The sequence below is a fragment of the Paracoccus sp. KR1-242 genome, from assembly GCF_049446195.1.
In the GTDB taxonomy this organism is placed as follows: Bacteria; Pseudomonadota; Alphaproteobacteria; order Rhodobacterales; family Rhodobacteraceae; genus Paracoccus; species Paracoccus broussonetiae.
Genome location: NZ_JBMSED010000016.1, coordinates 56,437 through 113,888, shown reverse-complemented (window position 1 = coordinate 113,888; position 57,452 = coordinate 56,437). Strand labels below are relative to the sequence as shown.

Genomic DNA, 57,452 nt, shown 5'->3' with positions numbered 1-57,452 from the left:
AGATTCAGGTGCAATTCTCGGGTCATGAAGTGGCCTCAGACAAGATTGGTTTCCACCCCAAGGCTGGCAAGCAGCCGCAGGCGCAGATGTTCGAATTCGGGATGGCTGGTTCGGCGCGGATGGGACAGCGGGACAGCGTGGTCCTCGGCGATGGCGCCATCTCGCAGGACCAGGATACGGTCGGCCAGGAGAAGCGCCTCATCCACGTCATGGGTCACGAGGATCACCGTCGGGCGGCGGCGCTCAACCAACCGGAACAGCAACGCGTGCATCTTGAGCCGGGTCAGGGCGTCCAGCGCACCGAAGGGTTCATCCGCAAGCAGCAGGTCCGGGCTGCGCAGCAGCGAGCGGGCCAGCGCCGCGCGCTGCTTTTGCCCACCGGACAGGGTGCCCGGCCAAACCCTGGCCTTGTCGCCGATACCGACCGCCTCAAGCATTGCCTGCGCCTCGGGCACGGCGCGATCGTGGCGCAGCCCCAATGTCAGGTTGTCGATGACGCTGAGCCAGGGCAGTAACCGCGAATCCTGGAACAGGACCGAAACGCTTTGGGGCACGCTGTAGGTACCTCCGTGATCAGCGTCATCATCCAGCCCAGCCAGCGCCCGCAGCAGGGTCGTCTTGCCCGAACCGGATTCGCCCAGAAGTGCCACGAATTGCCCACGCGGGATGTCCAGCGTCACCCCGCCGAGAACCTCGCGCCCCTTGAAGGAGCGACTGAGATCGCGCGTGAAGACCGCCCCCTTGAAATCGTGGATGCTCATGATCCGATGGACCTCCGCCAAGACAGCGCGCGGGCCTCGACGACGCGAACAACCGCATCGGAAAGCAGGCCCAGCACGGCATAGATGAAGATGCCGACCACAATGATGTCGGTCTGCCCCCAGTCGCGTGCCCTATTCATCAGGTAGCCGATGCCGGTCTGGGTATTGATCAGTTCAAGAACCACAAGCGACGTCCAGCACAACGTCACCGCCAGCCGCAGGGACACAAAGAAGCCCGGCAAAGCGCCCGGCAGGGCAACCTTTCGGATGAACTCGGCCCGCGTCAGCCCCAGCGTGCGTGCAAGCTCGACATGCCCCATGTCGATGCCGCGCAGGGCCGCGTGAGTATTGATGTAGACAGGCACCAGGACCGCCGTGAAGATCAGGAAGACCTTCATTACCTCGCCAATTCCCAGCCACAGGATCACAAGCGGAATCAGGGCCAGTGTCGGAATCGCGCGCTTGACCTGGACCAACCCGTCAAGCAGCGCCTCTCCGGTCCGGGTCAGCCCCGCCGCCAGCGCAAGGACAAGACCTGCGACAACGCCCAGGAACAGCCCGGCATAGGCGCGTCCCGCCGAAGCCGCCAGATGCGGCAGCAGACTGCCATCGGCAATCATCGAGATCCCGGTCGCAACCGCCGTCGATGGGGCCGCGAGCGTATAGGGGGACAGCAGGCCAAAGCGGGATGCAGCCTCCCACAGTACCACAACCAGAAGCGGGCCCAGAAGCCGCGTACCGCGAGGCAGCTTGCCAGGGGCGAGCATCAGCGGCCGCTGGGGTGCTGGACGATCCTTGCGGATCACCATCGCCTCGATGCGTTCGGATGACATGTCGTTCATGGTGCCCCCGGGAATCAGCGTGCAGCCTTGATGACCGGATCAAAATCGGCCGTGAACGATCCCTTGGCGTCGAATGTTTCGGGCAGTTCGCCCGCCTGCGCCAGAATGTCGATGAGACGCTGGTGGTGCGGGATCCCCTCGACCGAGGTCTGAAACTGCATCAGCGATTGCGACGCCAGAATTGCCGCGGTGTCCTCCGGCGCGATGCGCTGGAATCCGGTGTAATAATCCTTGCCCCACTCATCGCGATTTTCATTGCTCCATTCAGCGGCACGGATGGTCGCGCCGAGGAATTCGGCAATCGCGGCATGCTTGGCGGGATCCGCCAGCGCATCGGGACGGGCATAGATATACCAGGTGCCGGGCAGAAGCTCGCGCTCTCTCGGGTCGGCAATTGTGCTGGCCCCGATTTGCTGCACCAGACGCGTGACATGCGGTTCCTGCAGCACCGCCACATCGACTGACTGGGTGCGGATCGCGTCAGGCAGGTCGGCCACCCGCAACGGGACAAGCGTCACGTCCTTCAGCGTCAGACCGGCGCGGTTCAGCGCCTCGATCAGGAAGACTTGGCGCCCGGAACCTTCGATATAGCTGACGCGCTTGCCACGAAGCTGGGCCAGATCGTCGATCTTCAGCCCCGTGCGCGCCACAAGGTGATATTCGGATTTCTCGCGCTGGACGGTCGCGATGATGGGAAGCAGCGTTCCCGACGCCCTTGCCTGGATCGGGGGCGTGTCGCCTACATAGGCGATATCAAGGGCCCCTGCCCGCATCGCTTCGAGGATCGCGGGACCACCTGCGAAATTCGGCAATTCAAGATCCGACGTGATCTTGTCATCTTCACCACTGGCATCGAGCAGGTTGCGGATGAACTCGCTTTGGTCCGCAACGACCAGCTTGGTCCCAGCGGGCACCGTACCGGCAAGCGCGCCACCGGCAAGGAACAATGTCGCTGCAAGTGTCGTAAGAAAAGTGGTTTGCGCTGGCATTTGTCCGTCCATATCGCTGTTTCGGAGAAGATAATTCTATCCGGACAGAGAAACTTCAATCTCGATAATTGTGATCGTGAATATTTGGGACAGCTCCTTCGCCGAGGGCAACGGAAAGAGATGATCGTTTTCTTGGGACGCTGCCTGGCAGCAGTCATTTTCCGAATCTCGCGCTTGGGGAGAGCTGGCAGCCACCAAACTCTGATCGAAGATGTCGCGGTCCGGGGCTGGCACCCGCGCTTTCTTTTCGGCTAGGATCGCAGGGCTATGAAACTTTCAGGGTTCAGACGCGGTCCATGTCTTCATTCCACAGCACCTTCCCCGCATCAGTGCAGACGGCTACGGTCCGCTCATGAAGCCGGGCGGCAGTTCCGGCCTTCATGCCGTTGTAGGTTTCATCCGCGCCACGATCATCGGAGGGCTGGTGTTCCTGCTGCCCTTCGGCATCATCCTGATGGTCGTCGAAAGGCTTTACGCAGCGGCAAAACCTTTGGGCCGCGGCATTCACGATACGATGTTCCCCGGATCACCGTCACATATCTGGCCAGTCGTCTTCGCCGTACTGATCCTTTTGTCAGTGGCCTTCGTGTCCGGCATTTTCGCACGCAGCGCCCCGGGACGCAGGATGTTTCACTGGCTAGAAGGGGCATTTCTGACGCGACTGCCGCCCTATACCATCTTGCGGCAAATGATCGAAGACTTCTCAGAAAGCGGCCAAAGCCTGTCTGTGGGTGAGGCAAACACCGTCGTGCTGGTCAGGTTCGACGACTACAGCTGCACCGCCTTCCTGATCGAACGACGGCCAAACCGTGAGGTCGTGGTATTCCTTCCCGGCGCGCCATCGGCAACATCCGGCAGCGTCGCTATCGTCAGCGCCGACCGGATCCAGGAAACCGACCTTACCCCGATCGAGGTCATGCGCAGCATGCGTCGGCTGGGTCTTGGTCTGAACATTCGCTAGCCCTTCTGGACCTTGGTTCCATTGTGTTCTCGCTTCCGGCCCGGCTGTCGGTTGGTTGGTGCATGTCGAGGAGCTGGTTGATTGGCGTCGATTTGCTTGGCCTTGGCAGGCCGGCGCTGATCAGACCGAGGGGCTGAGCTGCGTATGATGGGTGCGCGATTGACGAACGGCATCTTGAGAAGATCAAGATCCCGCTCGCCCAAATCATATTTATCCGCATAATTAGCGACATGTGCGGATCACTATCGAGGACGGCCAAGTGTGGCTTCCCCGCGGGGAAGACTACTCAAGGCTCTCGAGCATAGTTCTCACCGCTGCCTCAAGCTTTCTACGATCCACGGCTGAGAAGTCGCGCGGCAGTCGAACCTCAAGCCTTCCATTTGCTGCGGTGCATTTCGCGCTGCCTTGGGGTCGCTGGATCTGGAAAGTCGTTCGCGCCTTGGCGGCCGGCGCGGGTGCCGATTTCGGCTCCGGTGGAGTTCCCTCTGCCAGCGCCCCCTGCCCCGCATAGCGCCGCAGAACGTCCAACTCGTCCGATACGCCGCGCGCGTCCCACCCATCCAGTTCCGCCCGGATCGCGGGAGCGGCCGCAGGAATTTCGTCAAGCTTTTGTGCCAGCGCCAGCCCAAGGGCGCGCGGTATTTGCGAAGCATGCAGAAGGCTGTCACCCAGCGCCTCCATCAACCGGATGAAGTTCCGGATATAGCTGCGCTTCTGATAACCGGCCGAGCGGAAAAGGATCGCAACGGCCTTCTCGGGGTCTCCTTCCGCGGTCTGCGGATCGGCGGCATAGCGGATCGCAAGCTGTGCCATCTCGGCAAAGGAGATGTCCTTGCGGACCATATTCTCGTCAACCATCCTGCGGTAAAGCTGTTCGAGCTCGTCACCTCGGGCTGCAATCCCGGCCGGGATCCGCCCCCAAGCCGCGACATCGCCCGTCTCGACCAGCAATGCGCGATAGGCCGACAGGCGGCGCCACCCTTGGATCAACTCATACCGCCCCCCCGCCGCAGGCTCGACGCGGATGGGGTTGGAAAGGCCGATTTCGCGGATGGACTGGATCAGTTCCTTCAACTCATCGTCTTCCCCTGGCGCGCGATCGCGCGTGAGTTTCAGGGCATCAATGGCGTCCAGATCGATGAGGTCGGTGATCAGTCCGGCGCGCTTCAAGCGGACATGTTCTTGCGCCAGGGCGTCATTTTCTGCCCGAATCTCCGCTTCAACACGCGAGCGCTCGCGACTTGACTCTGCGGTTTCGGCGATCGCGGTTGCCATCGGACCCCGGCGGACATCTTTCTCCTCCGCCTCGACCTTCCCTGCGGGGAAGCTCTCGACGGCTTCATCCGGCATGTCGATGTCAAACATGCGACGCTTCCGGCTCATGCCTGATCCTCCAGATTGGCCCACGCAGCGATGGTGTGGTTGCGGAATTCCTCATAGGCTTGATCAAAGGTCGCCCTCGCCCGGCGCCAGGTGCCACGCGTCATCTCGCGGTAGTCGATCTCATAGATCGATGAGAGGAAGCGCCCCGACTGCTCGACGGCGCGGGTCAGTTCGATCGGATGCTCGGCCATGCGTCCGGCAAAGACCTGCTTGAAGGCCACCATCATGGCCTGATGCAACTCGTTCGAGGGCTCAAAGCGCGTCATCAGAAAGCGAATATCAAGAAAGGCCTTCGGCAGACGGATCTTCCCCGTGGGGAAGTTCTCGAACCCGTGCGACAGATCCTCAAGTGCCTCGGAAAGCTGCCCGATGAAACTGGTCGTCGAATCGTATTCCCAGTAGCCCGGCCCCGACGGGATATAGAGCATGTCTGCAGCAAAGACGGCGTTCATTGACTGGTAGCCGATTGCTGGAGGGCAATCGAACAGAATAAGGTCATAGGCATCGTCCGCCAGAGCGTCCAGAAAGCGTGACACCGCACCAAAGAAGGTCCATTCCGGGTTCAGGTGTCGGTATTGCGCGCTCGCAAATTCGACGAAGGCAGCGTTGGCGCAACTGGGCACGATATCGATGGTCGGCCAAGCGGTCGACTTGATGAAGTCTGCAGGTCGCAAGGTCCCAAGCCCCATGTCCCGGATCGACGCCGGCAGCTTCCGACGGGGCAGGGCGGTGCCAGTCTCCGCACCCGCAGCGGCAGCATTCATACGATCCGTCTCGCGCTCAAGATCACGAGCCATGATTCCCCAGACGGTGTGATCCTCACCGACGTCGGTAAGTCCCATCGAGTGGGACAGCGTCGCCTGGGGATCAAAGTCGACGACCAAGACGCGATACCCGTCCAGCGCAGCGGCATGAGCAAAATGCAAAGCCACAGTTGATTTCCCGGCACCGCCCTTGAAGTTCGCGATCGCCGCGCGGAAAGCGCGCTTCCCCTCGGGCCTGGGCGGCATCAGCGTCTTGCGATTAATCTTGATACGCCGACGCAGTTCATTCACCTCCTCAAGCGAGAACCAGCGCTGACGACCATCCTCTTCAACTTCCCCGAGGGGAAGGTTCGGATCTGCCGCCAGCTTGCCCCGGAACGTCGACTGGTTGATGCGGAAGATCAGTTCCGACACCTCCCAGCTGGAGAAGCGGCGCAGGGTTTTCTCATTCGACGGGCTGAAGGTCTGTCGCCGGATCCACCCTTGCATCTTAAGAGACTGGGCCTGCAGCTTGGCGAGGTCATCGTGCGTATACATGTCTTGCCTGTGTATCTGGACGTAGATTTTCTTGTTCTTCCTATTTACGTCGAATTTGCATTCCATGCAAAAGGCGTTTTCAATGAATCCGTACTTTGCTCATTTTGCAGACTATCCGGGGACTTCTAGCGAATCGGCGCTAAACACCGAGATGCTCGAAACAAAGGAAAGTGGGGGACGCCTACTCGTGGCTGATGTGCAAAATGGGGGACAAAGTCACCCAAATACGGGCCATTCAGCCTGTCCCCCTATACCATTGATACCGATTTCTTTCTTGTTCTGCTGAAGAAAAGCCGCGATCTGGGCGACGTGCTTGACAGAATCGTCAAACAGGACGCAAATACACCCAAGGTGGCGAAAAGCGTTTGATTCCCCATCGAAGACCTGTGAGCAGAGCAGGCAAAGAAAACACAGCATCCGGAAAACCGGAGCAGGGGCAGCACATGCAGGTGATCCGTGCCGTTGGCCGAGAGGCGGCGGCAAAGAAATATGATTTGCTTTCCGCGATGATGGCGCACGCCCTCGCGGGGGACAAGCACCGGCAACGGCTTGTCCTGCGGCTGATGGTGTTGATCACGGCCAGGTATAACTGGCAACGGGACGAGCTGACCGTGGGGCAAAGAGAAGTGGCCCGCCTGTGGTGTGTCGACGAACGAACCGTCAAGCGAGATATGGCCCGCTTTCGAACGCTGGGCTGGGTCGAGGTGAAGCAACAAGGCGCGCGGGGCCGGGTCTCGGTGCTTGGGCTAAACCTGGACCGCATCCTTTTGGACACCAAACAGGAGTGGCAGAATATCGGTCCAGACTTCGTTGAACGTCTTGCCGGTCAGGACGCGACGGTATCCGATAATGTCGTTCCGTTGCATCGACCTGCACCGGTCCCACCGGCAGGGCAGGGGGTCTGGGCCGAAGCGTCGCAGCGCCTGCTGGCAGAAGACAGGGTGCTGTATGAAAGCTGGTTTTCGTCGATGACCGATGCAGGGATCGATAGCGGGTGTCTGACCCTTGTCGCCCCGACGCGTTTTCACGCCAACTATGTTCAGACTCATCTGTCCGAGAGGCTGCGGACGGCTGTGCGACGCTGCGACGGGACGATCCTTCGTGTCCGGGTCATTTCACCCTGACAGCTTTGTCGCGACGCTGCGAGTTGTGGTGTTCGCGGGAAGCAGATGTGCCTCCCGCGAAAGGTTCTCAGAAGCGCAGGCGAGGCAGTGAAAGCGCAGCGGCTGACCAGGCCAGGATCGAACACAGGGCAATGGCCGGAACCATGGTTTCGGCGGTGTTGTTGAGGAAAGGGCTGGTCACCGCGATCATCAACCCACCTGTCAGCATCTGAAAGGTCCCGCCGAGGGAGGATGCGAGCCCGGCGATATCGGGATGAGGATCCAACGACATGACCATGGCGGTCGGCATCACCAGGCCAAGGCAGGCGTTGCCCAGGAACAGGCCCGCGATGACAATGGGCAGGGCCGAGAAGCCCGACCACACCACAAGCGATAGCGCGACCATGATCCCGCAGAAGCCCGTGATGGCGAGAGAGATCACCCGCTCCATCCCGAACTTCTCGGCCAGCCGGGCCGCCAGCTGCGATGCCGAGAAAAAGCCGATCGCATTTATCGCGAAGGCGACCGAGAAGCCGGTAGGACTTAGCCCGTATTGTCGGGTATAGACAAAACTAGCCGAGGCCAGGAAGACGAAGAAGCTGGCCATGCCAAAGCCGCCGATCATCGTCAGACCCATGAAGCGCCGGTCCGACAGAAGCCGTTTCGCACCGCTGGCAATGGCGGCGAACCGGACCGGTTGGCGCCGCGCCACTGGCAGGGTCTCGGGCAAGACCATCACGATCAGCGTCAGGCTGATCAGTGCGGCAAAGGCGAGGATCGCGAAGATCTCGCGCCAACTGCCCCAGGCCATGACGATCGAACCTGTCAGCGGCGCCAGCATGGGTGAGACTGAGATCACGATCATGATGGTTGCCATGACGCGCGCCGCCTGTGGACCGGTTGCCACGTCGCGGATTACCGCACGCGGCACCGCCATCAATGCGGCAGCGCCAAGGCCCTGCAGCGCCCGCGCAGCGATCAGCCAGTTAATCGTGGGTGCAAGGCTTGCCGCAATGGCGGCGACCAGAAAGATGGAGACCCCGATCATCAGGGGACGTCTGCGCCCCAAGGCGTCGGCCATGGGGCCATAGATCATCTGCGCAAAGCCGAAGACGATGAAATACGCGGTCAGGGTCAAGGCCGCCCCGGCCTCGGTCGTGCCAAGGTCGGTGGCGACCTGGGGCAGGGCGGGAAGATACATGTCGATCGCAAATGGACCGACGGCGGAAAGCAGGCCCAGAACAAGGGCCATGCGGAACATGGGGTCACGCATCGGACTGCCTGTATGAGAAAGGTATAAGGAAAAGCGGCGCAGAATCGCGCCATGGGTATTCACCGCCGCCGCGTCGCATGTCTCACGCTACGCGTCGATTTTCAAGTCCTGAAACTAGAGGCGGTCGTGAAACGGGAAAAGGGACGCCACTGGCGTCCCTTTGTGGCTTTCCGTCGGAAGCGCTTCAGTTTCCGGCGGTGGCAGGCTTTTCGGCCGAGACTTCCGAGACGGGCTCGCCGGCATCGGGGCGAGCGCGGTCAAATTGCGCGGGGTGGACCTGGCCGAGCCAGGTCTCTGTCAGCGGTACGCCATCCCGCTGCAGATAAGCCCGGATATCGGCCGTCTCGACACCCTCGGCGGCGATGTCGTAGATCAGGCGCCATCTCCCGGTCCCAACCACGGGCAGGGCATAGGCCTGCACGATCTCGACGCCTTCGGGTACGCTGACCACTGGCTCTACCCCATCGTCTTGACCCAGCTTATCCAGGCCACCACCCTCGAAATCAATCGCAACCTTGAGGTGGCCACGCGGACGCGGCAGGCCGGGAACCCCTCCGGCCCCGATCCTTGTCGCAACCGTCCGCGCAAGCGGCTGCGACACGGGCGCATCGCCCATCCAGGTCAGGGTATAATCGAAATCAAGTTCCTGACCGGCCTGCGGCTTCTGCTCCGGATTCCAGAAGGTGACGATATTGTCATAGATTTCGTCATCCGTGGGGATTTCGACAAGCTGGACCTGACCCTTGCCCCAGTCGCCCTTCGGAGCAATCCAGACCGAAGCGCGCTTGTTGTAGAACACGCCGTCGTCTTCGTAGTTTTCGAAGCTGCGATCTCGTTGCAACAGTCCGAAGCCCTTGGGATTCTCGGTCATATAGCTTGAGGTCACCACCCGCGGTGGGTTCATCAGGGGGCGCCAGATCACCTCGCCGTTGCCCATGATCATTTTCAGACCATCGGCGTCATGAACTTCGGGGCGCCAGTCAAAGCCCAGGACGCGGTTCGTTTCTGAGTACCAGTACATCGAGGTCAGCGGACCGATCCCCAGTCGCTCGACCGAATTGCGGAAGAACAGGCGCGAGGAGATCTCCATCGTCTGGCCTTCGCCCTCGGCACCCTTGCTGATATCCATGCGATAGGCACCGGCGACCGAGGGGCTGTCCAGCAGCGCGTATATGGTAACGTCCGCACCACCGTCCTTGGGCTTTTCAATGTAGAATTCGGTAAATATCGGAAACTCTTCTGGCTCGCTCATGCCAGAGTTTATTGCCAGTCCGCGCGCGGACATTCCGTATTGACCCTCGGGCCCTGCGGTCCTGAAATAAGACGCACCAAGGAAACTGATCCAGTCAGTTTTAAGGTCTGCATTCATGAGACGGAATCCGGCGAATCCGGTTCCTCGGGTCAATTGCCTCGCAGGGCTGTCCGACGGCATGTCGAAGAAACGCGGATCATACTGGATCTCTCGGGACTTTCCATTTTCCACGATACTCATTTTGACCGGGTTTCGGAAATAAGTTCCCAAGTGAAAGAATTGAACCGGGACATCGCCAACCTTGACGGTCGTCTCGGGTCGAAAACTGATCCGCCAGTGCGCATCATAATCGATCTTGTCCAATACCTCCGGCTGCTCGACCTTGGGCGCGACATAAGGCTCTGCGGCGATCTTGCGGGCCCTGTCGGTCAGTTCCTCGAAGCTGAACTGCCGGGACTCGCCCAGGCTTGGCTGGAAGGATGAAGCCGCATCCTGGGCGAAGGCGGCACCTGTCGACGGCAGCAGCAGCGGCTGGCTCAGCGCGAGGGCCAAGGCGGCTGCGCAAAGGGCGGCGGGTCTGCGAAGGTGCAAGATCTGAACTCCGTTTCATGATCTGGGGCGCCGCGAAGGGCGCGTTTATGATGCCACATCGCTATGTTAGTCGGCCCCGTTCTGGCAAGAGGCTTCCGGGAAAGCGCCCCAAAGGCGCAAGGTCCCGCCGGCTTCGCCAAGGCAGGTCTGCCGGACTCCGCCGGCGCGATGGGATAATGTCATTTTTCGCATCCCCAATTTAGACATATCAACGGTTAACGGCACCTGTCCAAAACGACATGTCAGCAAGGATTGGCAGGGTTGGGGTTCGCGGATAAAAAGGATGACAAGCCCGGCAACTGTGTATCTTGCCCGGTGAGGTGGTCGAATGTGTTTGGTTTCAGAGTTTATGGTTAGCTCGACGATCTCGAACTTATTCTCCATCGACTAATTCGGTGCGCTCCCGTCGGAAGCGTGTCTGTTACTCTTGGTTTGGTGGAAGTTAACTATGGCGATTTACACGTTTAATGCTCTGCCCACCTGGGCATTTACCGATGCCGAAGGTTCCTATCATCCGTTCAATGACGGCTATATTCCGCCCGATGGCTCAAGCTGGGCTTTCGCGCAGGGGACCTTCACCTATAGCCGCGCGGATATGACGGCGATCACGATCAATGATACCGATGCCCAAGATACGCTGCTGAACGATTACACTGGCGGCGAGAATACCCAGCAATTGGTCGATCAGGTCAGCGATTTCCCCCCGGGGACTGTCGTGGAAAGCGAATTCCAGATCACCCTGACCGCAGAGGTTGATGGCGAAGTCAGGGAATATCGGCTGGTCGCCCTCAGCGCGAATGGCGTGGTGGTTGGCTATACCTTTGCAGGGGAATGGCCGCCCGAAGACACGCCGCTGACCTCGGTATGGCAAGGGGTGGAAGATTCGGACAACCAGACCTTCGATCCGTCGCAAAGCCAGGTCTGCTTCACGCGGGGCGTTCAGATCGCCACGCCGAATGGTCAAATCGCGATCGAGGATCTGAAGGTCGGCGACCTGGTCCTGACCCGCGACAATGGCCCGCAGCCCATTCGCTGGATCGGCTCTTCCAAGCTTTCGGCGCTGCGGCTCCTGGCGAACCCCAAGCTGCGCCCGATCCGCATTCGCGCCGGCGCGTTGGGGCAGGGTCTGCCGGTTCATGATCTGCTGGTCTCGCCGCAGCATCGTGTGCTGGTCCGCTCGAAAGTGGCGATGCGTATGTTTGGGGCGATGGAGGTGCTTGCTGCGGCGAAGCAACTCTTGCAGCTTGATGGCATCGACATCGCGACGGACATGGCCGAGGTCGAATACTTCCACATGCTCTTCGATCAGCACGAGATCGTCACTTCGAACGGTGCTGAAACCGAGTCGCTTTATCCCGGCCCGCAGGCGCTGAAATCTGTCGGTCCTGCCGCCGTGCAAGAGATCTATCAGCTGTTCCCTGAGCTTCGGAATTTGGATCACGTTCCCTCGGCGGCGCGTCAACTGCTGTCCGGGCGCGAGGCGCGCAAGCTGGCCGTTCGCCTAGCCCAGAACCACCGCCCAGTGGTGGCGCCGCAATAAAACGATCCAAGACCTGCTCTGCGCGCGCCCCGCTTGAACACGGGGCGCGCGTTTTCATATCCAGCGGCTGCTTCGCCGCAGCGACAGAAGGCGCAGATCCGTCCCGCAGACGCGCGGAATGGACTTCTTCGCACCGGCCGCCAAGCCGGTGTGCCCAACTGCAACTTCGCAGAACCGTCACCGTATTCTCAACCCAACGCCACATTCGGGGCGCAAAGGCCTTGCGACTTCTGGGGAAATTTGCCCCGGACCAATGCAAGAGGGAAGAATGCACATCAACCGTCGCCACACCCTGGGCCTGTTCGGTGCCGCCGCTGGCTCGCTTATCCTGCCGCGCCGTCTGATGGCGCAGGGCCAGCGCCGCGAGATCACGATCGCGGTGCAGAAGATCACCAACAACAACACGCTCGATATCTGGAACGAACAGTCGAACGTGGGCGAACGCGTCTTCTTCCCGAACCTGTGGGAAGGGTTGATCCTGCGCGACTGGATGGGCAATCAGGGTCCCGTTCCCGGACTCGCAACCGAATGGCGGCGCCTGGACGATAAGACGATCGAACTGAAGCTGCGCCAGGGTGTCCGCTTTCACAACGGCGACGAGTTGACGGCCGAAGACGTGGTCTTCTCGTTCTCGGACGAACGGCTGTTTGCCGGAACCGAGCCGGCTGGTGGCAAGACGCTGTATGAAGAAAGCTTCAAGCCGCAAAGCGCCAAGGAACTGCCTGCCAACATTCCCGGCATCGCCCGCCGCCTGTGGCCGGCGCTGCGCGGCGTCGAAGCGGTCGACAAATATACGGTCCGTTTCCACAATGCGACGCCCGACGTGACGCTTGAGGGTCGGCTCTATGCCTTTGGCTCGCAGATCGCGAACAAGCGGGCCTGGGACGAGGCCGCAAGCTATGCCGCTTGGGCCGCAAAGCCCGTGACCACCGGCCCCTATATGGTCGAGGACTATCGTCCCGACGTTTCGCTGACATTGGTGGCCTTTGACGATTACTGGGGTGGCCGTCCCCCGCTGGCGCGCATCCGCTTCGTCGAAGTACCCGAGGTCGCGAGCCGCGTTAACGGTCTTCTGTCCGGCGAATATGACTTTGCCTGTGACCTTCCGCCGGACCAGATCGCGACCGTTCAGGCGGCTCCGGGGCTGCAGGTTCAGTCGTCGACCATCTGGAACCACCGTGTCACCGTCTTCAACAAGCAGAACGAAATCCTGGCCGATCCCCTGGTCCGCCGCGCGTTTACCCACTCGATCGACCGCAAGGCCATTGTTGATGCGCTGTGGGGTGGGCAGACCGAAATCCCCGCCGGAATGCAGTTTGACAGCTTCAAGACCTCGGACATGTTCGTCGAAGGATGGACAGTGCCGGAGTACAACCCTGAACTGGCACGCGATCTGCTCAAGCAGGCGGGCTACAAGGGTGATCCGATCCCGTATCGGCTGTTGAACAATTACTATACCAACCAGACCCCCACGGCTCAGATCCTGGTCGAGATGTGGAAACAGGTTGGGCTCAACGTCGAGATCCAGATGAAAGAGAACTGGGCCCAGATCCATGATCCCGAGGGGGTCAAGGGCGTTCGCGACTGGTCGGCCTCGAACAACATCAACGACCCGATCACCCCCTTGGTGGTGCAGTTCGGCCCGAACGGCGAGGCGCAGCAGAAGCGCGACTTCTGGAATGATGAGGTCAATCAGCTTTCGATTGTCATGGAAACTTCGACCAGCCATGCCGACCGGAAGAAGGCGTTCGCCCGGCTGCTGGAAATCTGCGAGCGCGAGGATCCGGCCTATACCGTCCTGCACCAGAACGCGGTCTTCACCGGGATGAAGGCCGACCTGAACTGGAAGGCTGCGCCGGCCTTCGCGATGGATTTCCGCTCTTCAAACTGGAACGCGTGATCACGACGGGGCAGGGCGGCGACGCGTCGTCCTGCCCCCAACTTTCGACCCAGCAAGACAGGAGGGCGGCGCATGACGTTCGTCTCCATCCGGGACCTGAAGGTGGCCTTCGATGGCGTGCCGGTCCTGCACGGAATCGATTTCGACATTGACAGGGGCGAGGCCATCGGGCTGGTCGGCGAAAGCGGCTGCGGCAAGTCCGTCACCTGGCTTGCCGCGCTTGGCCTGCTGCCCGGCAAGGCAAGGATTCAGGGTTCGGTCCGGCTTGAGGGGCAGGAGCTGGTCGGCGCATCGCGGTCGTCATTGGAGCGCGTTCGGGGTGCCCGTATCGCGATGATCTTCCAGGATCCCTCATCCTCGCTGAACCCCGTCCAGCGCGTCGGGCGACAAATCGGCGAAAGCCTGCGCCTGCATCGTGGCCTGCGCGGTTCCGCGGCACGGTCCGAGACCCTGCGCCTGATGGACATGGTCGGTATTCCCGCTGCGAAAAGCCGGATCGATCTTTATCCACACGAGTTTTCTGGCGGCCAGTGCCAGCGCATCATGATTGCGATGGCGCTGGCGGGCCAGCCGGATCTGCTGATCGCCGATGAACCGACGACCGCACTGGATGCCACCATCCAGGCGCAGATCCTTGAACTTCTGTCCGAATTGCGGCGTCAGACCGGCATGGCGCTGGTCTTTATCAGTCATGATCTGGGCGCCGTTTCTGCGGTCTGCGACCGTGCTGCGGTGATGTATGCCGGCCGGATTGTCGAGGCGAATGACATCCACAGCCTGTTTGCCACCCCATCGCATCCCTATACTCAGGGCTTGTTCCGGGCGATCCCCGATCTGGATGCGGGGACATCACGCCTGCGCCCTATCGAAGGCACGGTTCCCGACCCGCGCGCCCTGCCACCGGGATGCGCCTTCGCCCCGCGCTGCGGCGCGGTTTCACCGATTTGCGCGAACTACTCGCCGGAGTTGAAGGAGCAAAGATCAGGCGGTCATGTCGCCTGCTTCCACCCCGTCCATGCGGCAAGGGGGGGTGCCCCAGCGTTTCAGGGTGTTCCGGCATGAGCGCGCTGCTGCAGGCGCGGGGGTTGGTTCAGTGCTATGTCACCGCGAAGCCTCTGTTTGGCATGGCGACCGAGGTCCGGGCCGTCGACGGTATCGATCTGACCCTGCGCGAGGGTGAAATCCTGGGCATCGTCGGGGAAAGCGGTTCGGGCAAGTCGACCCTGGGACGGATGCTGCTGGGGCTGGAAACGCCCCATCAGGGCGATGTGCATTATCGCGGACAGCCAATGCCCGTGCCGGGTTCCCCCGAGTGGCGCCGCCTTCGTGCCGAAATGCAGCTTATCTTTCAGGATCCACTGGCAGCGCTGGACAGGCGCATGACCATCATTCGCCAGATTGCCGAGCCGTTGGAGATCCACGGCCTGGCCAAGGGTGAGCAAGCCAAGGCGCGCGCCGCCGAACTGATGCTCCGGGTCGGTCTGCGCAGCGATCAGGGGGATCGCTACCCGCATGAGCTGTCTGGTGGGCAGCGACAGCGCGTGGTCATCGCCCGCGCATTGGCCACAGGCCCACGCTTCCTGGTCTGTGATGAGCCGGTCTCGGCGCTCGATGTCTCGATTCAGGCGCAGGTGGTGAATCTGCTGCGGGATTTACAGCAACACGAGCGGATGGGAATGGTCTTCATCAGTCATGACCTGAAGGTCGTCCGCAATATCTGCGACCGGGTTGCGGTGATGTATCTGGGCCGCGTGGTCGAGGAAGCGCCTGCGGACCGCATCTTCACCGATCCGCGCCATCCTTATACGCGGGCGCTGGTATCTTCGATTCCGAAGCCGGGACAAGGTCTCGACAGGCGGATCATCCTGACTGGCGAGCCGCCCGACCCCGCGCAGCGACCGGCGGGCTGCGCCTTCCATCCGCGCTGCGCTTTGGCCGACGCGCGCTGCGCCGCAATCCAGCCGCAGCTGCAAATCCACGACGGACGGCTTGCCGCCTGCCTGAAGCTGGGCCCAGCCCGGCAATCCGCCGCCTGAGGTCCCCATGATACGCTTCATCCTTGCAAAGCTTGCCCGCGCGGTGCTGACCATCCTGCTGGTGATGACCTTTGCCTTCATCGTGTTGCGCATGTCGGGCGATCCCGCGCAGATCCTGCTGGGGCCGGACGCTCCTCAGGACGCGGTTGATGCGTTCCGCGCGCGCTGGGGGCTGAACGATCCGATTTGGCAGCAATATCTGGCCTATCTGAAGCAGATCCTCAGCTTCGATTTCGGTATCTCGATGCGGGACCAGTCACCGGCCATCGATCTTGTTCTTGCACGGATCCCGGCCACCCTGGCCCTGACCGTGCCCGCGCTGATCCTGAAACTGGCGATCGGCATTCCCGCCGGCGTCTATGCCGCGCTGCATCGCCAATCGATTGCGGATCGGGGGGTCATCATGATGTCGATCTTCGGCTTCACCATCCCCTCGTTTGTCCTGGGACTGGTGCTGGTCCTGATCTTCGCGGTCAAGCTGGACTGGCTGCCCTCGGGCGGGCAGGACAGCTGGCGTCACGCGATCCTGCCCATCGCGACGCTTTCCGTCGGTGGCATCGGCATCCTCGCGCGGTTTTCACGCTCGGCGATGATTGAGGTTCTGGGCCAGCCCTATATCCGCACCGCGATGGCCAAGGGCTTGCCCTGGCGCGAGGTGGTCTGGCGCCACGCCCTTCCGAATGCAGCCGTTCCCATCGTCACGCTGGTCGGTTTCATGGTCGGCGCACTGATTGCAGGCGCGGTCGTGGTCGAAAGCATCTTTTCATGGCCCGGCGTCGGCAGGCTGATCGTCGTCTCGGTCGCGAACCGCGATCTTGCCGTGGTGCAATGCCTGCTTCTGGTAATCGCAGCATCGATGGTGGTCGCGAACCTGCTGGTCGATTTCGCCTATGGCCTGCTGGATCCCCGCCTCCGCGCCAAGGCCGCTGCGCATTGAGGACTGAATGATGACGACTGCAACCGTTCTTCCCGCCCCCCGGCTGGTGACCCGCCTGCGCATCAAGGCCCCCGTGCTGGTCGTGCTTTCGGCGACCTGGCTTGCGCTGATGGTCCTGACGGCGGTCTTTGCCGACCAGCTTCGGCCCTACGACATCACGCGCATGGATTTGACGGCGCGACTGGCCCCAATGGGCACGCCGGGACACTGGCTGGGCACGGACGAACTTGGGCGTGACCTGCTGTCGCGCCTGATTCAATCCATCCGCGTCTCGCTGATCATTGCATTCGGTGCGACGGTCCTCTCTGCGCTTTTCGGCACGACGCTGGGATTTCTTGCGGCCCAGTTTCGGGGCTGGGTCGAGAATCTCGTCATGGCCTTGGCCGATTTTCAGGCTGCGCTGCCTTTCATGATCATGTCGCTGGCGGTGCTGGCATTCTTCGGATCGTCGATGGTCCTGCTTGTCTGCCTGATGGGATTTTACGGCTGGGAGCGTTATGCTCGCATTGCCCGCGGTCTTGCCATCTCGGCCTCGGCACAGGGATATGCAGCGGCGGTGGTACAGCTTGGGGCGACCCCGCGGCGGGTTTATCTTCGGCACATACTTCCGAACGTGGCCTCGACCCTGATCGTCTCGATGACGCTGACCTTCCCGGAGATCATCCTGATGGAATCCGGTCTCAGCTTTCTGGGACTTGGGGTGCAGCCACCACAGACCTCACTGGGCAACATGGTCGGTTTCGGGCGCGAGTATCTGACCCGCGCGCCCTGGATCATGCTGGCGCCGTCGTTCGTCATCGTTGTCACCACGCTCAGCGTGTCGCTGCTGGGCGACTGGCTGCGCGACCGACTGGACCCCACAACCCGCTAAGGAAATCTTCAACATGTCCAAGATCATGGCGCATCGCGGCGCCCGCAACCTTTGGGCCGAAAACTCGGCGCATGGCTTTCGCCAGACGGTGGCGCATGGCTTCGACGCGATCGAGTTCGACGTGCACCTGACCGATGCCGAAGAATTGGTCGTCATTCATGACGCCACGCTTGACCGCACGACCGATGGCACGGGCCCGGTCCGGCACCTGACGCCCGAGTCGCGCAAGACCCTGCGCTTGCGCGGCCCGGACGGCGCGTTGATTGCCGAAGGCGTGCCCAGCCTTGCCGAGGTGCTGGACATCCTCTCGCCACATCCGGTCGATCTGTATGTCGAGCTGAAATCGGACGAGACGGGTCGGCCATATCCCGGCATGGTCGCGAAGATTGCCGAGATCCTGCGCGCACGGGGCTTGCAAAGCCGCTCGGTCCTGCACAGCTTCGACATTACCGTGGTGCGTGAAATCCGCGAAATGGCCCCCGAATTCGGCTGTCTGATCTCGGTCAACCGCGAATGGGCCGAGAGGCAGGGTGGCATCGGGGCCTTTCTTTCCGACGTCGAGGGGCTGGTGGATGTCGTCGGCATCCATCATGAACTCTACGAAGCCGAGTTTGAGCTGATCGAGCGTTTGCGCCCGATCGGGGCAACCTCGGTCTGGACGGTCAATGACTCCGACCTGATCCGGCGCTGGATTGCGCGGGGTCCGGGTTTTGTCGTGTCGGACAATCCCGTCCTGGTACGAGAACTGATGAACGAGGACTGCCCCGCATGACCTATTCCGCCATTTTGTTCGACTGCGACGGTGTCCTTCTGGACAGCGAGCCATTGGGTTGCGAGGCGCTGGCACAGGCGATCACCGCCGCCGGTCACCCGATGACGCGCGAGCAGGCGACGCAGATCTTTTCCGGGAACGGCGCAGATGCGAGCCTTGCCTGGATGGAGCAGGCGGGTCTGCACGCCCAAAGCGTCTTCGCCCGCGCGGATGAACTTCTTTTCGAGATGTTCGATCACGCGATCCCGCTTATTCCGGGGATCGAGCAGATAATGCGTGATTTCGACCTGCCCATGGCGGTCTGTTCGAATTCGAACCTGCGGCGGCTGGACAGGTCGTTGGTGCGCACGTCGCTGGCCGCGCGCTTCGGTCCACATATCTATTCCGCCGAACAGGTGGCGCGCGCCAAGCCGGCCCCCGACCTTGCGATTTTCGCCGCGGGGCGGTTGGGCATCCGCCCAGAGCAGGCGATATTCATTGACGACAACCCCCATGGCATCCTTTGCGCGCGCGAGGCGGGGTGCCTGGCGGTCGGCTTCATCGGCCCGTCGGAGCATCGCGCCAACCATGCCGATGTGCTTGCCGCCGCGGGTGCGGATCACATCGTTTACGGCATGGCGGATTTCCATGCCCTCCTTCGTGACCTTTCCATTCCCCTTTGCAAGAAATTGGCCTGATCATGACCGACCTTCCCCTGCTTGGCGCCGCCCTTCCGACCTCGGAACTGGAGCATTTTCAGGACTTCATCCTGTCGCAGGATCGCGACCTTGAGCTGCAGGATTTCTTCGATGCGGAGCTGCTCAATGGCGACTGGAAACAGGTTGCCGACCGCGCCAAGGCACTACTGTCGGGCTACAAGGGCCGGTTGGGCATCCACGGCCCGTTCTGGGGCCTGAACATTGCAAGCCCGGATCCCGACCTGCGGGTGGTGATCGCGCGGAAATTCCTGCAAGGGCTTGAGGTCTGCGAATATCTGGGCGCGACCCAGATGGTGATCCACTCGCCCTATACTGCGTGGGATTTCAATAACCTGGACAATTTCTCGCACCGTTCGGCCTATGACTTCGTGGTCGAGAACTGCCACACGACCATGTCCGAGGTCGTGCGTCGCGCCGAAGATATCGGGACAACGCTGGTGATCGAGAATATCGAGGACAAGGACCCGGACATTCGCCGCATCCTTGCGGACAGCTTCAACTCGGCCGCCGTGGCCGTCTCGATCGACACCGGTCACGCTCATTACGCGCATGGCACGAACGGGGCGCCGCCGGTCGATTTCTATGTCCGGCGGGCAGGAGACCGTTTGCAGCATGTCCACCTGCAGGATGCGGATGGCTATGCCGACCGGCACTGGGCGATCGGCGAAGGCACCATCCGTTGGGCCGCCGTGTTCCGGGCCTTGGGCGAGTTCTCGTCGAACCCGCGCCTCATCCTTGAGCTGCGCGACAAGTCGGGGATCCTGCCGTCGGTCGAATGGCTGAACCGCCTGGGACTTGCGCGCTAGATCGCGGCATCCGGCCCCGACAGTTCGGCGGAAAGCCTTTTCAGCGCGGCAAGGGCGTGTTCCCGGCTTTCGTCGCGCTGCACCTCCGGGTGCTCGATATAGGCGCAGGTCAGGACCGCGATTGCTTCGTTGCCGGGGCCAAAGACCGGAACGCTCAGGTCGGTGACGCCGACCAGCTGCCCCGAAGGTTCGACCCGCGCGCCTTGTTCGCGAACCGTCGCAAGATGCGCGGCGACAGCCCGCAACTGGCGTTCGGCCGAGGATACCCCCCACAGGCCAAGGGTCTGCAGGATGCGTTCGGGCTTCTGGAACGCAAGCAGCGCAAGGCCGGATCCTGTCGTGAACAGGCCGACCTGACCGCCGATGCGGGCGCGGAATTCCCAATGTCCAGTGGGGCTGGCCTGGGCGACAACGATGCCGGTCCCCTGTTCGGGCACGACCAGATGGCAGGACTGCCGCAGGTCACGCGCGAAATCATCCATCAGGGGCTGGGCCTGCGCAACCAGCCGGCGCAGCGGCGGATGCCGGGTTGCCAGCAGATACAGCCGCATCGTCAGAGCATAGCGATCCCCACCTTCGATCCGCGTGACATATCCGCGGGCGACCAGCCGCTCCAGCATCCGATAGATCTGCGATGGGCTAAGGCCCATTGCCTTCACGATCTCGGCCCTGGTCAGTCCGCGCGCCTGGTCGGCCAGAACCTCCAGAATGTCGAGTCCCTTGTCCAGCGCGGGGGCGCGATAACGGTCTGCGGGAGCTTCCTGATTCTCGTCGGACATGGCTTTTCCTCCTCCGAAAAAACAGTTGCCACATATGTTCATATGTGGATAGCATATTCATATAAGAACATGGCGGACGACTGGGGAGGGTCTGATGCGGCTGAAGGACAAGGTGATCCTGGTGACGGCAGCTGGCCAGGGGATCGGACGCGCCAGCGCATTGGCCCTTGCCGCCGAAGGTGCAAAAGTCATCGCCACCGACATCAACGCGGACCTGCTGATCGGCCTTGACGTCATCGCGACCGAGGTACTGGACGTCACCGATGCAGAAGCCATCAAGACGATCGCGGCCAGGGTGGGACCGCTTGACGGGCTCTTCAACTGCGCGGGCGTCGTCCATAACGGCGCGCTTCTGGATATCGACGACAAGGACTGGGACTTTGCCTTCAGCCTGAATGTCACCGCCATGATGCGCCTTTGTCGGGCCGTCCTGCCGGGGATGCTGGACCGCGCGGCGGTCACCGGAACGGCGTCGATCGTGAACATGGCGTCGATGGCGTCTTCGATCAAAGGTTTTACCAATCGCACCACCTACGGCGCATCCAAGGCCGCGGTGATCGGGCTGACCAAAGGCATCGCTGCCGATTACGTCAAGCAGGGAATCCGCTGCAACGCATTGTGTCCGGGCACGGTCGACACGCCCAGCCTGCGCGGTCGCATCGCGGCCGCTGCGGACCCGGTGCAGGCGGAAAAGGACTTCATCGCCCGTCAACCGATGGGACGGCTTGCGACCGTCGACGATATCGTGCCGATGGTCGTGTATCTGCTGTCGGACGAAAGCCGCTTTGTCTCGGGTCAGGCGATGCTGGTCGATGGGGGCGTAATGATCTGATCCAAGCGTTTCGTGGTCAGGGGAGGGACGGCGATGCAGAAACTTGACGGCGATTGCGGGCATCGGCGAACCGACCGCAGTCCTGGGGGGACGCCATGACGGATCTTGTGCGGATGGAGGGGATCGACAAGCGATTTCCCGGCGTCCACGCGCTGAAGTCGGTCAGCTTCGACCTGCGCGCGGGCGAAGTGCATGCGCTGATGGGTGAAAATGGTGCCGGCAAGTCCACCCTGATGAAGATCCTGTCCGGGGTTTATCATGCGGACGAAGGCCGCATCCTGATCGACGGGGCCGAAGTCACGCTGCCGACCCCCAAAGCCGCGCAGGATCAGGGCATCGGCATCATCCACCAGGAACTCGCCCTGATGCGGGACCTGACAGTGGCGCAGAACATCTTCATCGGGCGTGAGCCCCGGCTGTCCTTTGGCCGGTTGGACGAAGCAAAGCTGAACCGCGACGCCGCCTCGATCTTCGAGGCGATGCATATCCGCATGGACCCGCGCGCCCCGGTGGGCGGTCTGACCATCGCGCGCCAGCAGATGGTCGAAATCGCCAAGGCGCTCAGCTATCGCTCTCGCGTATTGATCATGGACGAGCCGACCGCGGCCCTGAACGATGCCGAGATCGCCGAGCTTTTCGCGATCATCCGCAAGCTTCGCTCCGAAGGCGTCGGCATCATCTATATCAGCCACAAGATGGATGAGATCAAACGCATCTCGGACCGAGTGACGGTGATGCGGGACGGTGCCTATGTCGGGACCGTCGAGGCGGCGGATACGCCCATCTCGAAGATCATCTCGATGATGGTCGGGCGCGAATTGACGGACGAAACCGCGACGATTCCCGATCTGTCGCGGGCGGAAACCGCGCTTGAGGTGCGCCACCTGTCGCGCGGACGCGAACTTCGGGATATCGGATTTTCGGTGAAACGGGGCGAGATCCTGGGCTTCGCCGGCCTGATGGGCGCCGGACGGACCGAGCTTGCCCGCGCGATCTTCGGCGCCGAACCCGCGACGCAGGGCGAGATTCTGGTCCACGGAAAACCCGTGCAGATCGGCACACCCGCGGATGCCGTCCGCGCCGGCATCGGCTATCTGTCCGAGGACCGCAAGCATTACGGGTTGGCCCTTGGCATGGATGTGCGCGCCAATATCGCGATGGCCAGCCTGCCACGTTATACCGATCGGCTGGGCCGCATCGATGAGGCGGGCTTGGGAAAGGTCGCGGGCGATTACATCCGCGCGCTCAGCATCCGCACACCCGGCGACCGGCAGGAGGTGCGTCTGCTGTCCGGTGGCAACCAGCAGAAGGTCGTCATTGCGAAATGGCTGCTGCGGGACTGCGACATCCTGATATTCGACGAACCGACACGCGGCATCGACGTGGGAGCAAAGGCAGAGATCTATCGCCTCCTGAACGAGCTGGCGGCAGCGGGCAAGGCGATCATCGTGATCTCCAGCGAATTGCCCGAGGTGCTGCGTTTGTCCCACCGGATCGCCGTCATGTGCGAGGGACGGCTGACCGGCATCCTGCCCGGCGGTGCCTCGCAAGAAGAAATCATGGCTCTGGCCACCAAACGAGAGGGGCTTGCCGCAGAATGATGGTCGAGGAGACAGCGAAGATGGGCGAGAAGCAGGCCCGCCGCGGCGCGGCCCAACAAAAGCTGCTGGCCTTCGCCAGCCTTATCGTGCTGGTGGTTGGCTTCTCGCTGGCCAGTCCCCGCTTCTTTCAGGTCGATAACATCATGTCGATCCTGCAAGCCACCTCGGTCAACGGGGTGCTGGCGGTCGGGGTGACGATGATCATCATCACCGGTGGTATCGACCTGTCGATCGGCACGCTGATGACCTTTTGCGCGGTGATGACGGGCGTGGTGCTGACATGGCTGGGGGCGCCGCTGCTGCTTGGCGTCGCGGCAGGGATGGCGACTGGCGCGATATGTGGCCTGATCTCGGGGACTCTGGTCGCCAAGGCCAAGATACCGCCTTTCATCGCCACCCTTGGCATGATGCTGGTGCTGAAGGGCCTGTCGCTGATCGTGACCGGTACGAAGCCCATCTATTTCAACGATACCGAGGGCTATACCGAGATCTCGCAGGGATCACTTGTCGGGAAGATCATCCCTCAATTTCCGCTGCCGAACGGGGTGCTGATCCTGTTCCTTGTCGCGGGCATCATCGCATGGGTGCTGGGCCGGACCGTGCTGGGACGCTATACTTTTGCCCTCGGCTCGAACGAAGAGGCGGTGCGCCTGTCTGGCGTCAATACCGACCGCTGGAAAATGGCGATCTATGCCCTGGCCGGCGCGATCTGCGGGATCGGCGGCATCCTGATCTCCAGCAGACTGAACTCTGCCCAACCGGCCCTGGGTCTCGGATACGAGCTTGAAGCCATCGCGGCCGTGGTCATCGGGGGCACGTCCCTGTCGGGTGGGCGCGGCACGATCACCGGTACTCTGGTCGGGGCGCTCATCATGTCGGTGCTGACCAACGGCCTGCGGGTCCTTTCGGTCGCACCCGAATGGCAGACTGTCGTCACCGGTATCATCATCATTGTCGCCGTCTATGCGGACCAGCTTCGCCGGCGCTCAGCCAACTGATTTCACCGTGAACATCAGGGAGGAAAACATGTTCACAAGACGCAGACTGATCGGCGCGGCAACCGCGCTGGCACTGATGGCCGGGGCGGGCGGCGCGATGGCCCAGGATAAGCCCTACATCGCGCTGATCTCCAAGGGTTTCCAGCACCAGTTCTGGCAGGCCGTGAAGATCGGAGCCGACAAGGCAGGCGCGGAACTGGGGGTCGATGTCAGCTTCGAGGGGCCGGATAACGAGACCCAGGTCGACAAACAGATCGACATGCTGGCCGCCGCGCTCGCCAAGCAGCCGACCGCCGTCGGCTTCGCCGCGCTGGACAGCCAGGCAGCAATTCCCCTGCTGAAAAAGGCCCAGGCAAGCAATATCCCGGTCATCGCCTTCGACTCCGGTGTCGACAGCGACATTCCGGTTGCGACCGCCTCGACGAACAACATTGCCGCGGCGGCCATGGCTGCAGACAAGATGGGCGAACTGATCGGCGGCGAAGGCAAGATCGCGGTCGTGGGTCACAGCCAGACCTCGCTGACCGGGATCCACCGTCGCGACGGCTTTGTCGACGAGATCAAGGCGAAATTCCCGAACATTGAGATCGTGACCATCGAATATGGCGATGGCGACCACCTGAAATCGACCGAGATCACCAAGGCGATCCTGGCTGCCAATCCCGACATCAAGGGGATCTTCGGCACCAACGAGGGCTCGGCCATCGGCGTGCTGAACGGCGTGCGCGAGATGAAGGCCAAGGTCGTGGTGATCGGCTTCGATTCTGGCAAGGCGCAGAAGGACGCGATCCGCGACGGCTCGATGGCGGGCGCGATCACCCAGAACCCGGTCGGCATCGGCTATGAGACAGTGAAAGCCGCCGTCGCTGTATCGAAGGGTGAGAAAGTCGAGAAGAACATCGATACCGGCTTCTACTGGTATGACAAGTCGAACATCGACGCGCCGGAAATCGCGGCGGTCCTGTACGACTGATCGGCAACTCGCCGGGGGCGGACCGCCCCCGGCCCATAGAATGAGGACAAGATGACGCCCAGATGCGACGGCCGCCCCAGCCGGCAAGAGGTTAAGGCATGACCACGATCACCGGCCTGCGCACCGTCGATGTGCGTTTCCCGACCAGCCAGCATCTGGATGGCTCGGACGCGATGAACCCGGATCCGGATTACTCGGCCGCCTATGTCATCCTGGAAACCGACAGCCCGCATGAAGGTCACGGGCTGACCTTCACCATCGGGCGCGGGAACGAGATCTGCGTCGCCGCGATCGAGGCGCTGCGGCCCATCGTGACGGGCCTGGACTTGGGCTGGATCGCGCAGGATATGGGCCGCTTCTGGCGGCACATCACCTCGGACAGCCAGTTAAGATGGATCGGTCCGGACAAGGGCGCGATCCATCTTGCCACGGGTGCGGTCGTGAACGCCGTCTGGGATCTATGGGCCAAATCCGAGGGCAAGCCGGTCTGGCAGCTCGTGGCCGAGATGTCGCCCGCCGAACTGGTCCGCTGTATCGATTTCCGCTACCTGACCGATTGCATCACCCCGGAATGGGCGCTCGATTTCCTGACCAAGCAGGCCGAGGGCAAGACGGCGCGCATCGCCACCCTGAAAGCCGAGGGCTATCCCTGCTACACGACCAGCGCGGGCTGGCTCGGCTATGATGACGAGAAGCTGCGCCGCCTGTGCCGCGAGGCGGTCGATGCGGGTTTCCGGCACATCAAGATGAAGGTCGGTCGCGATCTGGAGGATGACATCCGGCGTCTGACCATCGCCCGGGACGAGATCGGCCCCGACGTCAACCTGATGATCGACGCCAACCAGGTGTGGGAGGTCGATCAGGCCATCGACTGGGTCGGCAAGCTTGCCTTCGCCAAGCCGTGGTTCATCGAAGAGCCGACCAGTCCCGATGATGTCGAGGGACACCGCAAGATCCGCGAGGGCGTCGCCCCGGTGCAGGTTGCGACCGGCGAGATGTGCCAGAACAGGATCATGTTCAAGCAATTCATCATGCGCGGTGCGATCGACGTGGTGCAGATCGATTCATGCCGCATGGGCGGTCTGAACGAAGTTCTGGCCGTGATGCTGATGGCCGCGAAATACGGGCTGAAGGTCTGTCCCCATGCGGGGGGCGTCGGCCTGTGCGAGTATGTCCAGCACATGTCGATGATCGACTATCTCTGCATCGCCGGCACGCGTGAAGGTCGGGTCATCGAATATGTCGACCACCTGCACGAGCATTTCCTTGATCCCTGCACGATCCGGGACGCGGCCTATATGCCGCCCTCGATGCCGGGCTTCTCGATCGAGATGAAGCCGGAAAGCCTTGAAACCTATCGCTTCCGGGGGAAATGATGGACCTGCATCTGAAAGACAGGCTGGTCGTCGTAACCGGCGGCGGCTCGGGGATCGGCGCCGGGATTACCGAGGTTTTGCGCGAAGAAGGGGCGCGGGTCGTCATTCTGTCCCGGAGTGCCCCGGAGGCCGAGTGGTTGCAGAAGACAGGCGCGGATTTCCTGAAGGTCGAGCTATCCGACGATGCCGCCTGCCGCGCAGCAGTGGACGAGCTGCGCCGCAGCCACGGCCCGGTGTACGGACTGGTCAACAACGCGGGGGCAAATGACGGTGTAGGTCTGGACAAGGGACCGGATGCGTTCCGAGCCAGCCTGGACCAGAACCTGATCCACTATTACCAGATGGTGCACCTGTTGCAGGAGGATCTGAAATCCTCGCAGGGGGCGATCGTCAACATCACCTCGAAAACGGCGCTGACGGGGCAGGGGGGGACCTCTGCCTATGTCGCGGCCAAGGCGGCGCAATTGGGACTGACCCGCGAATGGGCGGTCGAGTTCCTGCCCCACGCGGTGCGAGTCAACGCCATTGTCGTGGCCGAGGTGATGACGCCGCTTTACCGCCGCTGGCTGGATACCATGCCCGATCCAGATGCCCGACTGGGCGCGATCACGCGGAACATTCCGCTGGGCCAGCGCATGACCACGGCACGGGAAATCGCGGATTGCTGTGCCTTTCTGCTGTCGGATCGGGCCAGTCACATGACCGGACAATGGCTGCATCCCGATGGCGGTTATGTGCATCTGGACCGCGCCATCGCGCAATAGCGGGCCATATCTGGGGGCTGTTCGCGGATGGGAAAAAGTCTAGGCTCCCCCACATGACCGATCCGATTCCGACGCCCACCCTGTCGTTCGATCCTGACGAAGGACCAGCACCACCGTTGATGCGCCCGGATGACTGGCTCGCGGCGCAGCGGGCGCAGTCGGGCCTGCTGTCCCTGGCCGCTGCGGCTGTCGGGCGGCTGGATGCGACGGTTGCCGCGCTTGACCCGGATGCACAGGTGGGTGCGACCCGCCGACTGGCGTTGATCGAGGTCGAAGCGATGCTATGGGCGCAGGGCACGCCCCTTCGACGTGAGGAAATCGGGCGAGAGCTGATGGATGCCAGGGCCGGGACGGACCTGTCGGCCATGCGGCTGGCGCGCTGGGGTTTGCGTCGGCTTGAGGGGCAGGGCTCTGCGTCGAACCTGCGCAACTTTCTTGGACTTTACCGCAGCGAAGGGCCGAGCCTGACCGATGCCCTTGCCGCGCGTCCCGTTGGCGCCGCTTTCGACGATGGGGCCGAGGAATTCCTGGCCGGCCATGCCGCACTTGCCGGGATCGAGCCGATTGCCCGTGCGCCGGCCCTGCGGGTCGCCTGGCGTATCGCCGACCTCTCGGCACCGGAATGCCTTGCCGAACCCGCCTGCTGGACAGCACGCGACATGGCGGAAGGATGCGAGGCGTTGAAATTTGTTCCCCTGGGTCGCAGCGGTCGCCGGGTCTGGATCGACACCGGCCCCCCTGCCGATCGGATGGCGCGACAGCTTGAAGCCGTGCTGCAAGGCGCGATCGAGGCGCGGCGCGAATTGAAGCGTGTCTCGGACTGGGCCGACCGCGCCCGCCGCGAAACCGCCGGGATCAAGGGCGACAACCCGGCGCGCGTGATCGCGGTTCTGGCCGCCCATCCGCTGATGTCGACGGCGATGGTCGAAACCGCGACCGGGATCAGCCGCGACACCGCCGAGCGATTGCTTGCCCGGATGCAGGCCATGGGCCTTCTGCGCGAGATCACCGGCGCAAGGCGGTTCCGGCTGTGGAGCGTCGGCGGCTAAGCCGCTTCGCGGATGACGTCCATGAACAGACTCTTGATCGCGCCGGAGTCGCAGTCAAGCGCGGCTGCGGACCTGTGCTGGCGTTCAATCCGCCTGATCCGCCCGATTTCTTCCCCTTCCAGCACGACACCCATCGCGGTCTCCTCCATGGTGAACAGCTCGGGATGCAGGCAGGCGATGACCGCCATCGGGTCATGCAGCGCGCAACCCGGTTGTCCGACCGAGCGATAGAAATCCAGATAAAGTCCCGCCATTCCGTTCAGGAAGCCACCGTCATGGGGTGCGGCTTCAGCCAGCGCATGAAAGTCGGCCGCGCCAAGCTGGGCGCGCATGGTGACATCCAGGCCGATCAGTTGGATCTCGGCACCCGAACCCAAGACTTCCTCCAGCGCATGGGGGTCGTGATAGGTATTCGCCTCGGCATGGGGGGTGATATTTCCCGGCGCATCCAGCGCGCCGCCCATCAGGACGATCCGCCCGATATTGCGTGCGAAATCTGGATCCAGACGCAGGGCCTCGGCCACGTTGGTAATGGGGCCGATTGGGCAAAGGGTGATCTGGCCGGGGTTTTCGCGGGCCAGACGGGTCATCAGTTCCGCTGCCGTCTCGTCCACCGCTCGGCGGCTGGGCTGCGCCGCAGGCAGGTGCCCGAAACCCTGGGCTCCGTGGATATGGGCGGGCGGGGCGAAGGGCGGCAGCACCAGCGGATGCGCGGCGCCCTGCGCCACGGGTATATCAAGGCCGCAATGCTCGACCAGCGCCAACGCGTTCCGGGTCGCAATCTCGACCGGCACGTTCCCGAAGACCGTGGTCAGGCCTACCAGCTCGATGCGCGGGTGGCGCGCGGCAAAGATGATGGCCATGGCATCGTCGATGCCGGGATCGGTGTCGATCAGAAGTTTCATGGGCGTATCCGTTGACAGAAGCGCCTCATGTAGCCCGCCGGGCCTGTGGCTTCAACTGATCCGCGTCCGCAGAGAGCCGTCACCTTCGCGCGTGACCTGCACCTGCTGCAGGGTGCCGCCCACCCTGATCGTCGCGGTATATCCGGGCCAATCCGAGGGCAGGGTGGGCACGACCTCCAGCCGGTTCCCTTCGCGGATCTGCAGGCCCAGAATATGCTCGACCGCAACCCGGTGCAGCCAACCGGCCGAGCCGGTATACCAGGTCCATCCCGCGCGCCCGCGCTTTTCATCTGCTCCATAGACATCGGCCGCGACGACATAGGGTTCACCCCGATACCGATGCATGGTGTCCGGGTCGCTGGCATGGGTGATCGGGTTCAGCATCCGGAACACGCGCCAGGCATCATCGCCCCGCCCGGCCATGCACAGCGCCTGAACCATCCAGATCGCGGCATGGGTGTATTGTCCGCCATTCTCGCGCACACCAGGGGGATAGCCCTTGATATAGCCCGGATCCTGCGCCGTCTGGGCGAAAGGCGGAGTGAAAAGGCGCAGCAGCATTCCATCTTCGTCCAGCAGGTGCGACAGCGCCGCGTCCAGCGCCGGACCCCGACGACGCTTGGCCCCCGCGCCCGAGATCACCGACCAGCTTTGCGCGATCGAGTCGATCTGGCATTCGTCGGACAGATGCGAACCAAGGGGCGTGCCGTCGTCATAGATTCCGCGCAGATACCAGCCCCCATCCCAGGCGCTGTCCTCCAACGCTTTAGAAAGCGCGTCGCGATGTGCCTGCCAAGCGCTCGCGCGGGCGGGTTCGCCGCGTTCAGCGGCAATGGGCGCCATCATTTCCAGCGTGCGTGCAAGGAACCAACCCAGCCAGACGGATTGGCCCCGCCCCGCGGCCCCCACGCGGTTCATGCCATCGTTCCAGTCCCCACCCAGAAACAAGGGCAAACCCTGCGCGCCCGTGCGGGTCACGGCAAGATCCAGCGCCCGCGCGGCGTGTTCGTAAAGGGATGCGGATCTCGCGCTGACCTCGGGGGTGTAGAACGCGTCGTGTTCACCCGGCTCCAGCGGGCGGCCAGTCAGGAAGGGCAGGTTTTCGTCCAGGATCGTGCGGTCGCCGGTGACTTCCAGATAGCGCGCCAGCGAATGGCCCAGCCAGACCACGTCATCGGCGATCATCGTGCGCACCCCGGCGCCTGTCGCAGGCAGCCACCAATGCTGGACGTCACCCTCCGGGAACTGGCGTGAAGCGGCATGGATCAGTTGCGTTCGCGCAAGGCCGGGGTCATAGACCAGCATCGCCGATGTATCCTGCAACTGGTCGCGGAATCCGAACGCACCCGAGGCCTGGAAAAAGGCCGAGCGCGCCCGGATGCGGCAGGCGATTGCCTGATAGGGCAGCCAGCGGTTCACCATCAGATCAAACGCAGGGTCGGGCGTCTGGACCTGAAGGTTCCCGAAGATGCCGTCCCATTCCGTCTGCTGCGCAGATTTCGCCTGCGCGGCGGTGTCGGTCCGCGACATCAGCGCTTCGGCCACAGCGTCGGGCCCCGCCGAAAGGCGGAAGGTGATCTCTTCTGTCGCGCCGGGTTCCAGCTCGATCCGCGTTTCCAGCAACATGACGGGATCTCCGTCGTGGCGATGCACGAAGCGGTGGCTCAGGGCCGAGTCGAACCATGCAGGCATGGACAAGTCGCGATTGCGCCCCTGCCAGATCAGGCGCGACAGGCACATGCCCGTCACCTCGCGATCCACCGACAGGAACATCCGCTGTCCGGTGTAATCGATGGAATAGGGGTTCCTGCACTCGATGGCGCGCTGGTTCGGCAGGTAGCGCGGTTGAAGATAGGGCGCGGCCTTGGCACGGGAACCGCCCATGACCGGCTCAAGAAACTGCGCGACATCCAGCGTCAGGGGACGGTCGGACCGGTTGGTCAGAGCCACGTCGATCACGCGCAGCGGGGCGTCGGGCAAAAGACTGTGGGTTGCGGTGATCTCCAACTCGCCCGACCAGGAGGTGAATTCCGAGAATCCGGCCCCGTGCCGGCATTGGTAAAGGGCGGTTCTTTGGCTGGACAGCGCCGCATAGGGCGTATGGATCGCGCCGGTCCCGACCTCCCGGATCAACATCCCTTCGCCACTGGGATTGCTGACCGGATCATTCGACCACGGCGTCAGCTGATGATCCCGCGAGTTGGCCGACCACGAGAAGCCAGCACCCTCCGCCGAGATGTGAAAGCCGAAATCCTCGCGCGCGATGACGTTGATCCAGGGATTGGGGGTTGTCTGGGCATGGCGCAGGCGGGTGACATAATTGCCGCTGGCGTCAAAGCCGCCGATGCCGTTCCAGAAACGCAGGTCCTCGGCCGGGAAATCGGTGCGGAGCGGGGCGCGTTGCAGGGGACGGCTTGCGGGCCGGACGATACCGCGCTGCAATTCCGCCGCCTCGATCCGCTGAATCTGCTCGGACAGGCTGCCGTTCTGGGCGTGGACGACAACGCGGGCGACGGCCAGCAGGGTGTCCTGTGTCAGCGGTTCCAGAGCATTCGCATCGACCGCGAAGACCGAGGGGCGCGAATGCAGCAGGTGCAGGCTGTGGCACAGGTTGTTCAGCGCCTCGTTCATGCTTGCGGCATAGCTGGCCCTCTGTTCGTTCAGGATAACCAGGTCGCATTCCAGCCCGCGCATCCGCAGGTATTCCTGCATCCTGATTGCCTGATGCGCGACCGGCATCAGGTCCGGGTCGTTGATGCGCAGCACCATGATCGGGTTGTCACCCGAGACGGACATCGGCCACAGCGCCGATTGCCGCCCCATCGCGTGCCGGATCTGGTGCGGGTTCAACACCTGGTTGGGATAGACCAGCAGCGCAGCATAGCGCCGGAACAGCGCTGCTTCGTCCGGGGTGATGTCGGCATGGTGCAACTGCACCTGGCTGCGCGTCCAGGCCATCTGGTATTCGTTGTCGAAGGCGGATTCGTCCGACAGCAGGCGGTGGGCTTCATAAAGCTGATCGCGGCTGGTTGCCGTGACCGTCCAGAATGTCACCACCGCCTCTTTCCCCGGCGCCAGGGTCAGCCGGCGAGACAGCGAGAAAACCGGGTCAAGGGTATAGCTTTCTTCCTGCGGCGGAGGTGTCAGGCGACCGGGATGTTCCAACCCCAGCGGTGTGCGCAGATTCCGACCGCGACCGATGAATTCGCGCCGATCCGTGATTGCTGCCGAAGGAACTCCGGCCCCCGCGGACATGTGCATCAGATGAAGGTCGGGATCCTGCGGATTGCGCTTGTTGCGCCGCGCGAAGATGCGGGCCTGATCCACCTCGGCCTTGGTGGCGACGAACATGCGTGAAAATGCGGTATGGGCGCGGTCGGCGGCATTGTCGTCCAGTACGATCTCGCCATAGCTGACAAGGTCGATCTGGCGCGTTTCCTCCCAGACATTGCGCAGTTTCACGCGTGTGCCGCGGGCGTCCAGATCATCCGACAGGATCACCTCGGTTTCGCAGATGATCCCCTCGCCCTGGGCCGAGAAGCAGGCCTTGTAGTCGAATAGCAGCGCCGAATACGAGATCTGGGGGTCAAAGCCGGGCGCTGCCGTGACCGACCACCAGCGGCGGCTTGTGATGTCGCGAAGGAACAGGAATTCGCCCCAGACATCTGCCGCGGGATCGGGGCGCCAGCGGGTGACGGCGACCGGACCCAGCCGCGAACGCCCGCCGCCGCTGGCATCCAGAAGCAGGGATTGCCGGCCATTCGACATCAGGGCCACGGTGTGCGGTGCGGACAGCGCGTCCCTGACATCGACGATTTCGGATTGTCCGCTGTCCCTTCCCAGACCCAGCAGGCGGCGTGGCGGCGTGATCCGCAGCAGCGAGGAAATCTCGCGCGGGCTGCGCTGCTGCAGCAGCGTCGAGACGCTTTCGATCACCGGGTCGGCGTGGAAACGCTTGCGATGGATGCCGCGCATCAGGCAGTTCGCCACCGCCAGCAGGCTCATCCCCTGATGATGGGCCATGATGTTCATCACCGTTACGCATTTGCGCCCGGCTGGCACGCGCGAGGGAGTGAAATCCACCGCGTCGTAAAAGCCGAACTCTCCCCTTGCGCCAAGTTTCGCCAGGCGTCGCAGGTTCTTCAGCGCACTGCGCGGGCGCAGGTCCGCCGCAATGAAACTGGCATAGGGAGCGACGACCTGGTCATCGCGCAGCCAGCGCCGCAAGGCCAGTTCCGCGACCCCGAAGGCATAATACTGATAGTTCATCATCCCGTCGCGCGCGTTATAGGCGCTTTCGGACACACCCCAGGGCCGCGAGGCGCGCATCCCGTCCCGGATCTGCGCCTCGACCGCGACCTCGCAGGACGAATGCAGGATCGAGCCGGGCGGCTCGTCCATGACCAGGGGCGCCATCATGTATTCGAACATCGATCCCGACCAGCTGACCAGCGTGCTGCCATAGGTCATCGTGGTCATCGGCCGGCCAAGCCGGTTCCAATGCTCGGTCGGCAGATCCCCCTTGGCGATCCCGAAAAGCGAGGCAAGCCGCGCCTCGGATGCCAGCAGGTCGTAATAGGAATGGTCTAGCGTTCCGTCCGCCGCGTTGAAGCCGATCGCCAGCAGGTGGCGTTCGTTGTCATAGAGAAAGCTGAACTCCATTTCGAAGGCAAAGGCCCGCGCGCGTTCAGCCAATGCAGACATACGCAATGCCGAGACCTGCACCAGCGCCGGTTCGATCCTGCCCAGGGCCTCCATCTCGTCGCAGGTGGTGACAAGGCGCGCGGCCCACCAGTCAAGCTCTCGCACCGGGGCAGTCGGAACCTCGGCCAGAAGGCCCTGCACCAGCACTTGAAGATCCGCGGCGGCACGGGCATAGGTACGGACGTGAAGGGCGGCCACGTCCGGCTCTCCTGCATTTCCCATCGCGCGCCACAGGCCGTGGATGCGTTCTCCAATGCGGTCGCGCAGGGTGTTCAGGCTGCGCCTTTCGCGCGGGACCGCGTCATGGATTCGCCGCATGATGGTCAGGATATCGACCGCGCCGGACAGGTCGGGAAGCAGGTAGAGCGTGGGATTTCGGGCCCATTCCTTCAGCGTCGCGGACAGCGTGATCAGGTGGCCCGCAAGGTTTCCGCTGTCCACGGCCGAGATATAGCGCACCCCCAGCGGTTGCAGGGTGTCCGTCGCGTACCAGTTGTAAAGATGACCGCGCTCGCGCTCCATCCGTTCGATCGTGCCCAGCGTGGCGTCCACCCGCTCCAGCGTCTCGTTCAGGGTGATCCAGTTGAATTCACGCGCAGTGACCGTCGACAGAAGATAAAGCCCGATATTCGTGGGCGAGGTGCGCTCGGCCAGTTTCGGGTGGGGATCGATCTGGAAGTTGTCGGGCGGCAGGTGGTTCGTCGCCTCGGTCACGAAACTTTCGAAGAAGCGCCAGATCAGCCGCGCTTCGGCGCGCCATTCCAGGATCTCGTCCGGCGCAAGGGGGCGGGTCTCTTCGTCGCGGATCGGGCGGGCGCTGATCCAGGCGATCAGGGGCGCTGCCAGCCACAGCGCGGTAAATGCCAGCGCCTGCGGACGGTTGTCGGGGCGGAACAGCACGATCAGCGCCGCAAAACCCAGGGCCAGCCCGACGCCCCCCCGCATCAGCCGGACATAGTCGGCCAGTGTCTCGTGCGACCGCGCGGCAACAGACTGGCTGGTGGTCCATTCCAGCAAATGCCGGCGCGAGACGTAAAGCCGGTAAAATGTGCGCATGATCGCATCCATCATGCTCCAGGCCACTTGCGGCAGCAGCGCCAGACGCAGCATGAAGGCGATCAACTGGTCGAGGAATTCGTTGCCGATCACCGTCAGGTGGCGCAGCGGCGCGACCCCGGCCTGTCGCGGGACAACACCCATCAGCCAGCCCAGCAGTTGGGCCAGGCACATCGAGACGCCAAGGATCGCCAGCCAGATCATCACCTCGTCATGGGGCAGACCGATCAATGCCAGCGTGCCGGCCATCATCAGGCTGACCGGCAGCAGGCTGCGACGCAGGTTGTCGATCATGCGAAAACGCGCCAAGGCGTCCAAACCGTTATGCGGGTTCAGCAGATAGGGCAGAAGCTGCCAGTCGCCACGCACCCAGCGATGCTGGCGCGACAGGTCGACCGCGAAGCGGCGCGGGTATTCCTCAACCAGGGTGACATCCGTGGCCAGCGCCGCGCGCAGCCATGCGCCCTCGATCAGGTCATGGCTCAGCACCGTGTTCTGGAGGACCCGGTCCTGTGCCGCCGCGGTGAAGGCATCGACATCATAGATGCCTTTGCCGGTATAGGTGCCCTGGTCGAACACGTCCTGGTACAAATCCGAAACGGTGAAGACATAGGGATCCAGCCCGCCATCCTGCGACAGGATGCGCTGAAACGGCGAGGTCTGCGGTCCATGCGCCAGCAGCGCCGCGACACGCGGCTGGATCACCCCATGCCCGCGCGTGATCCGCCCCAAGACCGGGTCGTAATGCGGACGGTTCACGGGATGTGCGATCATCCCGACCAGCTGCCGCACCGTGTCGCGCGGCATCGTCGTATCGGCGTCCAGCGTCACGACATAGCGGATATTGTCGGGCGGGCGCGGTCCGCTGTCGACGAAACTGGTATCCTTGGAGCCCCGCAGCAGCGCGTTCAGCTCGACCAGCTTGCCGCGCTTGCGTTCCCATCCCATCCAGACGCCTTCGACCTCGTTCCACTGCCGCCGCCGGTGCAGCAGGAAGAAGCGTTTGCCGGTATGGGCATAGCGATCCGCAAGCGCGTTGATCCCCTGCCGGGCATAAGCCAGAAGCTCGGCGTCGCGATCAGTCACCTCCTCGGCGGCATCGGCGAAGTCAGTCAGCAGCGCAAAGCTGATCGCAGGGTCGGTATTGGCCAGATAATGCACCTCGAGATTGTTCAACACATCGTCGATTGCATCCAACCCGTGCAGCAGGCAGGGGATGACCACAAGCGTTGCATGGTCCGGCGGAATGCCTTCGTCGAAACCATAGGCCGGCAGCTGTGCGGGCGGGAACAGCCGGCTTGCAAGGAAGCGGATCAGGGCAAGGGAGGCCTCGGCGAAAGCCGGGAGCGACAGCAGGATCAGCGCAACCGCAAGCAGGGCATTCGTACGCGACGGGATATAGGCGGCGCTGATCATGACCGCGATGGCGATGGGGATCATCAGTACCAGCGCCATCGCCCGAACCCCGCGACGCCGCAGCGCGTGGGCCACCCTTTCGCGCAAGGGCGGGCGATAGCCGCAGCCATGCTCGAACGCCCTCGCCTCGTCCCCCAGCATGATGGCCGAGACTGGCAGCGCGCGGTGTTCGGCTGCGCGCAAGGCGCGTTCCGCAACCTCGGCCTCAGTCAGGTCGGAATGACGCGCTATCGCCTCGATCCGATTGCGGATCAGGTTACGGGTCGGGGGGGCAAGCCGCAGGTGATCGGGGTCGTCGCGCAGGATCGCCTCGATCCGGCTGGTATTCTCGAACCAGTCGCGCCAGTCGATTTCGTCCAGTCGCTTCAGCGCCCGGATCACATGTCCGGCGGTGACGTTGTTGGCCGTCTGGCGCGACTGTTCGTCGGAAAGAGTCTGTTCGGCGGTCTTGCCCCGCGCTTCCAGCCGGCGCGACAGGTCCGACGCGATGGCATGGCCGCGGTCCAGCCGCGCATGGATGCGATAGATGACCTGTGCCACATAAGTGGGGTTGATCAGTGCATGATCGGGCACGACAAGGTCGAAATCCTCGGGCCGCGGATCGTCCTTGGCCATCAGCCGATCGATCGCCGCATTCGCCTCGCGCCGTCCTTGCCGGGCCTGGGCTGCCTCGATGCTGAGGCGCAGCATCCGCAGCAGCAGGACATAGCGCAGCATCGCGGGCAGGCACCAAAGCTCTCCGATGGTCAGCCATTCGACCTGCTGGGCGCCCGCGATGAATTCGGAAAAGCTGCGTTCGCGCAGGTCTGCATCGGTCATCGCGACATAGTCCCAGGCCAGTGCGAAGACGCGCGGGATCGGGCCGCCCGACTGGTCGGTCCCGCGTGGCAGCGAACGCAGGAAATCGGGGCTGAGATCGCGGTGCAGGTGGCGATAAGTCTCGGCAATGGTGTGGTAGTTGTCGAGCAGCCAGCGCGTGGCGGTGGTGATATGCTCACCCTCGGCATCGTCCCTGAGGGCAAGGTGATACAGCGACCTTTGCTGACGCTCTGCCTCGCCAATGTCGATCTGGGCAGCCTTGCTGTCCAGTCCAGGCGTCAGGGCACGGCCCAGTTCCATGACCGCACGGCCAGCCGCAGGAAACCCCGAGGGTCGTGCCATGTCCGGCGCGCCCGGATCTCGGGGGCCGAATTCGCCGCCATCAGCCTGCATCTGCCCCTCCGCCACGTCCCCCTTGAGCAGACAAGAACGGATATGCCGCGCGGGTTCCCACCCTTGCCGCGCCGCGCGCGGCTTTCCCGTTCACATGCGCGACAAATCGGCAGTCCGGTGGGGCAGTCGGGTCAGGCCGCGGTGCCGAGTGCCTTCAGCGTTCCAAGCCGCGCGCCTGCCGTCCGGTCGGCGATGATCGTGCAGGATGGATGCAGCCGCAGATAGGATGCGGGGCAGTCGGGGCTGATTGCCCCGTCCAGAGCCGCGGCCAAGGATTCCGCCTTGGCGGGGCCGGTCGCCAGCGCAAGAACGCTGCGGGCGGCAAGGATTGCCGCGGTCCCCATCGTCACGGCCTGCGATGGCACCTGTTCCTCGGCCGTGAAGAAGCGGGCATTCGCGCTGATCGTATCTGGCAGCAGGTCGACCACGCGGGTCGGGGCGTCGAGCGGGGTGCCGGGTTCGTTGAAGCCGATATGCCCATTCGCCCCGATCCCCAGAAGTTGCAGGTCGACCGGTCCGACCCGATCCAGCAGCGCGGAATACTCTGCTGCGGCACGGTCGGGCTCCACGTCGCCGCGGGGAATGTGGATTGCGTCCTCGGGAATATCGACGTGATCGAAGAAATGCCGCTGCATATACCTGTGATAAGAGTTCGGGTGATCCGGGGTCAGGCCGACATACTCGTCAAGGTTGACGGTGCGCACGCGCCGGAAGCTCAGGCCCGCGCGGTGGAATTCGACAAGCCGGGTGTAAAGCGGCTCCATCGTGCCACCGGTGGCAAGGCCCAGCACCGCGTTCGGCCGGATCGCCACCAGATCCGCGATCAGCCGGGCCGCAGCGGTGATCGCCTGTTCGGTCGTCTTGTGGACGTTCAGTTTCAATGCGCGCATCTTCGGCAAGACTCAGGCGGTTCGCGCGGTCGGCATGCGGGCAAGGTCGACGGGCACCTGCCTGCGGTGCAGCGCCTGGCCGTCGCGGTCGAAAAGATGGGCATTGGCGGGATCGAAGCCCAGCCGGATCGTCTCGCCCGGCGTAACCACCGCGGTGCCGTCGGCCAGCGCGCAGATCGGCCGGTCGCCCGGCGCGATCGCGTGGATCACGGTGCTGCTGCCCAGCCGCTCGACCACGTCCACGCGGCAGGGCAGGCCTTGCGGATCGGGGCGCAGATCCTCGGGGCGGATACCCAGGGTCATCTTTTCATCCGCGGCGGCATGACCATCCACCGGCACGGTGACGTCACCGCCATTCTCGACGCGCAGGGCGATGCCCTGTGCATCGGTGCCGGTCGCGGTCGCGGGCAGAAAATTCATGTTCGGGTTGCCGATGAACCCCGCGACGAAGCGGTTGGCGGGACGATGGAACAGTTCCAGCGGGGTGCCCGACTGCTCGACCCGCCCGGCGTTCAGCACGACGATGCGGTCGGCCATGGTCATCGCCTCGACCTGGTCATGGGTCACATAGATCATGGTGTTTGCCAGCCGCATGTGAAGGCGGGACAGTTCGACCCGCATGTCGCCACGCAGCGCGGCGTCAAGGTTCGACAGCGGCTCGTCGAACAGGAAGACCGAAGGTTCGCGCACGATGGCGCGGCCAATGGCGACGCGCTGGCGCTGACCGCCCGACAATTCGCCCGGCTTGTGCTTCAACCGCTCGGTCAGCTTCAGAACCTCGGCGGCGGCCTGGACCTTCTGGCGGACTTCGGCTTCGGGGCGGCGCTCGACCCGCAGGGGAAAGGCGATATTCTCGAAGACGTCCATGTGGGGGTAAAGCGCGTAGCTTTGGAACACCATCGCGATCCCCCGGCGCGAGGGGGGCAGGTCGTTGACCACGCGCCCGTCGATTTCAAGCGTTCCCGAGGTGATATCCTCCAGCCCCGCGATCATGCGCAGCATGGTGGACTTGCCGCAGCCCGAGGGGCCCACGAAAACCGTGAACTCGCCGTCTCGGATATGCAGGTCGGTCGGGTGGATGACGCGGACCGTGCCGAAATCCTTGGCCACGGCTGTCAGTTTCAGATCGCCCATCGGCTGCTCCTTGGCAGAAAGGTGGGGGCGGGCGTGCCGCCCCCAGCAGGGATCAGTTCAGCGCGGCTAGGCCGTCATTGATCTGCTTGGCGCCTTCTTCCGGCGTGACTTCGCCGGTGATGACGGCCTGGATACCTTCGATCGCAACGTCCTGCATGGCGATGTAATCCTGCAGCAGGGGTTCAGGCCCGCCGGTCGGGATGGCGTCAAGGAAGGGCTTCCACTTCGCCTCCTTGGCGATCAACGCATCGGCGCTGGCTCCGGCGCGGATCGGGGTCCAGCCGCCGGCCTCGTCGAAGGCCGCCTGGCGTTCGGGCGCGGTCAGGAACTTGATCAGGTTCTGTGCCGGCTCTTCCAGTCCGGTGCCCTTGAACACGACAAGACTGTCGGTGATGAGCAGCGTCGAATGCTTGCCCTGCGGGCCCGCCGGGATCATGGTGACGCCGAAGTTCACGCCCTCGGCCTTGGGAATGCCGAACGCGGCCGAGGTATACATGGCGACCTGGCCTTCCTTGAACAGCGGCTCGATCTTGCCGCGGTCATAGGCGACCGGACCTTCCTGCGAGTATTTCGCCAGTTCCTGATAGAATTTCAGCGTTTCGACGTTGTTCGGGCTGTCAAACACGACCTTGCCCTCGGCATCGACGACCTGACCGCCGTTCGAATACAGGAAGTTCAGGAATTCGTGGAAGGTGTTGTCCATATCGGCGGCGGGCATGCCGAACCCGGCGGCCTTGGTCTTTTCCTTGATCGCTTTCGCGGCGGTCAGCATGTCGTCAAAGGTCTGGGGACCGTCGGGCATGTCCAGCCCGGCTTCCTTGAAAAGGTCCTTGTTCCAGTAAAGCGCCTTGGTCGAGAAGGCGCGCGGCAGGCCCCAGGTCTGCCCGTCGATCTGCGCCGTCGAGATGACCGAGGGTTCATAGGTCTTCATCTCATCTTCGGTCAGCGTGATCGGGACGATCTGGCCAGCGGCGGACAGCTGCTTGAGCACGCGCGATCCCATATAGGCCGCGGCGGGTGGCGTCCCTGCGGCAGCAAGGGTCAGGGTCTTTTCCTGGCACTGTTCCCACGGCAGGAACTCGACCCGGACGGTATAGTCGGGGTTTGCCTTGACCCATTCGTCGATATGGGTCTGCTGGACGGGGGCCTGCGGCTCGTTATCTGCGCCGCAGTTGATCAGATACAGTTCGGTCGCGGCCTGCGCGGCGCTCGACAGCGCGAAGACTGCGGTCGACGCGAGGATGATGGAACGGATATTCAATTTCTTACTCCCTGTTATTTGCGACCGTAGCCGTCATTCCTTCACCGCGCCGGCGGTCAGCCCGGCGACGATGTATCGTTGCAGGAAGACGTAGAGCACCAGCACCGGCAGCACGCCGACGATGCTGGCGGCCATCAGTTCGTTCCAGCGAACCTCCTGATGGCCGAAGAACTGGTAAAGCCCGACGGGCAGCGGATTCAGGTGGTTCTTTGAATTGAAGGTCAGCGCGAACAGGAACTGTTGCGCATAGGCGGTGATGAAGGTCGTGATCGCGACGACCACCATGCCGGGTGCTGCGATGGGCAGGATCACCCGGCGCATCGTGTAAAGCCTGCTTGCACCATCGACATAGGCCGCTTCTTCAAGCTCGGCCGGGATGCGCATGAAATAGCTGCGCATCAGGAAAATCCCGGTCGGGACCGTAAAGGCAGCGCCGGGCACGATCATCGCGGCATAGGTGTTCAGCAGTCCCAGCGCCAGCATCAGCTTGTAAAGCGGGATGATCAGCACCGCCGCCCCCACCATCGACACTGCCAGGAACAGCGACAACAGCCCGTCGCGCAGCCTGAACTTGAAGCGGGCAAAGGCATAGGCCGCCGGGATCGAGCACAGCATGGACAGCAGCGTCACCGCCACCGCGATGCCGAAGCTGTTCGCGATCCACCGGCCCAGCATCGGCTGAGAGATCCAGATCTGGTGATAGTTCGACAGGTTCATCCCTTCGGCCATAAAGCGATAGGGGATGCGGAACACCTCGTTCAGCGGCCGCAGCGAGACCATGAACGCCTCGACAAAAGGGGCCAGCATGAAGGTCAGGAACAGGGCCATGCCGGCATAGATCAGGACGAGTTCCCACCAGCGATAGCGGTTGATCATCTTGCGCGTCCTTTTCGGGTCAGCCGGTTCAGCAACGTCAGATAGATCGCCGACAGGACCATCAGACAGATCAGGATCATCACGGCCCGGGCCGCGCCCTCGCCATAGCGGAAGCGGGCGATGGCCGTGCGGTAGGTGTCGATGATCATGGTCGTGGTCGAGCCGCGCGGCCCCCCCTCGGTCAGGATCCAGATGATCTCGAAGCTGTTGAACGTCCAGATCGTCGAAAGCAGCGCCATGGTCGTGATCGAGGGCATCAGCAGCGGCAGGGTGATCCGGCGGAAGCGATAGGGCCGCCCCGCGCCATCCGTCCAGGCGGCTTCGTAAAGATCCTTCGGGATCGTCTGCATCGCCGCCAGAAGATACAACGAGACCAGTGGCGTCCCGATCCAGACATCCGTCACCACGGTCGAGATGAACGCCGCCTGCTTGTAGGCCAGGAATTCGAACGGGCCGGAAAACAAACCGATACGCTGGCCAAGCCCCGAGATCATGCCGAACTGGCCGTTGTAGAGCCATGCCCACATGAAGCAGCCGACCGCGACCGGCACCACCCAGGGCGGCATGATAAGGATGCGAAACAGCGCGCGGCCCGGCACTGCCGCGTTCAGCAGCACCGCGCCGATCAGGCCCATGACCAGTTTCAGGCTGACGGACAATGCCGTCCAGACCAAAGTCCGCCCCAGAATCGGCCAGAAATCGCGCTGGAAGAACTTGGCGTAGTTGGCAAACCCGACATATTCCTGCGTCTGCTTCATCGAGGCGTCGGTAAAGGACAGCCGGAAGGTCTCGACCAGCGGCCAGGCCGCGATGACCCCGACCAGCAGCAGCGCCGGGACCAGAAGCAGGTAGGGAAAAGGATCCGTGCGTTTCATGCTGCCGCCCTGCCGGTCAGGGCCTCGTCAAACCGGGACCAGAAGGGGACAAGGTCGAAGACCCGGCCCTCGGTCCGGGCGCTGTCCATCGCAAGGGCGGTCGCGCCCGCCTCCAACGCGTCCGTGACGGTTAATGGAAGCGATGGCAGCTCGCCCCGCCAATGGGCTGCAAGGTCGCGGGCCATTGCGGCGTCTGCGCCATAATGGTGCTTCATGTCGCCCGCGGTGCCGATGTCGCGGTCGTCGATCAGGACCGCCCCGTCCTCGGCCCGCGTCAGCTTGAAATAGTTGCGGATGAAGTCGCCCTCGGCCATGCCCTGCGTGCCGATGACGGCAAAGCGCCGGAATTCATCGGGCGTGTTCAGGTTGGTGTGAAACGCCAGGCTCGCGCCGTTCTGATATTCGACCAGGGCCGTCTGATAGTCGATCAGGTCGCCCTGACCCGAATAGGCATCGGCCGTACCGCCCCAGCGGGGCGACATGACCTTAAGGTAATCCGGCCTTCCGGCGGGACGCTGTGCAGGCAGGTATTTTTTGCGCCCGCCAAAGCTTGCGACGCGCGCGGCCCTTGCCCCCGCGGCCCCCTGATAAAGGTCGAGGTCATGGCAGCATTTTTCCAGCATGAAGCCGCCCGACAGCGCGCTGTCGCGCCGCCAGTCTCGCATGAAGAAGCTGCCGTGATAGGGCGCGATATGCTCTGAGGCCTCGATCGACATGACCTCGCCGATCTGGGCGGCGGCGGCGCGCAGCGCGCGATAAAGGGCCGAATACCGCAACACCATACCAACTGCGATCCGCCCAACCCCGTCATGGGCGCGCAGCAGTCGCGCAAGTTCAAGCGTCTCGTCCAGCGAGATGACGACGGGCTTCTCGGCAAAGATATGGGGGGTGTCGCTGGCCAGAGCCAGGCGCAGGTGTTGCATGTGCAGGTGGTTCGGAGAGCCGATCAGCAGCAGGTCGAACCTGTGCCGCGCGAGCATGTCGGCCGGGTCGGCATAGCGATGGGCGGGGTCAGCCTCTACCAGCCGCGCATCATGCCCTGGGCCGGGATCGGCAACGGCAACAAGGTCGAGATCGGGGCAATTGTCGCGCAGAAAGGGAAGAATGGCCGCGATCCGATGGCCAAGGCCGATGATGCCGGTCTTCATCCCGTTCGTCATGCGGCCCCCTCCAGCGCCTTTTCCATGGCGACTCGCAGGGCGCGGACATTCTCGGGCAGGGTTTGCGGTCGGCTGGCGGCGATATTGATGCGCGTGGCCAGTGCCTGATCGGCAACGACCGAGGTGCAGGAACTGTGCAGGTCATGCACGCCCGCCTGCAGCAGCATGGCCGCGTTCTCGGGCAGGACGCCACCGCCCGCCATGATCGTGATCCGGTCCCCGGCCAGACGGCTCAGCCGGGCCAGCCCCTCGATACCTTCCGGGGCCGATCGCGTCCCGCCCGCAGTCAGGATGCGGCAGGCGCCAAGCGCGATTGCCTGCTCCAGCGCCTCGTCAAGATCCGGGGCCATGTCGAAGGCGCGGTGGATCACCAGCTCCATATCCCCGGCCGCGTCGCGTAGGCGTGCCATGGTGTCAAGGTCAAGCCGACCGTCGGGCAGCGTGACGCCGGTCACGATCCCTGCCAACCCGGCGGCGCGAACGGCCGCGATGTCCAGAAGCGCTGCCTCGATTTCATCCGGGCTATAGGTGAAGCCGCCGGGTCGGGGGCGGATCATCGCGCAGACTGGGATTTCCGCACGCGCAGCCAAAGCGATCAGGCCGGGCGCAGGGGTCAGGCCGCTGACGGCCAGCGCGGCGCAAAGCTCGACCCTGTCCGCCCCGCCCGCGATGGCCGCGGCAAGTCCCGCGGGATCGTCCACGCAGACTTCCAGAAGCGGGGCGCCGGATTGTTCTTGCATGATGCCTCCCTTGCGTCACGATCCCGAGGCAACAGCAAAACAAAGTTTCTGTAAACTGATTTTTGTGCAGACCTAAAATTTTTTGGCGAGGATTTTAGTTTGACAAAACTATCGCGGTCGAAAACATTGTGGACACCACAGTTTATCACGGGGGCGTGCGGGCAGGGATGCAGCAGACACAGGACGACAAGCCGCTTCACGGCGCTGCCCTTTGGGCGGCGGTGCTGGCCGCGCGCGACTCGATGCCTGCCAAGCTGCGCGCCATCGCGGCCTTCGTGGCCGAGGATCCGTCCGACTTCATCCGCATGACCTCGCGCGAGATCTGCGGCAGGCTGGGAACGTCCGAGCCGACCTTGATCCGGTTCTGCCGCAGCCTTGGCTTCGCGGGTCTGGCCGAGTTCCGCATCGAGCTGGCCCTTGCCCTTGCTGCGCAAAGTGCCGGGACCGCCGTCCATCCCCTGGCCGACGACCGCCGTCTGGCCAACCCGGATGCGAAGCGCCGCATCGCGACAACCGCGATGGAACTGCTGCGGGACGATCATGCGATCCTGATCGACAATGGTTCGACCGTCGAGATCGTGGCCGAACTTCTGGGCCAAAGTGATGCCCATCCCGCGATGACGATCATGACCTCGGGGCTGGTGGTCGCCCAGCATGCGCTGCGCAATGGCCGTCACCGCGTCATGCTGACCGGGGGAGTCATCCGGCCCTCGACCGGGTCGCTGACCGGGCGGCTGGCCGAGGGCAGTTTGAATGGCATGAATTTCGACACATTCGTTATGGGCGCGGACAGCATCGACCCCGAGGGCGGCCTTTCGACCTATTCCGAGGATGAGGCCCATGTCACCCGCGCCATGGTCGAGGCGGCGACGCGTGTCATCGTTCTTGCCGACCACACCAAGTTTCGCGGCTCGCGCCTGCACCGGATCTGCGGATTGGCGCGGGTGGCGATCCTTGTCACCGACCGGATGCCCGCCGAGCCGATTTGCGCGGCGCTGGAAGGTGCGGGCGTCCGCCTGATCGTCGCCGGGGATTCGGCCCAGAACAGCAGGGAATGATCATGAACAGCTTCACGGCGCGGGAAATCGACGCGCAACCCGCGATCTGGCGCGAATGGGCGGCGCCCCTTGCCAGTCAGGCCGGGCAGATACGCGACTGGATCGCGTCGCGCGACCCGCGCGAGGTCTGGCTGTCCGGTGCGGGCACCTCGGCCTATATCGGCGAGGTGCTGGCGCGACAACTGGGCGGAAATCTGCGTGCCCTGCCGACCACCGATCTGGTTTCGGTTCCGAAGCTTGCATTCGACGTGCCCGGCGGAATCCTGTCGATCCAGTTCGGACGCAGCGGTGACAGTTCCGAGAGCATCGGCTTGATCGACCTGCTGGACGCGCATCGCCCGGACATCGACCGGTTGCAGATCACCTGCAATGCGGACAGCGCACTGGCGCGGCGGCAAGGGCCGGGGCCGGGACAGACGCGGAGTCTGATCCTGCCGGGGGCGACCCATGATCGCGGCTTTGCCATGACGTCGTCCTTTACCACGCTGTATCTCAGCGCACTTGCCTGCCTTGATGCGCAGTTCGATGCCAAGGATGTCCTGCCCCGCCTTGCTGACGCGGCGCAGGCGGTTCTGCCGGACCTGTGGCAACACCCCGCGCCGCTTCCGGACCGGGCCATCTTCCTTGGCTCGGGCGCGTTGACCGGAATTGCGCGGGAATCTGCGCTGAAGGTGCTGGAGTTGACGGCCGGGAGGACGATCACGCAATGGGACAGCACGCTTGGATTCCGTCACGGTCCCAAGGCTGCCGTCGATGACCGCACCGCCGTCTTCGTGATGATCCATCCCGATCCGCGGGTCGCGCGCTATGACCATGACCTTGCGTCCGAAATCCGGCGCCAGTTTCCAGGCATTTCGGTGACGACCATTGGCCCGGGTTGCGACATATCGCTGAGCCTGACGGAAACGCCCGCCGATCCGGTGCTATACGTCCTGCCTGCGCAGATATTGGCGCATCGCTGGTCCGAAGCACTGGGATTGCCTGTTGACGATCCGTTCGCGGGGCGCAACCTGACACGGGTGGTATCGGGAGTAAGGCTTTACGAATGGCAGGCATGATCTGCGGCGCGATCGATCTGGGCGGCACCAAGATCGAGGCACGACTATTCGACGGAAACATGCAGACCATCGCGCTGAAACGCGCAGCCACTCCGCGCGAGGATTTCGAAAGCTTCATCGCCGCGCTGGTCCAGCAGATCCGCTGGCTTGAGAGTTCGGCGCAAGATCAGCATCTTCCTGTTGCTATCTCAATGGCGGGGCTGATCGACCCGCAAAGCGGGATCGCCACTGCGTCCAACATTCCGGTTTCGGGCCAGAACCTTGGCAAGGCGCTGCGCGACGCGCTGGGGCGGTCGCTTCCGATGGTGAACGACTGCATGGCCTTCGCCTATTCCGAGGCACATGGCGGCGCGGGCGAGGGTGCGGATTCTGTGCTGGGCCTGATCCTTGGGACCGGCGTCGGGGCTGGTTGGGTGATCGACGGTCATATTCCGCGTCGCAATGCCGGGCTTGCGGTCGAGATTGGCCATGTCGGTATGCCCGATCGTGCAATCCAGCGTCACGGCCTGCCAACATGGCCCTGTGGTTGCGGACGTGTGGCCTGCCATGAAAACTATGTTTCGGGCACCGGGCTGCGGCGGATCGCGGAATGGGCCGGGATCGCCGAGTGCGATCCAGCGGTGATCGCGGGCCACGCAGCACAGGATGCCAATGCGGCGCGGGTCATGGGGATCTGGGCAGATCTGACGGGCGAGATGCTCTACACCGCCCAACTGATTCTGGATCCGCAGGTGATCGTGTTGGGCGGCGGGCTGTCCAATATTGCCGGCCTGCCCGAGATGCTGACCGCAGCACTGGGGAGATTGCGGCTGGGGCAGGTGCGCCTGCCCGAGATCAGGGTCGCCCGGCATGGTGACAGTTCCGGTGCCCGAGGGGCCGCCCTGATGGCCCGTGCCGGAATGACCGGAGAATCGCAATGACCTCGACCTTTCACCCAGGCGTCGGCTCATGCTGATTGCCGCCGACCGTTGCTGGATCGACGGTGCACTGGTTCCCGACCTGGCGGTCGAGGTCGTGGCTGGCCGTGTCTCGGCCCTGCGCCCGCTTGGAAGCGACCGCCCCGACCAGCGCGTGGCGCTGTTGATGCCGGGTTGCACCGATCTTCAGGTCAATGGCGGCGGCGGGGTGCTGTTCAATGCCGACCCGACTCCGCATGGGATTCAGGTGATTGCCGCCGCTCATCACCGGCTTGGGACCGCGCAGATCCTGCCGACGGTCATCACCGATGCTCCCGAGGTGATGGAGGCTGCCGCCGACGCGGTCATCGCGGCCTTCGGGCAACCCGGAATCGCGGGCATCCATATCGAGGGCCCGCATATCGCGGTGGCACGCCGCGGCACGCATGACCCTCGCTTCATCCGGCCCCTCGACGCGCGAACGATGGTGGTCCTGCGGCGGCTGCGCGCGGCCGGGATTCCCGTGCTGCTGACACTCGCGCCCGAACTGGCTGAACCGGCCTTGCTGCGCGAAGCGGCCGCGTTGGGCGTTGTGCTGTCGGCCGGCCATACCACGGCCACGGCGGATCAGGCACGGGCGGGGATGGCGGCCGGGGTTACCATGTTCACCCATCTTTTCAACGCGATGCCACAGATGACCTCGCGTGAGCCCGGCATCATCGCAGCGGCCATCCTGTCCGAGGGCTGGTGTGGGCTGATCGCCGACGGCGTCCATGTCTCGGCCGAGATGCTGCGCGTGGCGATGCAGGCCCGCCCGCGAACGGATCGGTGTTTTCTTGTCTCGGACGCCATGCCGACGGTCGGAGGGCCGGATCGATTCACGCTTTACGGCATGGACATCCATGTCCAGAACGGAGCGCTGGTGAACAGCCAAGGCTCGTTGGCGGGGGCGCATATAGACATGCTGGAATCGATGCGGCGTCTGATCGCGATGACCGACCTGTCGCTTGAACGGGCGATCGCGATGGCGACTGATCTGCCCCGGCAAGCGATGGGGCTGCCGCGCCTGGCCCTCGCTTCCGGTGTTCGGATCCGCGACCTGTTGGCATTGGATGACAGCCTGAACATGCTGCGCCTTCCGGACTAGTGGCGGTTTGGGCTTTCGACTGCTTGCTCCGCAACATTGCGCCACAAATGCCTGAAAACCGGAAATGATCTGATTTATGACGCCGGCATCGCGGAAATTTCTATACTTATCGACAGATGCGGAATTGTTGACAGGCCCAATAATCATACTTTATCCCTAACAGCAGAAGGTTGAGGAGCCTTCTCAGGGGAGGAAAAATAATGAATCGCAAGCTTCTTGCGGCCAGTTCGGTCGCGTGCCTGATGCTGTCCGGCGCGGCCTTTGCCGCCGACCTGACCGTCGGGTTTTCCCAGATCGGGTCCGAATCCGGGTGGCGGGCTGCCGAAACGACGGTGACGCAGCAACAGGCCAAGGAACGCGGGATCGACCTGAAATTTGCCGATGCTCAGCAGAAGCAGGAAAACCAGATAAAGGCCGTCCGCGGCTTTATCGCGCAGGGTGTGGACGCCATCCTGATCGCTCCGGTCGTCGCGACCGGCTGGGACGACGTTCTGGCCGAAGCCAAGGATGCCGAAATTCCCGTCATCCTGCTGGACCGCCAGATCGACGCGCCCGAGGATCTGTATCTGACCGCCGTTACCTCGGACCAGGTCTATGAAGGCAAGGTCGCGGGCGAATGGCTGGTGAAGGACGTCGGCGACAAGGCCTGCAAGGTGGTCGAGCTTCAGGGCACCACCGGGTCGTCCCCGGCGATCAACCGCAAGAAAGGCTTCGAAGACGCCATCGCCGGCCATGCCAACATCACCATCGCCCGCAGCCAGACCGGTGACTTCACCCGGACCAAGGGCAAGGAAGTGATGGAAAGCTTCATCAAGGCCGAAAATGGCGGCAAGGATATCTGCGCCGTCTATGCCCATAACGACGACATGGCGGTCGGCGCGATCCAGGCGATCAAGGAAGCCGGCCTGAAGCCCGGCACCGATATCAAGGTCGTCTCGATCGATGCCGTGCCGGACATCTTCCTGGCCATGTCCGAGGGCGAGGCCAACGCCACCGTCGAACTGACGCCGAACATGGCCGGCCCCGCCTTCGACGCGCTCGACAAGTTCCTGGCCGACGGCACCCAGCCGGCAAAATGGATCCAGACCGAGTCGAAACTGTTCACCCAGGCCGATGACCCCAAGGGCGTCTACGAGTCCAAGAAGGACCTCGGCTACTGAGTGGCTGAGGGGCGGGGTGCCATAAGCTCCGCCCCTCTCCCTTTTGGGAAATAACGCATGACAGATGATGCGCTGCTTTCGGCGCAGGGAATCGACAAGTCGTTCTTTGGTGTCAAGGTTCTGGACAATGTCGACTTCACCCTGCGGGCGGGCGAGATCCATGCCCTGCTGGGCGAAAACGGGGCGGGCAAGTCCACGCTGGTCAAGATCCTGACCGGGGCTTATCGCCGCGATGCGGGCCGAATGCAGCTGGCCGGGGCCGAGGTCGAACCGCGCTCGGTTGCCGAGGCGCAGGATCTGGGCATCGGCACGGTCTATCAGGAGGTGAACCTTCTCGACAACCTGACCGTTGCCGAGAACCTGTATCTGGGCCGCCAGCCACGACGCATGGGTCTGGTCGACCGGCGCAGGATGCGCGCGGATGCGACCGGGCTTCTGGCGCATTACGGCATCAACGCCGACCCCGATGAAACCCTTGCCCATTACCCGGTGGCCGTCCGCCAGATCATTGCAATTGCCCGCGCAGTCGACCTGTCCGGCAAGGTGCTGTTCCTGGACGAACCCACCGCCAGCCTTGATGCGCGCGAGGTTCAGGCGCTGTTCGGCGTGCTGCGCCAATTGCGCGCACAGGGTATGGGTATTGTCATCATCACCCATTTTCTCGATCAGGTTTACCAGATCGCCGATCGCGTCACAGTGCTGCGCAATGGCCGCATGATTGGCAGCCGGGCGATCTCCGAGCTTCCGCGCCGCGAACTCGTCTCGTTAATGCTGGGCCGGGAACTGGCCGAGGCGACGGGGCATCGCGATCCCGGCGCGGTCGTGCCCGATACCCCCGCTGCTTTCCGGTTCGAGGATTACGGCAAACGCGGTTCGATCGCGCCGTTCAATCTGGATATTCGGCCGGGAGAGGTCGTGGGGATTGCCGGGCTTCTTGGTTCTGGCCGGACCGAGACCGCACGCCTGCTGTTCGGCATCGACCGCCCAGACAGCGGTCGCGCCAGCGTCGATGGTTCGCCAGTGATCCTGCATTCACCTGAGGACGCGATCTCGAACGGCTTCGGCATGTGCCCCGAGGAGCGCAAGACCGATGGCATCATCGGCGATCTTTCCGTCCGTCAGAATATCGTCTTGGCGCTTCAGGCGCGGCGGGGCTGGTCGCGTCCGGTCCCCCGGCGCGAGGCCGATGCGCTGGCGGATCGGTATATCAAGGCGCTGGACATCCGTCCGCCCGATCCGAATCGTCCGATCAAGTTCCTGTCCGGCGGCAATCAGCAAAAGGCGATCCTGGCCCGCTGGCTGGCAATCGATCCGCGGCTGCTGATCCTGGACGAACCGACCCGAGGCATCGACATCGGCGCCCATGCCGAGATCATCAATCTGATCGGCAAGCTGCGCGAAGGCGGGATGTCTTTGGTCGTGATCTCGTCCGAGATCGAGGAACTGGTCGCCTTCTCGACCCGCGTGATCGTGCTGTCGGACCGTCATCATGTCCGCGAACTTACGGGTGCGGAAATCACCGCCGAAGCCATTGTCGAGGCCATGGCCGTGCCCGGAGACGCCGCATGAGCAAACTGAAGCAACTTCGCCCGCAGTTGTTGGCGTTGGCCGTGGTGCTGGTGCTGATCGGATTGATCTCTCCCGGTTTCTTTTCTGTCACGGTGCAGAACGGGCGGCTTTACGGCAGCCTGATCGACGTGGGTGTGCGCGTCGCACCGGTGGCGCTGCTGGCCATCGGAATGACGCTTGTCATTGCGACCAAGGGCATCGACCTGTCGGTTGGGGCGGTCATGGCGATCACGGGGGCAGTTGCGGCGACGCTGGTCGCGGATGGTCACCCGGTTCCCGTGGTGCTGGCGGTATCGCTGCTGCTTGGACTTGCCTGCGGCATCTGGAACGGCGTGCTGGTGGCGTTTCTGGACATCCAGCCAATCATCGCAACGCTGATCCTGATGGTCGCGGGGCGAGGCATCGCGCAGCTCGTCACCGGGGGGGTGATCCTGACGTTCAACGACCCGGCCTTTTCCTTTATCGGCTCTGGCGCGGTCCTTGGGATTCCGATGCCGATCCTGATCTGGCTGGCGATGGGGCTGGTGGTCGGATTGCTGGTCCGCCGCAGCGCACTTGGCTTGTTGATCGAGGCGGTGGGGATCAACCGGCGCGGCTCGATGTTGGTCGGGGTGCGCGCGCGGTTCCTGATCCTGGCGACCTATGCGATCTCGGGTCTGTGTGCGGCCATGGCGGGGATGATCGTGACCGCCGATATTCACGGCGCCGATGCGAACAATGCGGGACTGTGGCTGGAACTTGACGCGATACTTGCGGTGGTGATCGGCGGTACCTCGCTGGCAGGGGGGCGGTTTTCGATCACCGCTTCGCTGATCGGGGCGCTGATCATCCAGGCATTGAACACCGGGATTCTGATCTCGGGCTGGCCGCCAGAATTCAACCTGATCGTCAAGGCCGTGGTCATCGTCGCCATTCTGACGCTTCAATCCCCAGCGGTCGCGGATGAACTGGCAGTATTGCGCGACATGCTGCGCCGCCGTCGAGGTGCCCAGAAATGATCCGAGCCCGCAACCTTCCCTTCGTCGCGACAGTGCTGATCTTTCTGGTCGCCTATGGGCTTTGCGTCCTGCAATTCCCGAACATGCTGTCCTTTCGGGTCGCCGGAAACCTGCTGACGGACAATGCCTTCCTGGGCATCGCGGCGGTCGGCATGACCTTCGTGATCCTGTCGGGGGGGATCGACCTGTCTGTCGGCGCGGTCATCGCCTTCACCTCGGTATTCGTCGCGGTCCTGATCCGGGCCGGGGTCCATCCAGCAATCGCCTTCGGACTGGCACTGGTGATCTCGACCGGGTTCGGGGCACTGATGGGGCTGACGATCCACGCGCTGAAGATGCCCGCCTTTGTCGTGACGCTGGCGGGGATGTTCCTGGCACGGGGGGCGGCCTTCCTGATCTCGACCGATTCAGTGCCGATCAACCATGATTTCCTGCGCCTGCTGAAGGGGATCGCGATCCGTTTGCCGGACAAGGGCAAGCTGACCTGCCTGGCAATCCTGATGCTGCTGGCCTTTGTCGTCGGCGTCATCCTGGCGCATCGCACCCGGTTCGGCGCTAACGTCTATGCGATTGGCGGGTCCGAGCAGTCGGCCGAACTGATGGGCGTGCCGCTGCGCAAGACGATGATCCAGCTTTACGCATTCTCGGGCTTCATGGCCGGCTTGGCGGGGCTTGCCTATACGCTTTACACCTCGGCCGGCTATTCCTTGGCGACGGTCGGGGTCGAACTGGACGCGATCGCGGCGGTGGTCGTGGGCGGCACCCTGCTGACGGGGGGCGCCGGGCTGGTGCTGGGCACTTTGTTCGGGGTACTGATCCAGGGTTTGATCCAGACCTATATCGTCTTTGACGGAACGCTTTCGTCGTGGTGGACCAAGATCGTGGTGGGGCTGCTGCTTTTTGCCTTCATCCTGCTGCAACGGCTTATACTGATGGTCTCGGAACGACGGACGGCCATTCGCGCAGCTGCCGGAGGCTGATATGGGGGTTCTGCGTCGCCGCATGTTCGGAAACCAGCCGCGCAGCAGTCATGCCCGCGTGGTGGACGGGCTGGGGCGCGCGATCATTTCCGGCGAATTCGCTGAAGGAGAGACCCTTCCGGGCGACCCCCAGTTGCTGGAGCGGTTCGGCGTTTCGCGCAGCGTGCTGCGCGAGGCGATGAAGACACTGTCCGCAAAGGGCCTGATCTGCGCCAAATCCCGCGTCGGCACCCGCGTCAATCCACGCGACGACTGGAATTTCGTCGATTCCGACGTGATCTCGTGGAAGATGCAGGCGGGCATGGACCGGGAATTTGTCGTGCACCTGCGCGACATGCGGCTTGCGTTCGAACCGGCTGCGGCCCGGCTGGCCGCCCTTTACGCCACCAGCGAGGAAATCGTCGAGCTGTTCAGCATCGTCGCGCGCATCGACAATCCAAACCACAGCCGTGAATCCGTCGCGCAGGAGGATCTGAATTTTCACCTTGCGGTGGCAGAGATGTCCCGCAATCCCTTCATGCGTTCGGTCACCACCCTGATCGAGGCGGCGCTGGCGGTCTCGTTCCAGATATCGTCTCCTGCGCTCAGCCCAGAGGGGATCTCTCGCTGCGCCTCGCAGCATCTGCGTATTGCAAGTGCGATCGCCGCGCGCGATCCCGATGCTGCCGACGCTGCGATGCGCGAAGTTGTGCTGGAAGGCGCCGAAAGAGCCAGCGAGGCGATCTGATCGCCGCCCGCGCGCCTGTTCCAGTCCCGCCAGCGGGAGCATTTGGACTTCCTGCCAGACGGCAGCCACGCTAGGCTTCCCAAAAAAGTGAGCAGGAGGCAGTGATGCGTATTTCATTCAGGCATACGGCAAGCTTTACGATCCTTGCGCTGGTCCTCGCCTCGTGCGGGGGCGGTGGCTATGGGCCAAGGGGCGGCGGCGTCAGCCAGCAAACCCAGGAAATCAAGTGGGGCCGCTATCAGAATCCGCCCGCCGCCAAGGTGGCGGGGATGCAAAGCTGGGTCGAGGGCTTCAAGGCGCGGGCGCGTTCGCAGGGGATCAGCGACGCAACGCTGAGCCTGGCATTCCGCGACGTGACCTATAACCCCGAAGTCATCCGCCGCAGCCAAAGTCAGGCCGAGTTCAAGAAATCCCTGTGGGAGTATCTGGAAAACGCCGTGTCGGAAAAGCGCCAGACGAATGGTCGCGCGGCGCTATCCCGCTTCTCCGGTCCGCTGAGCCGGGTCGAGGCGACCTATGGTGTCGACAAGGAGGTCGTGACCGCCGTCTGGGGCATGGAATCCACCTATGGCGAGCGGCGTGGCGACATGCCCCTGATCGAGGCGCTGTCAACGCTGAGCTATGAAGGATATCGCGGCGATTTCTTCCGCAGCCAGCTGATGGCGGCGCTGCGCATCCTGCAATCGGGCGATATCGACCCTGGGCACATGTCGGGCAGCTGGGCGGGGGCGATGGGGCATACCCAGTTCATCCCGACCACTTATCTTGCCTATGCCGTCGATTTCACCGGCGACGGCCGCCGCGACATCTGGTCGAACGACCCGACGGATTCGCTGGCCTCGACGGCGAACTACCTGGCGAAATCCGGTTGGCAGCACGGTCTGCCTGCGGCCGTCGAAGTGACCTTGCCGCCGGGATTCAACACCGGCCTTGCGGGCAAGGGCAAGCGGCGCAGCGTTGCCGACTGGCAGGCGCTGGGTGTCCGGCAGGCGACATCGCGCCCGCTGCCGCCCGCCGGAACCTCGACCGAGCTTCTGATCCCCGGCGGTCCGTCGGGTGCGGCCTTCCTGATCACGCGGAACTTCCATGCGATCTTGCGCTACAACAATGCCGACAGTTACGCGCTGGCGGTGGCGCTGCTGGCGGACCGGCTCAAGGGTTATCCGGGCCTGTCCAATCCTTGGCCCGCGGACGCGCCCGGCCTGCGCCTTGAACAGCGCAAGGAGATGCAGCGCCTGTTGACGGCGCGCGGCTTCGATACGCAGGGGGTGGATGGCAATGTCGGATCGAACACGATCTCGGCGATCCGGTCCTATCAATCCGCGCGCGGGCTTCCAGTGACGGGAGAACCCAGCGCGGCGCTGCTGGATCAGTTGCGGCGCGGCTGATGATGACAGGCCGCCCCCGCCTTGGCAGGGGCGGCCTTTTTCTCGATCCGGTCAGGCGTTGCGAAGCTCGCCCGCATCCTCGCTGTCCAGGATGCTGCGATCGGTCTGGCCCAGAACCTGCGACGTGATCGTTCCCGCGGTCATCGCGCCATTCACGTTCAGCGCGGTGCGGCCCATGTCGATCAGCGGCTCGACCGAGATCAGCAGTGCCACCAGCGTGACGGGCAGTCCCATCGCCGGAAGGACGATCAGTGCCGCCATGGTCGCCCCGCCGCCCACACCGGCAACACCGGCCGAACTGAGCGTGACGATGGCGACAAGGGTCGCGATCCATGCCGGATCAAGCGGGTTCACCCCGACGGTCGGCGCGACCATGACTGCCAGCATTGCGGGATAAAGCCCGGCGCAGCCGTTCTGTCCGATCGTGGCCCCGAACGACGCGGCGAACGAAGCGATGGTCTGCGGCACGCCCAGACGGCGGGTCTGGATCTCGACGCTCAGCGGGATCGTCGCGGCACTGGAGCGGCTGGAGAAGGCGAAGCTCAGCGCGGGCATGACCTTGCGGAAGAAGGTCATCGGATTCACCCCGGTCAGGGTCAGCAGCAGCGCGTGGACGCCGAACATGATTGCAAGACCCAGATACGAGGCGATGACGAACTTGCCGAGGTTCAGGATGTCGCCCGCGTTCGACGTGGCCGCCATCTTGGTCATCAGCGCCATGACGCCATAGGGGGTCAGGGCCATGATCAGGCGGACAAGTTGGGTGATCCAGCTTTGCATCAGGTCGATCAGCGCGATCAGGCGGTGGCCCTTTTCCGGGTCGCGGCTGACCAGCCGGATGGCCGCGGTGCCCAGGAAGGCTGCGAAGATCACCACCGAGATGATCGAGGTCGGATTGGCGCCGGTCAGGTCCGCGAAGGGGTTTTTCGGGATGAAGGACAGGATCAGTTGCGGCACCGTCAGGTCTGCGACCTTGGGCGCGTAATTGGTCTGCAGCGCCGTCAGCCGGGCGGATTCCGCCACGCCCTGCGCCAGGCCCTGCGCGCTGAGGCCGAAGCTTAGCGACATGATCACGCCGACCAGGGCCGCGATTGCGGTGGTCAGCAAAAGCGTGCCCAGCGTCAGCACCGAGATCTTGCCCAGCGATGACGCGTCGTGCAGCTTCGACACGGCATTCAGGATGGCCACGAAGACCAGCGGCATGACGATCATCTGAAGCAGTTGGACATAGCCGTTGCCGACGATGTTGATCCAGTTGATCGTCTGGGTGATGCTGGTCGAGCCGTTGCCTTCGGCCAGTTGCAGCGCGACGCCGAAGACCGTGCCGATGGCCAGCGCGATCAGCACGCGCACGGACAGGGAAAGGCCGCGCCCCTGCAGCCGGTAGATCCCGACCAGCAGCGCGACAAAGATGACGAGATTGAGAAGTACCGACGCCATGACGCATCTCCGGTAGTGTACGGGATGATATGTTTAGTCTTAGCTTTGCGCCGGGATAAGGGGCAGCAAAAAATAAGCACGGGCGATTTGGACAAGCGCCCGACGTGGCAACAAAGTTCCGGTCCGATCGAATGTCGGGGGACGGAATCTGGAGTTTTCCGGGAATATCAGGCCGGGTATTCGCCGAACGGGTCCAGAAGTCGGCAACCCGAGGGCTGGAAATCGGCGATGTTGCCGGTGACGACGGTCGCGTCATGGGCAATTGCGGTTGCCGCGATCAGAAGATCGGCCCCGTTATGCCCGATGCGCGCGGAAAGCCGGCCCCAGATCTGGGCCTCGGCCGCGCCAAAGGGCAGCAACCTGTCCGAGAACATCGTGACGGTGCGTGTCAGCCAGTCGCGAAGGTCGCGGGCA

General features: G+C 63.4%; 48 protein-coding genes (2 of these 48 only partly in view). 28 read left to right on the top strand and 20 right to left on the bottom strand.

Going from position 1 to position 57,452, the window contains the following annotated elements; all coding sequences use genetic code 11:
* The 4 genes in view from ACO2Q4_RS21455 to ACO2Q4_RS21440 are tightly spaced (at most 14 nt apart) and all read right to left on the bottom strand, a layout consistent with a single transcriptional unit that may run on beyond the window.
* Positions 1-26: the beginning of an LLM class flavin-dependent oxidoreductase gene (locus tag ACO2Q4_RS21455; RefSeq protein WP_423321823.1), read on the bottom strand. The gene continues 1,312 nt to the left of window position 1, outside the view; only the first 26 of its 1,338 coding nucleotides appear in the window; its start codon is at positions 24-26; its stop codon lies beyond the left edge, outside the window.
* 9 nt (positions 27-35) lie between these two features.
* Complete coding sequence (locus tag ACO2Q4_RS21450; protein WP_311760993.1) at positions 36-761, bottom strand: ABC transporter ATP-binding protein; 726 nt, start codon at positions 759-761, stop codon at positions 36-38.
* Positions 758-1,603 (bottom strand): ABC transporter permease, encoded by an 846-nt coding sequence (locus ACO2Q4_RS21445; protein ID WP_423321821.1) that lies wholly within the window; start codon positions 1,601-1,603, stop codon positions 758-760. Before ACO2Q4_RS21445 ends, ACO2Q4_RS21450 begins: the two co-directional genes overlap by 4 nt.
* A 14-nt stretch (positions 1,604-1,617) precedes the next feature.
* Positions 1,618-2,592, bottom strand: coding sequence for an ABC transporter substrate-binding protein (locus tag ACO2Q4_RS21440; protein ID WP_423321819.1), 975 nt, complete (start codon positions 2,590-2,592; stop codon positions 1,618-1,620).
* 352 nt (positions 2,593-2,944) lie between these two features.
* On the opposite strand from ACO2Q4_RS21440, the gene ACO2Q4_RS21435 reads away from it, so the two are divergent.
* The gene (locus ACO2Q4_RS21435; protein ID WP_395135424.1) at positions 2,945-3,553 is read left to right on the top strand and encodes a DUF502 domain-containing protein; all 609 of its coding nucleotides are present in this window, start codon (positions 2,945-2,947) and stop codon (positions 3,551-3,553) included.
* 282 nt (positions 3,554-3,835) lie between these two features.
* Here the strand turns inward: ACO2Q4_RS21435 and ACO2Q4_RS21430 are convergent, their stop codons facing one another.
* Positions 3,836-4,936, bottom strand: a complete 1,101-nt coding sequence (locus ACO2Q4_RS21430) for a ParB/RepB/Spo0J family partition protein (protein ID WP_423321817.1) — start codon at positions 4,934-4,936, stop codon at positions 3,836-3,838.
* Positions 4,933-6,237, bottom strand: coding sequence for an AAA family ATPase (locus tag ACO2Q4_RS21425; RefSeq protein WP_311761091.1), 1,305 nt, complete (start codon positions 6,235-6,237; stop codon positions 4,933-4,935). The genes ACO2Q4_RS21430 and ACO2Q4_RS21425 overlap by 4 nt, the downstream gene beginning before the upstream one ends.
* 443 nt (positions 6,238-6,680) lie before the next feature.
* Here ACO2Q4_RS21425 and ACO2Q4_RS21420 point away from each other — a divergent pair, with 443 nt between their 5' ends.
* Positions 6,681-7,361, top strand: a complete 681-nt coding sequence (locus ACO2Q4_RS21420; RefSeq protein ID WP_311760998.1) for a DnaA N-terminal domain-containing protein — start codon at positions 6,681-6,683, stop codon at positions 7,359-7,361.
* 67 nt (positions 7,362-7,428) lie between these two features.
* Here the strand turns inward: ACO2Q4_RS21420 and ACO2Q4_RS21415 are convergent, their stop codons facing one another.
* Positions 7,429-8,613 carry a multidrug effflux MFS transporter gene (locus ACO2Q4_RS21415; RefSeq protein ID WP_395135428.1) on the bottom strand — a complete coding sequence of 395 codons (1,185 nt, stop codon included), beginning with the start codon at positions 8,611-8,613 and terminating at the stop codon, positions 7,429-7,431.
* 184 nt (positions 8,614-8,797) lie between these two features.
* Positions 8,798-10,456 (bottom strand): glucan biosynthesis protein, encoded by a 1,659-nt coding sequence (locus tag ACO2Q4_RS21410; protein ID WP_423321815.1) that lies wholly within the window; start codon positions 10,454-10,456, stop codon positions 8,798-8,800.
* Positions 10,457-10,904: 448 nt separating this feature from the next.
* On the opposite strand from ACO2Q4_RS21410, the gene ACO2Q4_RS21405 reads away from it, so the two are divergent.
* The 9 genes from ACO2Q4_RS21405 to ACO2Q4_RS21365 all read left to right on the top strand — a co-directional run bounded on the left by ACO2Q4_RS21405 (position 10,905) and on the right by ACO2Q4_RS21365 (position 20,016).
* Entirely contained in the window at positions 10,905-11,996 is a 1,092-nt protein-coding gene (locus tag ACO2Q4_RS21405; protein ID WP_395135430.1) for a Hint domain-containing protein, read from the top strand.
* A gap of 268 nt (positions 11,997-12,264) precedes the next feature.
* Positions 12,265-13,896, top strand: a complete 1,632-nt coding sequence (locus ACO2Q4_RS21400) for an ABC transporter substrate-binding protein (RefSeq protein WP_423321813.1) — start codon at positions 12,265-12,267, stop codon at positions 13,894-13,896.
* Positions 13,897-13,968: 72 nt separating this feature from the next.
* Positions 13,969-14,958 (top strand): ABC transporter ATP-binding protein, encoded by a 990-nt coding sequence (locus ACO2Q4_RS21395; RefSeq protein ID WP_423321811.1) that lies wholly within the window; start codon positions 13,969-13,971, stop codon positions 14,956-14,958.
* Positions 14,955-15,932 (top strand): ABC transporter ATP-binding protein, encoded by a 978-nt coding sequence (locus ACO2Q4_RS21390; RefSeq protein WP_423321809.1) that lies wholly within the window; start codon positions 14,955-14,957, stop codon positions 15,930-15,932. Before ACO2Q4_RS21395 ends, ACO2Q4_RS21390 begins: the two co-directional genes overlap by 4 nt.
* Before the next feature lie 7 nt (positions 15,933-15,939).
* Positions 15,940-16,869 (top strand): ABC transporter permease, encoded by a 930-nt coding sequence (locus ACO2Q4_RS21385; protein ID WP_423321807.1) that lies wholly within the window; start codon positions 15,940-15,942, stop codon positions 16,867-16,869.
* Positions 16,870-16,879: 10 nt separating this feature from the next.
* The gene (locus ACO2Q4_RS21380) at positions 16,880-17,740 is read left to right on the top strand and encodes an ABC transporter permease (RefSeq protein ID WP_311761006.1); all 861 of its coding nucleotides are present in this window, start codon (positions 16,880-16,882) and stop codon (positions 17,738-17,740) included.
* 13 nt (positions 17,741-17,753) lie between these two features.
* Positions 17,754-18,512: a glycerophosphodiester phosphodiesterase family protein gene (locus ACO2Q4_RS21375; RefSeq protein WP_423321805.1), complete on the top strand. Its 759-nt coding sequence runs from the start codon at positions 17,754-17,756 to the stop codon at positions 18,510-18,512.
* On the top strand, positions 18,509-19,189 hold the full coding sequence (locus ACO2Q4_RS21370) for an HAD family hydrolase (protein ID WP_311761008.1): 681 nt from the start codon (positions 18,509-18,511) through the stop codon (positions 19,187-19,189). Before ACO2Q4_RS21375 ends, ACO2Q4_RS21370 begins: the two co-directional genes overlap by 4 nt.
* 2 nt (positions 19,190-19,191) lie before the next feature.
* The gene (locus tag ACO2Q4_RS21365; protein WP_423321803.1) at positions 19,192-20,016 is read left to right on the top strand and encodes a sugar phosphate isomerase/epimerase family protein; all 825 of its coding nucleotides are present in this window, start codon (positions 19,192-19,194) and stop codon (positions 20,014-20,016) included.
* Here the strand turns inward: ACO2Q4_RS21365 and ACO2Q4_RS21360 are convergent.
* Entirely contained in the window at positions 20,013-20,795 is a 783-nt protein-coding gene (locus tag ACO2Q4_RS21360) for an IclR family transcriptional regulator (RefSeq protein ID WP_423321801.1), read from the bottom strand. The genes ACO2Q4_RS21365 and ACO2Q4_RS21360 overlap by 4 nt on opposite strands.
* Before the next feature lie 94 nt (positions 20,796-20,889).
* Between ACO2Q4_RS21360 and ACO2Q4_RS21355 the strand changes: the two genes are divergently transcribed.
* The 7 genes from ACO2Q4_RS21355 to ACO2Q4_RS21325 all read left to right on the top strand — a co-directional run bounded on the left by ACO2Q4_RS21355 (position 20,890) and on the right by ACO2Q4_RS21325 (position 28,388).
* A complete protein-coding gene (locus ACO2Q4_RS21355; RefSeq protein ID WP_423321799.1) occupies positions 20,890-21,627 on the top strand; it encodes an SDR family oxidoreductase in 738 nt (245 codons plus the stop codon).
* A gap of 95 nt (positions 21,628-21,722) precedes the next feature.
* Positions 21,723-23,228, top strand: coding sequence for a sugar ABC transporter ATP-binding protein (locus tag ACO2Q4_RS21350; RefSeq protein ID WP_423321797.1), 1,506 nt, complete (start codon positions 21,723-21,725; stop codon positions 23,226-23,228).
* A 20-nt stretch (positions 23,229-23,248) separates the two neighbouring features.
* Positions 23,249-24,226, top strand: coding sequence for an ABC transporter permease (locus tag ACO2Q4_RS21345; RefSeq protein WP_423321795.1), 978 nt, complete (start codon positions 23,249-23,251; stop codon positions 24,224-24,226).
* A gap of 28 nt (positions 24,227-24,254) precedes the next feature.
* Entirely contained in the window at positions 24,255-25,199 is a 945-nt protein-coding gene (locus tag ACO2Q4_RS21340) for an ABC transporter substrate-binding protein (protein WP_395135442.1), read from the top strand.
* A 98-nt stretch (positions 25,200-25,297) separates the two neighbouring features.
* Complete coding sequence (locus ACO2Q4_RS21335; protein WP_395135443.1) at positions 25,298-26,575, top strand: L-fuconate dehydratase; 1,278 nt, start codon at positions 25,298-25,300, stop codon at positions 26,573-26,575.
* Positions 26,575-27,339 (top strand): SDR family oxidoreductase, encoded by a 765-nt coding sequence (locus ACO2Q4_RS21330; RefSeq protein ID WP_423321793.1) that lies wholly within the window; start codon positions 26,575-26,577, stop codon positions 27,337-27,339. The genes ACO2Q4_RS21335 and ACO2Q4_RS21330 overlap by 1 nt, the downstream gene beginning before the upstream one ends.
* Positions 27,340-27,392: 53 nt before the next feature.
* On the top strand, positions 27,393-28,388 hold the full coding sequence (locus tag ACO2Q4_RS21325) for a helix-turn-helix domain-containing protein (RefSeq protein ID WP_423321791.1): 996 nt from the start codon (positions 27,393-27,395) through the stop codon (positions 28,386-28,388).
* Here the strand turns inward: ACO2Q4_RS21325 and ACO2Q4_RS21320 are convergent.
* The 9 genes from ACO2Q4_RS21320 to ACO2Q4_RS21280 form a co-directional block, all read right to left on the bottom strand.
* A complete protein-coding gene (locus tag ACO2Q4_RS21320) occupies positions 28,385-29,293 on the bottom strand; it encodes a nucleoside hydrolase (protein WP_423321790.1) in 909 nt (302 codons plus the stop codon). The genes ACO2Q4_RS21325 and ACO2Q4_RS21320 overlap by 4 nt on opposite strands.
* A 51-nt stretch (positions 29,294-29,344) precedes the next feature.
* Positions 29,345-37,681, bottom strand: a complete 8,337-nt coding sequence (locus ACO2Q4_RS21315; protein ID WP_423321788.1) for a GH36-type glycosyl hydrolase domain-containing protein — start codon at positions 37,679-37,681, stop codon at positions 29,345-29,347.
* Positions 37,682-37,812: 131 nt separating this feature from the next.
* On the bottom strand, positions 37,813-38,571 hold the full coding sequence (nagB, locus tag ACO2Q4_RS21310) for a glucosamine-6-phosphate deaminase (protein ID WP_423321786.1): 759 nt from the start codon (positions 38,569-38,571) through the stop codon (positions 37,813-37,815).
* A 12-nt stretch (positions 38,572-38,583) separates the two neighbouring features.
* Positions 38,584-39,705: an ABC transporter ATP-binding protein gene (locus ACO2Q4_RS21305; protein ID WP_423321784.1), complete on the bottom strand. Its 1,122-nt coding sequence runs from the start codon at positions 39,703-39,705 to the stop codon at positions 38,584-38,586.
* Between the two features lie 52 nt (positions 39,706-39,757).
* Complete coding sequence (locus tag ACO2Q4_RS21300) at positions 39,758-40,966, bottom strand: extracellular solute-binding protein (RefSeq protein WP_311761022.1); 1,209 nt, start codon at positions 40,964-40,966, stop codon at positions 39,758-39,760.
* A 33-nt stretch (positions 40,967-40,999) separates the two neighbouring features.
* Positions 41,000-41,842: a carbohydrate ABC transporter permease gene (locus ACO2Q4_RS21295; RefSeq protein ID WP_311761023.1), complete on the bottom strand. Its 843-nt coding sequence runs from the start codon at positions 41,840-41,842 to the stop codon at positions 41,000-41,002.
* Positions 41,839-42,717: a carbohydrate ABC transporter permease gene (locus ACO2Q4_RS21290; protein ID WP_423321781.1), complete on the bottom strand. Its 879-nt coding sequence runs from the start codon at positions 42,715-42,717 to the stop codon at positions 41,839-41,841. Before ACO2Q4_RS21290 ends, ACO2Q4_RS21295 begins: the two co-directional genes overlap by 4 nt.
* On the bottom strand, positions 42,714-43,877 hold the full coding sequence (locus ACO2Q4_RS21285) for a Gfo/Idh/MocA family protein (RefSeq protein ID WP_423321779.1): 1,164 nt from the start codon (positions 43,875-43,877) through the stop codon (positions 42,714-42,716). Before ACO2Q4_RS21285 ends, ACO2Q4_RS21290 begins: the two co-directional genes overlap by 4 nt.
* Positions 43,874-44,617, bottom strand: coding sequence for a copper homeostasis protein CutC (locus ACO2Q4_RS21280; protein WP_423321777.1), 744 nt, complete (start codon positions 44,615-44,617; stop codon positions 43,874-43,876). Before ACO2Q4_RS21280 ends, ACO2Q4_RS21285 begins: the two co-directional genes overlap by 4 nt.
* A 128-nt stretch (positions 44,618-44,745) precedes the next feature.
* Here ACO2Q4_RS21280 and ACO2Q4_RS21275 point away from each other — a divergent pair, with 128 nt between their 5' ends.
* The 10 genes from ACO2Q4_RS21275 to ACO2Q4_RS21230 all read left to right on the top strand — a co-directional run bounded on the left by ACO2Q4_RS21275 (position 44,746) and on the right by ACO2Q4_RS21230 (position 55,598).
* Positions 44,746-45,675, top strand: coding sequence for a DeoR/GlpR family DNA-binding transcription regulator (locus tag ACO2Q4_RS21275; protein ID WP_423321775.1), 930 nt, complete (start codon positions 44,746-44,748; stop codon positions 45,673-45,675).
* Positions 45,676-45,677: 2 nt separating this feature from the next.
* Complete coding sequence (locus ACO2Q4_RS21270; RefSeq protein WP_423321773.1) at positions 45,678-46,733, top strand: phosphosugar isomerase; 1,056 nt, start codon at positions 45,678-45,680, stop codon at positions 46,731-46,733.
* Positions 46,721-47,653, top strand: a complete 933-nt coding sequence (locus ACO2Q4_RS21265; protein ID WP_423321771.1) for an ROK family protein — start codon at positions 46,721-46,723, stop codon at positions 47,651-47,653. The genes ACO2Q4_RS21270 and ACO2Q4_RS21265 overlap by 13 nt, the downstream gene beginning before the upstream one ends.
* Positions 47,654-47,681: 28 nt before the next feature.
* The gene (locus ACO2Q4_RS21260; RefSeq protein WP_423321769.1) at positions 47,682-48,776 is read left to right on the top strand and encodes an N-acetylglucosamine-6-phosphate deacetylase; all 1,095 of its coding nucleotides are present in this window, start codon (positions 47,682-47,684) and stop codon (positions 48,774-48,776) included.
* 200 nt (positions 48,777-48,976) lie between these two features.
* Complete coding sequence (ytfQ, locus tag ACO2Q4_RS21255; RefSeq protein WP_311761031.1) at positions 48,977-49,936, top strand: galactofuranose ABC transporter, galactofuranose-binding protein YtfQ; 960 nt, start codon at positions 48,977-48,979, stop codon at positions 49,934-49,936.
* Between the two features lie 57 nt (positions 49,937-49,993).
* Positions 49,994-51,505, top strand: a complete 1,512-nt coding sequence (locus tag ACO2Q4_RS21250; protein ID WP_423321767.1) for a sugar ABC transporter ATP-binding protein — start codon at positions 49,994-49,996, stop codon at positions 51,503-51,505.
* Positions 51,502-52,503 (top strand): ABC transporter permease, encoded by a 1,002-nt coding sequence (locus ACO2Q4_RS21245; protein WP_423321765.1) that lies wholly within the window; start codon positions 51,502-51,504, stop codon positions 52,501-52,503. Before ACO2Q4_RS21250 ends, ACO2Q4_RS21245 begins: the two co-directional genes overlap by 4 nt.
* Complete coding sequence (gene yjfF / locus ACO2Q4_RS21240; RefSeq protein ID WP_423321763.1) at positions 52,500-53,483, top strand: galactofuranose ABC transporter, permease protein YjfF; 984 nt, start codon at positions 52,500-52,502, stop codon at positions 53,481-53,483. Before ACO2Q4_RS21245 ends, yjfF begins: the two co-directional genes overlap by 4 nt.
* A 1-nt stretch (position 53,484) precedes the next feature.
* Complete coding sequence (locus tag ACO2Q4_RS21235; RefSeq protein ID WP_395135462.1) at positions 53,485-54,210, top strand: FadR/GntR family transcriptional regulator; 726 nt, start codon at positions 53,485-53,487, stop codon at positions 54,208-54,210.
* A 104-nt stretch (positions 54,211-54,314) separates the two neighbouring features.
* Entirely contained in the window at positions 54,315-55,598 is a 1,284-nt protein-coding gene (locus ACO2Q4_RS21230; protein ID WP_311761036.1) for a lytic murein transglycosylase, read from the top strand.
* A 51-nt stretch (positions 55,599-55,649) separates the two neighbouring features.
* On the opposite strand, the gene ACO2Q4_RS21225 is transcribed toward ACO2Q4_RS21230, so the two are convergent.
* On the bottom strand, positions 55,650-57,038 hold the full coding sequence (locus ACO2Q4_RS21225) for an L-cystine transporter (protein WP_423321760.1): 1,389 nt from the start codon (positions 57,036-57,038) through the stop codon (positions 55,650-55,652).
* A 167-nt stretch (positions 57,039-57,205) separates the two neighbouring features.
* Positions 57,206-57,452, bottom strand: the 3' portion of a protein-coding gene (locus ACO2Q4_RS21220; RefSeq protein WP_311761038.1) for a type II toxin-antitoxin system VapC family toxin. The gene runs 170 nt beyond the window's last position; only the last 247 of its 417 coding nucleotides appear in the window; its start codon lies off the right edge, out of view; the stop codon is at positions 57,206-57,208.

What these genes read in the sequence shown, in the direction of transcription:
- ACO2Q4_RS21360 (WP_423321801.1), bottom strand. Translation starts at nt 20,795, where the DNA reads ATGTCCGACGAGAATCAGGAAGCTCCCGCAGACCGTTATCGCGCCCCC.
- ACO2Q4_RS21440 (WP_423321819.1), bottom strand. Translation starts at nt 2,592, where the DNA reads ATGCCAGCGCAAACCACTTTTCTTACGACACTTGCAGCGACATTGTTC.
- yjfF (WP_423321763.1), top strand. Translation starts at nt 52,500, where the DNA reads ATGATCCGAGCCCGCAACCTTCCCTTCGTCGCGACAGTGCTGATCTTT.
- ytfQ (WP_311761031.1), top strand. Translation starts at nt 48,977, where the DNA reads ATGAATCGCAAGCTTCTTGCGGCCAGTTCGGTCGCGTGCCTGATGCTG.
- nagB (WP_423321786.1), bottom strand. Translation starts at nt 38,571, where the DNA reads ATGCGCGCATTGAAACTGAACGTCCACAAGACGACCGAACAGGCGATC.
- ACO2Q4_RS21420 (WP_311760998.1), top strand. Translation starts at nt 6,681, where the DNA reads ATGCAGGTGATCCGTGCCGTTGGCCGAGAGGCGGCGGCAAAGAAATAT.
- ACO2Q4_RS21395 (WP_423321811.1), top strand. Translation starts at nt 13,969, where the DNA reads ATGACGTTCGTCTCCATCCGGGACCTGAAGGTGGCCTTCGATGGCGTG.
- ACO2Q4_RS21230 (WP_311761036.1), top strand. Translation starts at nt 54,315, where the DNA reads ATGCGTATTTCATTCAGGCATACGGCAAGCTTTACGATCCTTGCGCTG.
- ACO2Q4_RS21415 (WP_395135428.1), bottom strand. Translation starts at nt 8,613, where the DNA reads ATGCGTGACCCCATGTTCCGCATGGCCCTTGTTCTGGGCCTGCTTTCC.
- ACO2Q4_RS21405 (WP_395135430.1), top strand. Translation starts at nt 10,905, where the DNA reads ATGGCGATTTACACGTTTAATGCTCTGCCCACCTGGGCATTTACCGAT.
- ACO2Q4_RS21225 (WP_423321760.1), bottom strand. Translation starts at nt 57,038, where the DNA reads ATGGCGTCGGTACTTCTCAATCTCGTCATCTTTGTCGCGCTGCTGGTC.
- ACO2Q4_RS21260 (WP_423321769.1), top strand. Translation starts at nt 47,682, where the DNA reads ATGCTGATTGCCGCCGACCGTTGCTGGATCGACGGTGCACTGGTTCCC.
- ACO2Q4_RS21370 (WP_311761008.1), top strand. Translation starts at nt 18,509, where the DNA reads ATGACCTATTCCGCCATTTTGTTCGACTGCGACGGTGTCCTTCTGGAC.
- ACO2Q4_RS21390 (WP_423321809.1), top strand. Translation starts at nt 14,955, where the DNA reads ATGAGCGCGCTGCTGCAGGCGCGGGGGTTGGTTCAGTGCTATGTCACC.
- ACO2Q4_RS21245 (WP_423321765.1), top strand. Translation starts at nt 51,502, where the DNA reads ATGAGCAAACTGAAGCAACTTCGCCCGCAGTTGTTGGCGTTGGCCGTG.
- ACO2Q4_RS21315 (WP_423321788.1), bottom strand. Translation starts at nt 37,681, where the DNA reads ATGCAGGCTGATGGCGGCGAATTCGGCCCCCGAGATCCGGGCGCGCCG.
- ACO2Q4_RS21290 (WP_423321781.1), bottom strand. Translation starts at nt 42,717, where the DNA reads ATGAAACGCACGGATCCTTTTCCCTACCTGCTTCTGGTCCCGGCGCTG.
- ACO2Q4_RS21335 (WP_395135443.1), top strand. Translation starts at nt 25,298, where the DNA reads ATGACCACGATCACCGGCCTGCGCACCGTCGATGTGCGTTTCCCGACC.
- ACO2Q4_RS21350 (WP_423321797.1), top strand. Translation starts at nt 21,723, where the DNA reads ATGACGGATCTTGTGCGGATGGAGGGGATCGACAAGCGATTTCCCGGC.
- ACO2Q4_RS21295 (WP_311761023.1), bottom strand. Translation starts at nt 41,842, where the DNA reads ATGATCAACCGCTATCGCTGGTGGGAACTCGTCCTGATCTATGCCGGC.
- ACO2Q4_RS21425 (WP_311761091.1), bottom strand. Translation starts at nt 6,237, where the DNA reads ATGTATACGCACGATGACCTCGCCAAGCTGCAGGCCCAGTCTCTTAAG.
- ACO2Q4_RS21435 (WP_395135424.1), top strand. Translation starts at nt 2,945, where the DNA reads ATGAAGCCGGGCGGCAGTTCCGGCCTTCATGCCGTTGTAGGTTTCATC.
- ACO2Q4_RS21320 (WP_423321790.1), bottom strand. Translation starts at nt 29,293, where the DNA reads ATGAAACTTCTGATCGACACCGATCCCGGCATCGACGATGCCATGGCC.
- ACO2Q4_RS21400 (WP_423321813.1), top strand. Translation starts at nt 12,265, where the DNA reads ATGCACATCAACCGTCGCCACACCCTGGGCCTGTTCGGTGCCGCCGCT.
- ACO2Q4_RS21280 (WP_423321777.1), bottom strand. Translation starts at nt 44,617, where the DNA reads ATGCAAGAACAATCCGGCGCCCCGCTTCTGGAAGTCTGCGTGGACGAT.
- ACO2Q4_RS21375 (WP_423321805.1), top strand. Translation starts at nt 17,754, where the DNA reads ATGTCCAAGATCATGGCGCATCGCGGCGCCCGCAACCTTTGGGCCGAA.
- ACO2Q4_RS21270 (WP_423321773.1), top strand. Translation starts at nt 45,678, where the DNA reads ATGAACAGCTTCACGGCGCGGGAAATCGACGCGCAACCCGCGATCTGG.
- ACO2Q4_RS21430 (WP_423321817.1), bottom strand. Translation starts at nt 4,936, where the DNA reads ATGAGCCGGAAGCGTCGCATGTTTGACATCGACATGCCGGATGAAGCC.
- ACO2Q4_RS21385 (WP_423321807.1), top strand. Translation starts at nt 15,940, where the DNA reads ATGATACGCTTCATCCTTGCAAAGCTTGCCCGCGCGGTGCTGACCATC.
- ACO2Q4_RS21450 (WP_311760993.1), bottom strand. Translation starts at nt 761, where the DNA reads ATGAGCATCCACGATTTCAAGGGGGCGGTCTTCACGCGCGATCTCAGT.
- ACO2Q4_RS21340 (WP_395135442.1), top strand. Translation starts at nt 24,255, where the DNA reads ATGTTCACAAGACGCAGACTGATCGGCGCGGCAACCGCGCTGGCACTG.
- ACO2Q4_RS21250 (WP_423321767.1), top strand. Translation starts at nt 49,994, where the DNA reads ATGACAGATGATGCGCTGCTTTCGGCGCAGGGAATCGACAAGTCGTTC.
- ACO2Q4_RS21445 (WP_423321821.1), bottom strand. Translation starts at nt 1,603, where the DNA reads ATGAACGACATGTCATCCGAACGCATCGAGGCGATGGTGATCCGCAAG.
- ACO2Q4_RS21235 (WP_395135462.1), top strand. Translation starts at nt 53,485, where the DNA reads ATGGGGGTTCTGCGTCGCCGCATGTTCGGAAACCAGCCGCGCAGCAGT.
- ACO2Q4_RS21380 (WP_311761006.1), top strand. Translation starts at nt 16,880, where the DNA reads ATGACGACTGCAACCGTTCTTCCCGCCCCCCGGCTGGTGACCCGCCTG.
- ACO2Q4_RS21330 (WP_423321793.1), top strand. Translation starts at nt 26,575, where the DNA reads ATGGACCTGCATCTGAAAGACAGGCTGGTCGTCGTAACCGGCGGCGGC.
- ACO2Q4_RS21305 (WP_423321784.1), bottom strand. Translation starts at nt 39,705, where the DNA reads ATGGGCGATCTGAAACTGACAGCCGTGGCCAAGGATTTCGGCACGGTC.
- ACO2Q4_RS21325 (WP_423321791.1), top strand. Translation starts at nt 27,393, where the DNA reads ATGACCGATCCGATTCCGACGCCCACCCTGTCGTTCGATCCTGACGAA.
- ACO2Q4_RS21285 (WP_423321779.1), bottom strand. Translation starts at nt 43,877, where the DNA reads ATGACGAACGGGATGAAGACCGGCATCATCGGCCTTGGCCATCGGATC.
- ACO2Q4_RS21265 (WP_423321771.1), top strand. Translation starts at nt 46,721, where the DNA reads ATGGCAGGCATGATCTGCGGCGCGATCGATCTGGGCGGCACCAAGATC.
- ACO2Q4_RS21345 (WP_423321795.1), top strand. Translation starts at nt 23,249, where the DNA reads ATGGGCGAGAAGCAGGCCCGCCGCGGCGCGGCCCAACAAAAGCTGCTG.
- ACO2Q4_RS21355 (WP_423321799.1), top strand. Translation starts at nt 20,890, where the DNA reads ATGCGGCTGAAGGACAAGGTGATCCTGGTGACGGCAGCTGGCCAGGGG.
- ACO2Q4_RS21365 (WP_423321803.1), top strand. Translation starts at nt 19,192, where the DNA reads ATGACCGACCTTCCCCTGCTTGGCGCCGCCCTTCCGACCTCGGAACTG.